Origin of the sequence: Rathayibacter sp. VKM Ac-2754, from assembly GCF_009807095.1 — a bacterium.
GTDB lineage: Bacteria > Actinomycetota > Actinomycetes > Actinomycetales > Microbacteriaceae > Rathayibacter.
Genome location: NZ_WUCC01000005.1, coordinates 55,412 through 110,720 on the forward strand (window position 1 = coordinate 55,412; position 55,309 = coordinate 110,720).

Sequence of the window (55,309 nt, forward strand, 5' to 3'; positions counted from 1 at the left end):
GCGGGGTGCTTCCGTAGAGCTTGCGCACGTTCTCGACGCGCGCCACGACGGTGGAGGTGTGGTTCTGCATGCCTCCGACGCTACGGAGGCGGGTCCGTCGCGGTCGTCGCCCGCGGGTCCCGCTGCGTCATCCGCGTGGGCTCCGCCGAGTCATCCCTCCGAGGGACGGGTCAGCGCGGGCGGAGGCCGGCGCGGCGGAGCGCGAGGGCGGCCAGGGCGGCGGTCGCCCCGGGGTCGCCGGCGCGCCAGGCGGGGACGGCATCGGGGTGGACCGCGAGGATGTCGCGCGGTGACGCCTCCGTGAGAGCGCGCAGGGCCAGCAGCTCGGAGCCGGCCGGCGTGGAGCCGAGGGCCCGCAGCTCGGCGGTGCGGCGGGCGAAGCGCAGCCGGGGCCGCAGCCACAGGACTGCGAGCAGGAGGAGCGGCAGCCCGCCGACGGCGAGCCCCGCCACCACGGCGAGCGTCGTGGCGAGCTGCTGCTGATCGCGCCCCGCCGCCGCGAGGACGGCACCGGCTCCGCTCGCCTCGTCGAACGGCGCGCGGACGGCTTCGCCGAGCAACGGGATGCCGCCGAGCGTCGACCCCGCATCGCTCATCGTCGTGCCGAATCCGCTGCCGGCGCTCTCGAGGCGTCGGCCGATCTCGGCGAGCCCCGCGATGAGCGTGCCGACCGCGATGCCGGCGGCCACGGCGATCACCGCGACGGCGACCGCGAGCGCGTCGGCCGTGATCTGCCGCGCACGCGCGGCGGGGAGGTCGGCGTAGATCTGCATGCGCCGATTATCCGGTCACCGGCTGCGCCCGCGCCCGCCGAGGAGGAGCGGGCCGCTCCGGTTCGCGCGGGAGACGGCGGCACCGCGGAGGGTGGCGCGCGATCGGCCCTGCCCGGAGGCCGCGTGCGAGCATGGGCGCCGTTGTCGGCGGAAGGGTGAGCACGCATGGGCGAGACGGATCCGCGCTTCCCCGCGGCGTTCCAGCGCGGAGGCGGGTCGGGCCCGCCGGTCCGACGGGGAGCGGACCACCTCGGGCGGCAGGGCGCCCCCGATCCGGCCCGTCCCGAGTCCTCGCCTCCGGCGGACGGATCAGGCTCGACCGACGTCATCGGGGCGGAGCCGCCCGCCGCCGACGGCGCGGAGGCCGGAGCAGGGTCCGGGCGCGGCGGAACGCTCGGAGTGCCGGCGCGCGTCCCCGCGGCGCTCGCCGTCTCCGGCGCCGTCTGCACTGCACTGGGCGCGGGCGTGCTCTGGTTCGAGTCCGGCGCCGTGTGGGCGGGAGGGCGGACCGAGACCGAGGAGTTCCTGATGACCTACCTCGCGGCGGTCCCGACACCCGCCCTGACCGTGGGGCTCCTGAGCCTCGGCGCCGCCGCAGTGGCGCAGATCATCCGGACCTCGCGCCCGTGACGACGTCGCGCCCCTGGTGGGCCGTCGCCTGTGGCGGGGTCGCCGCGCTCTGGCTCGTCGCGCTCGCCGCTCCTGTGGTGATCGCCGCGGTTCGGGACGAGTGGGCGCGGACCGGTGGCACCGCGGTTCCCCTTCACACGATAGGCAGGCAGGCGCTCGCGAACGCCCTGCCCTCCGTCCTGACGGCGGCCCTCGCCCTCACGATCGCCCTCGTCGTCCTCCGTCTCGCGCTGGCCGGCGAGCGGGTCGACGAACCCGATCCCGGCGCGGCCGACGACCACGACGGCCGCTGACCTCACCCGAGCGGATCCGGCCTGCACCGCCGGCGGGACGAGCCGGGACGACCTCCCGGGGGAGTTCAGTCGAGCAGGTCGTGGAGCACGACGACCTGCTCGCGCTCCGGACCGACGCCGATGGCCGAGAAGCGGGCGCCGCTCATCGCCTCGAGCGCGCGGACGTAGTCCTGCGCCGCCTGGGGCAGGTCGGCGAACTCGCGGCAGCCCGAGATGTCCTCCTGCCAGCCGGGGAACTCCTCGTAGATCGGCTTCGCGTGGTGGAAGTCGCTCTGCGAGACGGGCACCTCGTCGTGGCGGACGCCGTCGACGTCGTAGGCGACGCAGACCGGGATCGTCTCGAGGCCCGAGAGCACATCGAGCTTGGTGAGGACGAAGTCGGTGACGCCGTTGATGCGCGCCGAGTAGCGGGCGATCGGAGCGTCGTACCAGCCGCAGCGGCGGGGGCGGCCCGTGGTGGTGCCGAACTCGAAGCCCTGCTTGCGGAGGTACTCGCCCCACTCGTCGAAGAGCTCGGTCGGGAAGGGGCCTGCGCCGACGCGGGTCGTGTACGCCTTGATGACGGCGATGACGCGCTCGATGCGGTTGGGGGCGACTCCGGAGCCGGTGGCCGCGCCTCCGGAGGTCGCGTTCGAGGAGGTGACGAACGGGTAGGTGCCGTGGTCGACGTCGAGCATGGTCGCCTGGCCGGCCTCGAACAGCACGGTCTTGCCGGCGTCGAGCGCCTGGGCGAGCACGAGGGAGGTGTCGGCGACCATCGGCCGGAGGCGCTCGGTGTACTGCAGCAGGTCCTCGAGCACCTGCTCGACGAGGATCGCGCGGCGGTTGTAGACCTTCACCAGCAGGTGGTTCTTCTGGTCGAGGGCGCCCTCGACCTTCTGGCGCAGGATGTTCTCGTCGAACAGGTCCTGGATGCGGATGCCGACGCGGTTGATCTTGTCGGCGTACGCCGGGCCGATGCCGCGGCCGGTGGTGCCGATCTGGCGCTTGCCGAGGAAGCGCTCCGTCACCTTGTCGAGGGTGCGGTGGTAGCTCGTGATGACGTGCGCGTTGGCGCTGACGAGCAGCTTCGACACGTCGACCCCGCGTGCGCTGAGCGCCTCGAGCTCGTGGAAGAGCACCTCGATGTCGACGACGACGCCGTTCGCGATGACGGGCACGACTCCGGGGGTCAGGATGCCGGAGGGCAGCAGGTGCAGGGCGTACTTCTCGTCGCCCACCACGACCGTGTGGCCGGCGTTGTTGCCGCCGTTGAACTTGACGACGTAGTCCACGCGGCTGCCGAGGAGGTCGGTCGCGCGTCCCTTGCCCTCGTCGCCCCACTGGGCGCCGATGATGACGATTGCTGGCATGGCGTGTCCTTCGCTGTGGGCGGAGTCGGGGTTCGCCGAGCCTCGGCGGGCCGGCCGGGCATCGGATGCCGCATCCGCGCGGCCAGCCGATCGATTCTAGCGGAGAGGCGGTGAGGGCGGCCGGAGCCCTCCATCGTCGAGCAATGCTCTCGAACCCGAAACGACTCGTTCACACGGAGCGCATAGGTTCGAGAGCGTTCACACTCCACCCATCACGCGAACAGGAATCCGATGCGCTCACTCCGCGCTGCAAGCCTCCTCGCCGTTCTCGCCGTAGGGGCCGCCACCGTCGCCCCCACCGCGACCGCGGCCACCCTCGACGACGGCGTCGAGCTGACCCTGGTGTCGACCACCGACGTCCACGGTCACGTCTACAACTGGGACTACTTCGCGAACGCCCCGTACGAGGGCGAGGACACCCTCGGACTCACGCGCGTCGCGACCGAGGTCGACCGCCTCCGCGCCGAGAAGGGCGACGAGTCGGTCCTCGTCTTCGACAACGGCGACGCCATCCAGGGCACGCCGCTCACCTACTACTACGGACTCGGCGACGGAGCCGCGGGCGTCCTCGCCGACGAGACGACGCATCCGATGGCCACCGCCTTCAACACCATCGGCTACGACGCCCAGGTGGTCGGCAACCACGAGTACAACTACGGGCTCGACATGCTCAGCGCCTACGAGGGCGACCTGGAGGCCCCGCTGCTGGGCGCCAACGTCGTCGAGGTCGCGACCGGCGAGCCCTACCACAAGCCCTACGAGCTGATCGAGCGCGAGATCGACGGCGAGACCGTCACGATCGGCGTCCTCGGGCTCGTCACCCCCGGCGTCCGCGTCTGGGACAAGCAGTACGTCGACGGCGTGCTCGAGTTCCAGGACATGGTCGAGGCAGCGAAGCAGTGGGTCCCGGAGGTGCAGGAGCAGGCCGACGTGGTCGTCGTCCTCGCGCACACCGGCCAGGGCACGGTCGCCGACGCCGACTACGACCCGGCGGACCTCAACGAGGACGTCGTCAACAACATCGCGACGCAGGTGCCCGGCATCGACGTCGTCGTCGCGGGCCACAGCCACCAGGACGTGCCGCAGACGCTCTACACGAACGTCGCCGGTGAGCAGGTGCTCGTGACCCAGCCCTACTACTGGGCGCAGGGGCTCACCGAGGTGACCCTGAACCTGGTGCCCGACACCGCCGGCGACCTGCAGGTCGACTGGTCGGAGGGATCCGCTCCGGTCGCGAAGCCCGTCTACGCGCGCGACATCCCCGAGGAGTCGACCGCCGTGCTCGACGCGCTCGCCGAGCAGCACGCCACGACGATCGACTACGTCAACACTCCGGTCGCCGAGTCGGTGGAGGAGCTCTCGGCCGAGACCTCGCGCTACGAGGACACCCCGATCATCGACTTCATCAACAATGTCCAGGCCGAGACCGTCGACACGGCGCTCGAGGGCACGGAGTGGGCCGACGTCCCGGTGATCTCGCAGGCGTCGCCGTTCTCGCGGACGGCGGTCTTCCCGAAGGGGCAGGTCACGATCCGCGACATCGCCGGTCTGTACATCTACGAGAACACCCTCCGCGGAGTCGAGATGACGGGCGCCCAGGTGCGCGAGTACCTCGAGTTCTCGGCCCTCTACTTCAACCAGGTCGCCCCGGGTGCCGTCTTCGACCCGGCCACGGGCACGAACGCCGTCACGCCGGACCGCCCGACGGGCACCCCGGACTACAACTACGACGCGCTGTCGGGTGTGGACTACGTGATCGACATCTCGCAGCCCGCCGGCTCGCGCATCCGCGATCTCGCGCACCCCGACGGCACGCCGGTCGCCGATGACGACGTCTTCGTGATGGCCGTCAACAACTACCGTCAGAGCGGCGGAGGCGGCTACCCGGCCGTCGCCGAGGCACCGGTCGTCTACGACGAGCTGCAGGAGATCCGCCAGCTGCTCATCGACTGGGCGAGCGCGCGCGGCGTGATCGACAAGGCCGACTTCTACGACGAGAACTGGTCGCTGACGACGGTCGCAGCCGAGGCGCCGGCCGAGCCGGGTGCGCCCGTCACGCCCGTCACGCCGACGGACCAGCCCACGGCCGCTCCGTCGTCGACGGCCACCGCGGTCCCGGTCGCCGGGGGCTCGCACTCCGGCCCGCTCGCGAACACCGGTGTCGAGTCGGGGGCTCTCCTCGGCGGGGCGCTGCTGCTGCTCCTGTCGGGAGCCGCGCTGCTGATCGTGCGACGCCGCCGCACCGCCTAGCGGCCGCGCCTCCGGAGCACCTCCGGCTCGCAGGAACCCGTTCGGCTCGCAGGATCCTCGTGATCCTGCGAGCCGAACGGCGTTTCACGAGCCCGAGCTGCGCGACGACTCGCGCCGACGGCCCTCGACTCGCAGAATCCGGGTCGGCTCGCGGGATCCGGCGGTTCTCACGAGCCGAACGCGGTTCAGCGAGCCGGACGTGCGTCAGGAGGTGCGACCCGCTCGGTCTCCGTCCGCGTGGGGACGGGGCCGTAGCCGTCGCGCACGACGGTGACGACGGCCGCGGCGACCGCCCACGCGATCAGGGCGGCGATGACGATGAGGAAGACCACGGCGAACTCCTTGGGATCCGAGCGCTCTCTGCGCCGGGATCGACGATCCGCGTAGGACCCCCTGGCGCACATCGGGCGATCGCCCTATCCCCTCCGGACCGCGCCGGAGCAGCGATCGCGGGCTGTCGAGCACCGATCGGAGGGCCCTCCTCCGCCGACCGCACGCGCCGGGAGCGCCCCGCCCCCCTCCGACCCCGCTCCGCCTCAGCCCCGCGCCCCGCCGACAGCTCCGGGATAGGGCGACCGCCCGATGTCCCCGGCCCTCCCCGCACGCGAGCCTCTCCTCATCGCTTCGACGAGAGGACAGACATGATGCTCAGCGAGTACTCCTTCCCCGCCCTTCTGGAGGATCGGGAGCGCCGCCTCGACCGGGACGCCGAGATCGAGCGGCGGCGCCGGGAGCGCGCACCCCGACGCCCCGCGCGGCGCCTGCCCGTGCTGCTCCGCTTGCTCAGCCGCACTGTGCACGCCCGCGCCTGAGCGTGCGCGGACCGTTCCGGTCGGCGACCCGCGGGAAACCGACACGGTCCCCGCCACGCCCCCGTCCGTGTCGGGCGTCGGTGGCAGCATGATGCCCATGCCCCTCCCGCTCGCGCCGACCGCCCTCGTGGGCCGCGACGACGACCTGGCGGCGCTGCGTCGGGCCTACGAGCGGATGCTCGTCGACGGCACGCGCACCGTCGTGGTGGGTGGCGAGGCGGGCATCGGCAAGAGCCGGCTCGTGGCCGAGTTCGTGCAGCGGCTGCCGCGCGAGGCGCTCGTGCTGCGCGGCCAGTGCGTCGATCTCGACCGGGACGCCCCTCCCTACGCTCCGATCACCGCACCGCTGCGCGAGCTGGCGCGCAGCCTGGGCGCCGACGAGCTCGCCGCGCTGGCGGGTCCTTCGATCGAGGGGCTGCGCATCCTGCTGCCGGAGCTGCCCTCGAGCGGGGAGCCGGCCGCCGCCGCCCCGCCCGTCCTCGAGGCCGTCACGGTCGCGCTCGAGGCCGCGTCGCGCCTCCGCCCGATCGTGCTGGTCGTCGAGGATCTGCACTGGGTCGACCCGGCGACGATCGGGGTCCTGCGCTTCCTGGTGCGCGTCGCGACCGCCGGGCGGATCCTCGTGGTCCTCACCTTCCGGAGCGATCAGCTGCGCCGCGGCGATCCACTGCGGGCCTGGCTCCCCGAGCTCGAGCGGAGCGACCGGGTGCAGCGGCGCGAGCTCTCGCGGCTCGACCGGCACGATGTCGAGGCCATGGTCGCCTCCCTCCGCGGTGCCGCGGTCGCCCCGCGCGACCTCGCCCTCGTGGTCGAGCGCACCGAGGGGGTGCCGTTCTTCGTCGAGGAGTTCGCGCGCGCCGAGGCGTCGACGGTGCCCGACTGCTACCCGGAGTCGCTGCGCGACGTCCTCCTCGCCCGCTACGACGGGCTGAGCGAGCCCACGCAGAAGATCCTGCGCACGCTCTCGGCGGGCGGGACCTGCGTCGAGCACGACCTGATCACCGTGGTCCACGGCGACGCCGAGGCCGTCGAGACGGCCGCGCGCGAGGCGATCGCCGGCGGGGTGCTGGTCGTCGACGGCAGCAGCTACAGCTTCCGGCACGCCCTCGTCCGCGACGCCATCCACGACGAGCTGCTGCCCGGCGAGCGGGTCCGCGCGCACACCTGCTACGCCGACGCGCTCGAGGCCAGGGGCCCGGCCGCCGCCTCCGAGATCTCGTACCACTGGATGGCCGCGCACGACTCCGAGCGGGCCTTCGCCGCCTCGCTCCGCGCCATGGCGCACGCCCGCGCCTCCTTCGCCCACGCCCTCGCCGCGCGCATGGGCGAGCGCGCCCTCGAGCTGTGGGAGCAGGTGCCCGCCGACGCGCACGGGCGCGATCGCGCCGATCTCCTCGGCTCGACCGCCCACCACTTCCGCGACGCGGGCGAGAGCGAGCGGGCGATCGCGCTCGTCGACGAGGCGCTCGCGATCGAGGGGCTCGACGCGCCGCGCCGCGCGACGCTCCTGCGCGACAAGGCGTCCTACCTCGCGAACCTCGGGCAGGTCGGCTCCGTCGCCCTGCTGCGCGAGGCGCTCGCGCTCCTCGGCGGTCCCGCGGAGCCGAGCGTGCTGCGCGCCCGCATCCTCGGCGAGCTCGCCGCGCGGCTGATGCTCGAGGCCGATCTCGACGAGGCCGTCGCCGTCGCCGACCTGGCCGAGGTGGAGGCCGAGTCGGTCGGTTCGCACGGTCGGAGGAGCGTGGCCGTCAACATCCGCGGCACGGCGCTCGTCGAGCTCGGCCGGGTCGACGAGGGACTCGCTCAGCTCGAGCTCGCGGGTGCTCTCGCGGGCGATGACGACTCCGCCCGCCTGCGCTACTGGCTCAACCTGTCCGACGCCCTCTCGCTCGTCGGGCGGTTCCGCGAGGCGGTCGCCGCGGCCGAGGAGGGCGCCGAGCACGCCCGGCGCCACGGGGTCTCGCGCACCCTCGGCGCGATGCTGATGGCGAACGCGGCCGACGCCCTCGCCTCGGTCGGAGAGTGGCGGCGCGCCGAGGAGCTCCTCGACCGGGCGCTCGAGCTCGACGCCCCGCTCGGCTTCGCCGCGCACCTGCAGCGCCGGAAGCTCTGGACCGTGCTCTGGCGCGGAGATCCGCAGGAGGCGGCGACCCTGCTCGCGCGGTGGCGGCAGCCCCTCAGCCGCCAGCTGCGCACGGAGCGGCACTCGCTCGTCGGCCTCGCGAAGGTGGCCGGCGCGATCGCGCTCGAGACCGGCGACGTCGGAGCCGCGTGGGCCGAGGTCCGCGACGCGATCGGTCCCGAGCACCGTCCGCTCCCCTCCGCCGATCTCCTCCTGCTCGTGGTCGTGGCCCGCATCGTGGCCACGGCTCGGCGCGAGGGGCTGGCGCTCCTCGACCGCGAGGGCCGCCCCGTCGACGCGGAGGCGCGAGTGCGCGCGATCCTCGCCACCGCCTCCGCGTGGCCGACCGCGCCCGCGTTCGTCGCGGTGATCGAGGCCGAGCTCGGCGGCGCCTCCCGGACGGGCGACGACCCCGCGGCGTGGGCTGCCGCCGCCGCGGCCAACGAGGTGCCGACCGCGCTGGTGCACCTGCTGCCCTACTCGCGGCTCCGCCTCGCCGAGGCCCTCGCCGCGGTCGGGCGGCGCGAGGAGGCGGAGCGGGAGGCGCGTGCGGCCTGCGCCGTCGCCGAGAACGCGGGGCTCGGGCTCCTCATCGACGCGGTGAGCCGGTTCGAGCGCCGGCTCGGCCGTGGCGAGGTCCCGGGAGCGATCGCTCCGCACGGCATCTCCCCGCTCACCGACCGCGAGCGCCAGGTGCTCGCGCTGGTGGCGCAGGGGCTCGGCAACCGCGCGATCGCCGACGAGCTCTTCATCAGCGTGAAGACGGCGAGCGTGCACGTGTCGAACATCCTCCGCAAGCTCGGCGCGGCGACCCGCACCGAGGCGGCCTACCTGGCGCGGGAGTCCGCGGGGAGCTGAGCGCGGACCTGCGGTGCGCCGCTCCGGCTCGTCGGACCCCTCGGCGCGTCAAACCGGCTTCGGCTCGTGGAACACGGTTCGGCTCGTCGAAACCGACGATTTTCGCGAGCCGAACCGGTTTTCACGAGCCGGAGGTGCCCAGACCAGGCCCGGGAACCCTCGCTCGGCTCGTCGAACGAGATTCGGCTCGTCGAATCGGCCGGATCCTGGGAGCCGAACCGCGTTTCGCGAGCCGAACGTCGTTCTGCGAGCCGGAGGCGCCCGGATCGGGCGCTCAGCCCCGGGCTCGGCGCCGCCGCTCCCGCCAGGCCGAGAACGCGCCCGTCGACCAGAGCGCCCACACCACGAGCAGCGGCTGGAAGACCAGCCGGATCGCGCGCGCCGCGTCCGTCTCGAGACCGAAGGCCGGCGTGCGCGTCACCAGCTGCGAGATGTTCCCCGGGAACACCGCGACGAAGAACGCGGCGACCACGACTCCGACGACCACCCGCCACCGCGCCAGGAGCACGAGCGAGAGCCCGAGCGCGATCTCGACCACCCCCGACGCGACGACCACGAAGTCGGGATCGAGCGGCAGCCACGGCGGCACCTGCGCCTGGAAGGACTGCCGGGCGAAGCTCAGGTGACCGACGCCGGCCGTCACGAGGACGACACCCAGGAGGATCCGGGCGATCGTGCGCGGGACGGAGCGGCGTCCGCCGGCGCGGGAGGTGCGGTCGGTCATCGCTCCAGTCTGCGCTCGCGGCGCGCTCCCGACGGCCCGCTCGCGCCCGGACGCGCTGTGCGGCGCTGCCCCGTATCCTCGATACCGCCCCGTCCGCAGACCGCGAATCGAGACCCATGACCACCCTGCCCCGCCTGATGGCCTTCGACCTCGACGACACCCTCGCCGCCTCGAAGTCCCCGATCGACCCCGAGATGGCCGACCTCTTCGTGCGGCTGCTCCGGGCCACCGAGGTCTGCATCATCTCCGGCGGGCAGATCGCGCAGTTCCGGATGCAGGTCCTCGACCGCCTCGGCGACGCCGACCCCGCGGTCCTCGCCAGGCTCCACCTGATGCCGACCTGCGGCACCCAGTACTACCGCTACGACAACGGCGAGTGGAAGCAGATCTACGCCGAGAACCTCACCGACGACGAGAAGGCCCGCGCGCTCGCGGCCGTCGAGGAGAAGGCGAAGGAGCTCGGCTACTGGGAGTCCGAGACCTGGGGCCCGATCCTCGAGGACCGCGACTCCCAGATCACCTTCTCGGCGCTCGGCCAGGCCGCGCCCGTGCCCGTCAAGCAGGCGTGGGACCCGGACGGCGTCAAGAAGAACACCCTGCGCGAGGCCGTCCAGGCCGTGCTGCCCGACCTCGAGGTGCGCTCCGGCGGCTCCACCTCGGTCGACATCACCCGCAAGGGCATCGACAAGGCCTACGGGATGAACAAGCTGACCGAGCTCACCGGCATCCCCCTCGACGAGATGATCTTCGTCGGCGACCGCCTCGACCCCGACGGCAACGACTACCCCGTCAAGGCGATGGGCGTCGAGTGCTTCGCGGTCGAGGGCTGGCACGACACCGCCGCCTACCTCCGCTCCTACGGCATCTGACCCGCCGAGACGGTCGAGACCGCCCGCTCCGGCAGGCCGTCTCGACCGTTCCGCGTATCAGGGCCACGACGCAGGTGACTGCGGGCGGGCACCGCTCTAGCATCGGAGGCATCCACCCGCGGATGCCCACGCGACGTCCGCTCCACCTCGAGCACGACGGAGAAGCGACATGGGCACGATGGACGACATGATGAAGACGATGCCGATGACGGGCAGCGCGACGATGGACATGACGGCGATGCAGGCCTGCATCGACGCGTGCTCGGCCTGCATGCAGGCGTGCACGATGTGCTCCGACGCGATGGCCGGCATGGAGGGCATGGGCCGCTGCGCCTCGATGTGCGCGAGCTGCGCCGACATGTGCACCACCATGATGCGGATGATGATGCGTCCGATGAGCATGGACGCGATGACGATGCGCCCGATGCTCGAGGCGTGCATCGCGATGTGCCGTGCCTGCATGGAGGAGTGCGCGAGTCACGCCGAGATGAGCGAGACCTGCCGCCTCAGTGCGATGGCCTGCGAGGACTGCATGAAGGCCTGCGAGGCGATGCTCGCCTCGATGGCCAGCGCCTGATCAGCACCTGACTCTCAGCGCGCGACGCTGATCAGCCGATCTCCTGCCGCGAGCACTCCGTAGCGCTCGTGCAGCGAGACCGGTGCGCCCGCGGCGAGCGCCGCCTCCGCGTGGTGCCAGACCCGGATCGTCGCGCCCGACTCCCAGGCGACGAGGTCGATCCAGCCGTCCTCGTCGACGGAGGCGACCAGCGCGTCCGTCCAGCCGCTCGGAGTCGCGCGCGCCAGCCGGAGCTGCAGCGCGCCGAGTCCGTGGCCGGCGCGGTCGTGCACGCACATCCCGCCGCGCTCGCAGGCGGTCTCGACCGTGGTCTGCAGGCGGGTGGGGGTGGACATCGCGGGACCTCTCGTCGGGGGTGTTCGTCGCAGCCACGCTAGGCGCGCGCCTCCGCGGGTGCACCTGCACCCGTCACACGCCGCAATACGCCTCAGCCGTCGTCGTCGAGCGAGCCGCTCGCCGTCCCGTCGAGGGTCAGGCGGAGGCGCTTCGGCAGCTTCGCGACGATGATGGCGTGCGATTCGGTCACCAGCTCGAGGAGCAGGCCCTCGTCGACCCGCCCGCCGCAGTCCACGGTCACCCAGTGCCGCTTGTCGAGGTGGTACCCGGGCTCGACCCCGTCGACCCCCGCCACCAGGTGCACCACGTTCTCGGGCAGCGCCTTCACGCTCACGACGGGCCGGCCGAAGCGCTCCGACTGGAGCGCGAACACCTTGCCGCCGACCTTCCAGACCAGGATCTCCGGACCGAAGGGATGGCTCGCCTCGGCACCGGGCAGCTCGTTCAGGAGGGTCTCCAGAGGGTCCATCGCCCCATTCTGCTGGCCGCGGCCGATTCCGGAGCGGTCGGTAGACTCGTCGGGTCGTCCGAGCAGCCAGTGGAGCGTCCTCCGCTTTCGGCCGGCCAGGAATCGGACCCGACGATGTCAGACCCCCAGGCTCCTCCGCGCTCGGCGCTCCCGCCCTCTGCTCTGCGTCGGGCGACCGGTCGCTACGCGCAGGCGTTCGCGATCCCCGGCTCGCTCGCGTTCTCCTCCTCCGGCTGGATCGGCCGGTTCCCCAAGGGCAGCCTCGCGATCGGCGTGCTGGTCATGGTGACGAACGTCTCGGGCAGCTACGCCCTGGGCGGCGCCGTCTCGGGCACGCTCACCCTCTCGCTCGCGGCGGCCGGCCCGCTCTGGTCGAGGGTGATGGACCGCTGGGGCCAGCGCCGTGCGCTCGCCCTGTCGCTCCCGCTGCTGGTCGCCGCCTCCCTCGGACTCGTCGCCGCCGTCCTGCTCGGCGCGCCGGTCTGGACCTGGTTCGCGCTCGCCGTCGTCGCCGGCGTCTCGGTCATCGACATCGGCTCCGCCGTCCGCTCGCGCTGGAGCGCCGCGACCTCCGACCCGGGCCTTCGCCACACGGCCTACTCGGTCGAGTCCGTCGCCGACGAGGCGGCCTTCGTCGTCGCGCCGCCGGTCGTGACCCTGCTCGCCACCCTGGTGCACCCGGCCGCCGGAGTCGTCGTCGGCCTCGGCATCGGGGTCGTCGGAGGCGTCGCGCTGCTCGCGCAGGTCGGCACGCAGCCGCCGCTCGCGACCGCGCCGGCCGATCGCACGCGGGAACGGGTCCGCCTCCCCCTCGCGCTGGCCGGCATCGTCGCGGTGTTCGCCGCGATCGGCGGCGTGTTCGGCTCGTTCAACGTCGCCGCGATCGCGACGGCGGAGGCGGCGGGCGCCGAGGCCGCGTCGGGCCTCCTCCTGTCGGCCTACAGCATCGGCAGTGTGCTGACCGGTGTCGTCGTCGGAGCCGCGCACCTGCCCGGCACCCCGCGCTCCCGCTTCGTCGTCGCGGGCCTCGTCTTCGGAGTCGTCGTCCCCGTCCTGCTGCTGGCCGGCTCGCTGCCCGTCCTCGCCGCCCTGGCCTTCGTCGCGGGCCTCGCGACGTCGCCGCTCCTCATCACCGGTTCGAGCCTCGTCGAGACGATCTCGCCGCGCCGCCGCCTGACCGAGGCTCTCGCCTGGCCCCCCACCGGCCTCGCCCTGGGCGTCACCGCCGGCTCCGCCCTGAGCGGCCTCGCCGTCGAGTCCGCCGGCCCCCAGTCCGGCTTCACCGTCACCGCCTCCGCCGCCGCCCTCGGCGCCCTCCTGGCCCTCGCCACCGCCCTCGCCCTGCGCGCTAGCCCCCTCTCCACCGCACGCTGACCCCCTCCGCCCGCACAACAAAGGCTGAGCCGCCCGATCCCCCCGATTCCCGGAGGTTCCGCCGCCTCAGCCTCGGTCGTGCGGCCAGAACCCGCCCGACGCCGACGCCGCACCCCACACCCGCTCGCGCCGAAGGCGCGGCCCTCCGACACCAGCTCGCGCCGAAGGCGCGGCCCTCTGACGCTTGCTCGCGCCCAAGGCGCGGCCCCCTGGCACCTGCTCGCGCTGAAAGCGCGGCTCGCTCACACCTGCTCGCGCTGAAAGCGCGGCCCTCTGACACCTGCTCGCGCTGAAAGCGCGGCTGCTGACCGCTCGTGCCGAAGGCACGGCCCCCCTCACCCCTGCAGGAGTGCTGATTAGCCTCCGGTTGCGGTGATCGCAAGGCGGAGGAGGAAGTCGTAGCGGAGCTACGACGCCCGACGACAACGCCGCGAGCGCCGTGACCGGAGGCTAATCAGCCCCGAGGATGACTATGGCGGCGGTGGGGGGAAGCGCATCCTCGTGGTACCGCTCGATCTCGGGGATCGCGCGGGGGTCGGCCTGGTCGAGGAAGCCGGTGAGGCGGTCGACCTCGTCGGTCTCGCCGATCGATTCGGCGGCACGGCGGAGGGCGTAGAGGGCGAGGAGGAATCCGCGGTTGGGTCCGTGGCGCCAGGGGATCGGGCCCTGGCCCCGCCAGCCGGCGGTGCGGAGCAGGTCGAGGCCGCGGTGGTAGCCGACGCGCGCGTAGGCGTAGGACGGCAGCGCGGCGTCGATGCCCCAGACGCTGTCGGCGAGCAGTGCCCAGGCGAGGGGGGAGCGCGGGTGGGCCGCGGCGAGCGCGGCGAACTCGACGGCTCCGGGGCTCGCGTGCTTGGCGAGCGCCGCGGTCACCGCGGGCTCGTCCGGGAGGAGGGTCGGTTCGGGGCCCAGCAGGTTCTCGCCACTCATGCCCCCAGGCTATCCCGCTCCTCCTGTGCCGTCCCGGGGAGCCGCCGGGAGGGGTCGAGGTGAGCGGGCGCGGATAGCATCGATCCCATGGCGACTGATCGCAAGGATGTCGAGTGCTGGCTCACCGACATGGACGGCGTGCTGGTGCACGAGAACAAGGCGCTCCCCGGTGCGCCCGAGCTGATCCAGGAGTGGACGGAGTCGGGGGTCCCGTTCCTGGTGCTCACCAACAACTCGATCTTCACTCCGCGTGATCTCGCGGCGCGGCTCCGGGCGTCGGGGCTGCACGTCCCGGAGGAGCGGATCTGGACGAGCGCGCTCGCGACGGCCGACTTCTGCGCGTCGCAGATCCCGGGCGGCAGCGCCTTCGTCATCGGCGAGGCGGGCATCACGACGGCCCTGCACGAGGCCGGCTTCATCATGACCGAGACGGCGCCCGACTACGTCGTCGTCGGCGAGACCCGCAACTACAGCTTCGAGGCGATCACGAAGGCGATCCGCCTCATCGTCAACGGCGCTCGCTTCATCGTGACGAACCCGGATGCGACCGGTCCGAGCGCCGAGGGCGTGATGCCCGCGACCGGGGCGATCGCCGCGCTGATCACCAAGGCGACGGGCAAGGATCCGTACGTCGTCGGCAAGCCGAACCCGATGATGTTCCGCTCCGCGATGAACAAGATCGGTGCGCACAGCGAGAACACCGGCATGATCGGCGACCGGATGGACACCGACATCATCGCGGGCATCGAGGCCGGCCTGCACACGGTCCTGGTGCTGACGGGCATCAGCGATCGCGCCGAGATGGAGCGCTACCCGTTCCGCCCCGACGAGGTGCTCAGCGGTGTGCACGAGATGCTCTCGGCGGAGCCGCTCGAGTCGGAGTTCCCGCCGGACGAGGTCGTCTGAGCCCACCTGCTGAAAGCCGGTGAGGGAACCCCGGCGTCGGGGCCCCCTGGGGTCAGGGCGCGAAGCGGACGTGCTGCAGCACCCAGGCGTGCATCGCGACGGCGGCCGCGGCCGACGCGTTGATCGAGCGGGTCGAGCCGAACTGCGAGATCTCGAGGACGGCGTCGGACGCGGCGAGCGCCTCCGGCGACAGCCCCGGCCCCTCCTGGCCGAACAGCAGCAGGCACCGCTCGGGCAGCGCGTAGGTCTCGAGGGGCACGCACCCCGGGACGTTGTCGATCGCGATCAGCGGCACCGCCGCCTCCGCCGCCCACTGCGCGAGCTCGGCCACCGTCTCGTGGTGCTGCACGTGCTGGTAGCGGTCGGTCACCATTGCACCGCGCTTGTTCCAGCGGCGGCGGCCGACGATGTGCACGCTCTCGGCCCCGAACGCATTGGCGCTGCGGACGATCGAGCCGATGTTCATGTCGTGCTGCCAGTTCTCGATGGCCACGTGGAACGGGTGCCGGGTGCGGTCGAGCTCGGCGACGATCGCCTCCATCCGCCAGTAGCGGAAGCGGTCGACGACGTTGCGCGAGTCGCCGTTCGCGAGCAGCTCGGGGTCGAGTCGCTCGTCGCTCGGCCACTCGCCGCGCCAGGGGCCGACGCCGTTCGTCGTCGCCTCGACGGAGGCGGAGGGCGCGGCGGCCTCGGTCGGTGCGATGTCCTCGTCCACGAACGGCAACCCTACAAGCCGTGCGGCACGGAGCCGCCCGGTGAGGGGCTGCGCGGTCAGGCGGAGGGGGTCCCGTCGAGCGTTCCGATGAGCTCGCCGCCGCCGGCGCGATCGACGAAGCAGTAGTAGCTGCGCTCTCCGGCGTCCCACTGCTCCTGGGTGACGGGGAAGGCGCCCGACACCTGGACGTCGCCGTACGCCTCGGCGCCGGTCACGTCGACCACTCCCTCGGCCTGGCAGATCGAGGCGACCGAGACGGCGAGCGCCTCCTGCCCGGGGAAGGCGGCGTCGGTCAGCTGCCCGGTGTCGACCATCTCGGCCGAGTGGGCCGCGGTGCAGTCGACGACGGTGAACTCCTCGGCCCAGACCGAGTCGAAGGGCTGCAGGCACTCGCCGCCGAGCAGGGCGTTCCACGACCAGGTGCCCGCCGGCAGGGGCCCGATGGTCGGGAGCTCGGCGGTCGGAGCGGCAGAAGGCTCGGCCGCGGGGGCCTCGGAGGCGGGATCGGTCGCGGCGGGGGCGGGCGCCGCGGCTCCGTCGGAGCGCTCGCCGGCCGAGCCGACGGCGATGCCCAGGGCGACCAGCGCGGCGAGGACGATGATCACGCCGACCGCGATCAGGCCGATCAGGAGGCGGCGGCGGCCCGCCGCGCGCTCGGGCGACAGGGACGAGATGCTCGCCGCGGGGGCGGTGCGCGGAGGACGGGGCTCCTTCACGGCACGCGGCGCCTTCGGGGCGCGCGGCTCCTTCGCGGGGCGCGGCTCCTTCGCGGGGCGAGGCTCCTTCGCGGGGCGAGGCTCACGGGGGGCGCGCGGCTCCGTCGGGGCGATCGGCTCCTTCGGGGTGCGCGTCCTGTCGGAGCGCAGTCCCCAGCTCCGCGGCTCCTTCGCGCCGGACGCGTTCACGTGATCGGAGGCGGGCGCCGTGCGGAAGGGCGCGTCCGACGACGTCGGGGCGGCGGCGGGCTCCGAGGCGGCGGCCCCGTCGGCGCGCTGCTCGTCGTCCTCGGCGGTCGGCTCGAGGTTCCAGGCGTAGGCGCCGGCGGTCTCGCGCCAGAGCTCCTCGTCTCCGCCGTCGTCGTCGGGCTCCTCACGGGGAGCGACGACCTCCTCCCAGACGGGAGGCGCGTCCCAGCCGCCGCGAGGGTCGGGCCAGTGGTAGACGGCGTCGGAGGCGACGGCGTCCGACTCCGCCGGATCGCGCGGTGCGGGCGGAGTGGCGCCCTGCGGGCGGTCGTCGCGTCGGCGCGCCTCGGCCCGGAGGCGCGGGGGTGCGGTCGGCAGGTCGCGCGGCGGCTCGGCGACGGGCAGCGGCTGCGCGGCGACGGGCAGCGGCTGCGCGGGAGGTGCGGAGGTGGGGGCCTGCTGGTCTCGGCGCGCATCGGGGCGCGCAGACGGCACCGCGGGCGACTGCTCGTCGGGAGCCGACGGGGAGCGCTCCTCGGCCTGCGGCGGCGTCGTCGGCTCGGGGGCCACGGGCTCAGGCGTGACCGGCCCGGGAGCCACCGGCTCGCGCGTGACCGGCCCGGCAGCCACCGGCTCGGGAGCCGCGGGCTCGGGAGCCGTGGGCTCAGGTGCGACGGATTCGGGCGCCACCGGCTCGCGCTCGATCGGCGCCCGCTCCGCCGGGGTCCACTCCGAACGGCCGTCGGTGGTCGAGCTCTCCGGCCGCGGCGCGGAAGCGCCGGCGACGGGCGCCGCTGCGGAGTCGTCGGTGGCAGGGACCACGGGCGCGGCGGCCGCGGGTGCCTCGTCGGCGGAGTCGGCATCCGCGGCGGGCGGCGCGGCATGCGGAGGATCGACACGGAGCGGCTCGGCCGGCCAGACGGCGGAGGCGACGGGCCGCGCTGCGGTCGCGGCGGGCGCCTCCTCGGCGGGGCCGTCGGCATCGCTCGGAGCGGCTCCCTCGCCGTCCACGGTCACCTCGGCGCTCGGCTCGGACGCCTCGGTCCGTGAGACCTCCGAGGTCGCGCTCGACGAGCCATCGGACCCCGGCGCCACCGAGCTCTCGTCGCCCGAGTCGTCGGCGGGCGGGCTGATCGGCTGGGTCGGCCGCTGTCGGGGTGCGTCGAAGATGCTCTTCAGACGCCCGTCGCTCAGCTGCTGCAGGAGCCAGTCGCTCCCGCCCGTCGGTCGCTCGGAGTCCTTCGGGCGGTCCGCTCTCCCCGACTCGTCGCCCTCGCGACCGCGCTCGTCGACCATCAGCTCAGGCCGAGGTCGGCCAGCCCGATCGCGGCGAAGTAGGGGTAGCCGGCGCCCTCGATGATCTCGCGCGCTCCGGTCGCGCGGTCGACGACGACCGCGACTCCGGCGATCTCGGCGCCGACCTTCAGGAGCGCCTCGATGGCGGCGAGCGGCGAGCCGCCGGTGGTGGAGGTGTCCTCGACGACCACGACGCGCTTGCCCGCGAGGTCGGGGCCCTCGACCTGGCGGCCGCGGCCGTGGTCCTTCGGCTCCTTGCGCACGACGAAGGCGTCGTACGAGAGGCCGCGCGCGACTCCCTGGTGCAGGATCGCGGAGGCGATCGGGTCGGCACCCATGGTGAGGCCGCCGACGGCGTCGACGCGCTCGATCGGCGCGATGAGGTCGAGCATGACCTGGCCGATCAGCGGAGCGACCCGGTGGTCGAGGCTGACGCGCCGCAGATCGACGTAGTAGCTCGCCTTCTTGCCGCTCGTCAGGGTGAAGTCCCCGTGGAAGACGGCGTCGGAGCCGATGTACTCGATGAGCTTCTGGCGTGCGTCGTTCACGCGTCCACTCTAGGGTGCGTTCCCCCCGCCGCCCGGGAGGGCGGCCGCTGCCTTCTCGGCGCCGCCCGGGAGCCCCGCCGCTGCAGCCGGAGCGCCGGCCTCGTCGCCTCCGCCGCGGAACTGCGTCATGTAGAGGTCGTAGTAGGCGCCCCGGCGCTCGAGCAGCGCCTCGTGCGCACCCTGCTCGACGATGCGGCCCGACTCCATCACGAGGATCGTGTCGGCGTCGCGGATCGTCGAGAGGCGGTGCGCGATGACGAACGAGGTGCGGTCGGTGCGCAGGGCGTTCATCGCGTGCTGGACGAGCAGCTCGGTGCGGGTGTCGACCGACGAGGTCGCCTCGTCGAGGATCAGCAGCGACGGGTTGGCCAGGAAGGCGCGGGCGATCGTGATCAGCTGGCGCTCTCCGGCCGACACGCTGCCGCCGTCGGCGTCGAGGACGGTGTCGTAGCCCTCGGGCAGCTGCTGCACGAAGCGGTCGACCATCGTGGCGCGCGCGGCGTCGGCGATCTCGTCGTCGGTGGCGTCGAGGCGGCCGTAGCGGATGTTCTCGCGGATCGTTCCCTGGAAGAGCCAGGCGTCCTGCAGCACCATGCCCACGCGCGAGCGCAGGTCGCCGCGGGCGAGCCGCGTGATGTCCACTCCGTCGAGGAGGATGCGGCCGCCGGTGAGCTCGTAGAAGCGCATCACCAGGTTGACCAGCGTGGTCTTGCCGGCGCCCGTCGGGCCGACGATCGCGACCGTCTGCCCGGGCTGCGCCGAGAAGGTGAGGCCCTCGATGAGGGGCTGCTCGGGGTCGTACGAGAACGAGACGTCCTCGAACTCGACGTGGCCGTCGGTGCGCTCGGGCAGCGACTCCGTGGCGGTCTCGGGGTCCTGCTCGTCGGCGTCGAGCAGCTCGAAGGTGCGCTCGGCCGAGGCCACACCCGACTGCAGCATGTTGGCCATGCTGGCGAGCTGGGTGACGGGCTGGGTGAACTCGCGGGAGTACTGGATGAAGGCCGTCGCGTCACCCAGGGTCAGCTGGCCGGACGCGACGCGCAGGCCGCCGACGACCGCGATCAGCACGTAGGAGAGGTAGGACACGAAGGTCATCGCGGGCATGATCATGCCCGAGACGAACTGCGCGCCGAACGAGGCGCTGTAGAGGCTGTCGTTGCGGCGGTCGAACTCCTCGAGCATCTCGCGGTCGCGGCCGAAGGCGCGGACGATCTCGAGGCCCGAGAAGGTCTCCTCGATGTGGCCGTTGAGCGCTCCGGTGTTCTTCCACTGCGCCGCGAAGAGCTTCTGCGAGCGGGCGCCGATGACGCCGGCGATGACACCTGAGAGCGGGATCGAGATCAGCGCGATCAGCGCGAGCTGCCACGAGACGATGAACATCATCGCCGCGATGCCGATGATGGTGAGGACGGACTGCACGAGCTGCGAGAACGCCTGCTGCAGGGCGGTCTGGATGTTGTCGACGTCGTTGGTGACGCGCGACATCACGTCGCCGCGCTGGCGGGTGTCGAAGTAGCGCAGCGGGAGCCGGTTGAGCTTGGCCTCGATGTCCTGGCGGAGCCCGTAGACGACGCGCATCACCAGCCCGTTGAGGATGAACCCCTGCGCCCACATCAGCACGGAGGCCACGACGTACATCAGCAGCACGATGATGATCAGGCGCCCGAGCACGACGAAGTCGATGCCCTGACCGGGGACGATGTCGGTCTTGGAGAGCATGTCGGCGAAGGTGCCGTTGCCCGACGCCCTCTGCTGCTCGATGATCTGCTCGAGCGGGACTCCGGCGGGGAGCTGCGCGCCGATGACGCCGTTGAAGATGGTGTCCATCGCCTGCCCGAGGATCTTCGGGGCGATGACGGTGAGGACGACCGAGGCCGACACCAGGGCGACCACGACGATCATCCGCGCCCGCTCGGGGCCGAGGAGGCTGAAGAGCCGCTTGGCGGACGGCCAGAAGTGCTGGGCCTTGCGGGCGGGCGGGCCGTCGCCGAACATCCCGCCGTCACCCTCGCCGGGCTCGAACTCGGGCTCGAGGGACTCCTGCTCGGCAGGCTTCTCGTCGACGGTGTCGCGTACGCGTGCCATCTCAGGCCACCCCTTCCACGCTCAGCTGGGATTCGACGATCTCTCGGTAGGTCGCGTTCGTCTCGAGGAGCTCGTCGTGCGTGCCGCGCCCGACGATGCGGCCGGCGTCGAGGACGACGATGCTGTCGGCGTGCCGGATGGTCGACACCCGCTGGGCCACGATGATCACCGTCGCGTCGGTGGTGGCGTCGGCGAGGGACTCGCGCAGCCGCGCGTCGGTCGCGACGTCGAGCGCCGAGAACGAGTCGTCGAAGAGGAACACCTTCGGCCGGGCGACGAGCGCCCGCGCGATGCAGAGCCGCTGCCGCTGCCCGCCCGAGACGTTGGTGCCGCCCTGCGAGACGGGCTCGTCGAGCCCGCGCTCCTTGGCCCGGACGAAGTCCTCGCCCTGGGCGATGCGCAGCGCCTCCCACAGCTCGGCGTCGGTCGCCTCGGGCCGCCCGAAGCGGAGGTTGGAGGCGATGGTGCCCGAGAAGAGGTAGGGCCGCTGGGGCACGAGCCCGATCACCCGCGCGAGCTGGGCGCGGTCGAGGGAGGAGACGGGGACGCCGTCGATGCCGACCGAGCCCTGCTGCGGGTCGAACAGGCGCGGCACGAGGCCGAGCAGGGTGGTCTTGCCGGCTCCCGTCGACCCGACGATGGCGGTCGTGCGGCCGGGCTCGGCCACCAGGTCGACTCCCGAGAGCACGGGCCGCTCGGCGCCCGGGTAGCCGAAGGTGACGCCCGAGAACTCGACGCGACCGGTGGTCGGCGTCGCCACGCCTCCGGCCGGGGTCGTCAGGCTGGTGCGCGCGTCGAGGACCTCCTTGATGCGCTCGGCGCAGACCACCGCGCGCGGGATCATCATCACCATGAAGACGCCCATCATCACCGCCGTGAGGATCTGCAGGAGGTACTGCAGGAAGGCCGTCAGCGACCCGATCTGCATCTGACCGGCCTCGACCCGCTGGCCGCCGAACCAGAGCACGGCCGCGGTGGCGAGGTGCAGGATCATCATGATCGCCGGGAACATCAGCACGAAGATGTTGCCGACCTTGATCGACACCTCGGTGATGGCCGCGTTGGCGCGGCGGTAGCGCTCGGACTCGAAGGGCTCGCGGACGAACGCCCGGACGACGCGGATGCCGGTGATCTGCTCGCGCAGGACGCTGTTGATGCCGTCGATGCGGTCCTGCATGAGGCGGAACAGCGGCAGCAGGAGGAAGACCAGGACGCCGACCACGACGAACAGCAGCGGGACCGAGACCCAGACCAGCCACGAGAGGCCGGCGTCCTCGCGCAGGGCGAAGATGATTCCTCCGACGCACATGATCGGCGCGGACACCATGAAGTTGAGGGTCATCAGCACGAGCATCTGCACCTGCTGGACGTCGTTGGTGCCGCGGGTGATCAGGGTGGCCGTGCCGAACCCGCCCACCTCGAGGCCGCTGAGCGAGTCGACGCGGCGGTAGACGTCGCGGCGCAGGTCGCGGCCGACGGCCATGGCGGTGCGGGCGCCGAAGTAGACGCCTCCGATCGCGGTGACGACCTGCACGAGGCAGACGCCGAGCATGGTCGCGCCGGTCGCCCAGATGAAGTCGGTGTCGCCCCGGCCGATGCCCTGGTCGATGATCTCGGCGTTGAGGCTCGGCAGGTAGAGCGCGGCCAGCGTCGAGACGAGCTGCAGCACGACGACCGCGACCACCCAGCGGGTGTAGGGCTTCGCGTACGAGGACGCGAGACGGAGCAGGATCATGGGTCCTCCGGACAGGAGCGGAGCAGGGAGGGGGCAGCCGAGGAGCGGCTCGCACGGGACGACGGGGACCGGTGGTGCGGGTCGAGCGGCGCGGGAGGACGGGCCGTTCGGGGACGGCGCAAGACAACCATCGACCACCGACACGGGAAGTGCAATCCGCCGCCCGGCTGATCGTCGACGGCGTGCGGAGGTTCGTGTCGGCGGCGGCTCCTACACTCGCAGGATGCGCATCGCCACCTGGAACGTGAACTCCATCCGCGCCCGCACGGGGCGCGTCGTCGACTGGCTGGTGCGCGAGGACATCGACGTCCTCGCGATGCAGGAGCTCAAGTGCAGGCCCGAGCAGTTCCCGCACGAGGCCTTCGCCGCCGCGGGCTACCACGTCGAGATGGTCGGCCTCAGCCAGTGGAACGGCGTCGGCATCGCCTCCCGCCTCCCGATGGAGGACGTCGCGATCGGCTTCCCCGGCATGCCCGGCTTCGCGAAGGAGCCCTCGGCCGACGGCACCTTCCCGCTCGAGGCCCGGGCGATCGGCGCGACGGTGGACGGCGTCCGGATCTGGAGCCTCTACGTGCCCAACGGCCGCGCGGTCGGCGACCCGCACTGGTACTACAAGCTCGAGTGGTTCGCGGCCCTCGAGGCGAGCACGCGCGAGTGGCTCGCGGCCGAGCCCGATCTGCCGCTGGCGCTGGTCGGCGACTGGAACGTCGCTCCGCTCGACAGCGACGTCGGCGACCCGACGCTCGGCCCCGGATCCACCCATGTCTCGCCCGAGGAGCGCGCGGCCTTCGCCGCCTTCGTGGACGCCGGCCTGCGCGACGTGGTCCGCCCCCTGGTGCCGGAGGGCTACACCTACTGGGACTACAAGCAGCTGCGCTTCCCGCGCAACGAGGGCCTGCGGATCGACTTCGTGCTCGGCTCGCACGCGTTCGGGGAGCTCGTCACGGGCGCCTCGATCCACCGCGACGAGCGCAAGGGCGACGCCCCGAGCGACCACGTGCCGGTGGTCGTCGATCTCGACCTCGAGACGACCCTCGACGACGACCGACCGATGATCTTCTGAGCATGGCGTCGTCGAAGAAGAAGCGGGCGAACGCCCCCGCGACCCCGCGCCCCGCGAGCAGGCCGGTCGTGTCGCGCGAGCACGACGAGCTCCGCACCGAGGCGTACCGCTCGGTCCGCGAGACCTTCGCGGCCGGGCGCCCTCGCCGCCGGCGCTGGGACCTGGTGCTCTCGGTCCTCGGCTGCCTCGCGCTCGGCCTGCTCTGCGTGGTGCTCGGCTATCTCGCGGCGATCCTCGCCGTCTTCCCGGCGCAGTGCGAGGGGCGGAACATCGCCTGCGACTTCGACCGGATCGACTGGGGCGTCTCGATCGCCCTGATCGGCCCGCCGCTCCTGACGCTGATCGGCGTCGGCGTGACGATCGTGCGCTACCTCGTCGGTCGCCGCGTGTTCTGGATCCCGATCGTCGCGTTCGCGCTGTGCGTCGGCACGGCGTTCCTCGCCTCCTGGCTCGTCACGAGCTCGATCCCCGGCTCGGCGCTGGTCTGAGAGCACCGGTCGGCGGCGGGTCGAGAGGACCCGCCGCACCGGTCAGCCGGCGCAGCTCGGGTCGTCCGCGAGGGTCACGTCGGTCTTGTTGATCATCGGGGTGACGCGCAGCACCTGCTCGCCGAACCCGGAGGTGGTGCCGCCGTCGAAGTTCACGGTGAGCGTGTCGGACTGGCCGGGAGCGAGCTGCACGGTCACCTTCGACACCGGCCGGCCGAGGTCGTCGGTCGTCCCGATCACGGTCCCGACTCCTCCGGCCCAGGTGGCACCGGTGACGGTGGTGCCGGGAGGACCGTAGACGTACACGTTCGTCACGAAGTCGCCGAGGGGGATGCTCCCGCGCCCGCCGTTCGCCGCGACGTACGACGGCAGCGTGCGCGCCACCTTCTCGGTGATCGTGTTCGTCAGCGTGACCTGCGTCGAGAAGGTCGCCCCGGAGGCGGCGCAGCGGTTCGCGCTGGACTGCGTCACGGCGGTGTCGAGGTAGTAGTCCATCTTCGAGCCGATCGACGCGTCCTGGAAGAACACTCCGGTCGTCGTCGTGTCGGAGTTGTCGGCCGGCAGCACGCCCGCGATCGGGGTCGGGGCGAGCAGCGCCTGCTCGTCGGGGTCGGTGCTGTAGGCCAGGATCCGGCTCTCGCCGACGGCCTTCACGATCGCCGGCAGCATCTTCGTGGGCTCCATGTCGCCGCCGAGGATCTTGCCGAGGATGGTCGCGCTCGCGTCCGAGAAGAAGAGGTCGGTCTGCTCGCCGACGGTCTCGTCCGGGTAGCGGAAGTAGACCTTGTTGAGCAGGATCGACACCGCGTTCTCGCTCGTGAGCTCGGTGCCGTCGGTCACCGTGACGGGCCCGGTGGAGGCGAGGAGGTAGGACAGGGCGACCGGGTCGATCGCCATCACTCCGTCGATCTTCTGGTCGGGGAACTTCTGCGCCCAGAACTGCGTGGCGATCGAGGAGGCCGTCGGGAAGTCGGGCCGGCTGGTCGAGACGTTGAAGGTCGACGCCAGGTTGGCGCCGAAGGTGTCGAGAGCGCTCTGGTCGACCGTGACCGACTCGAGGCCCCTGAAGTCCCGGCTCGACAGCTGCTCGCCGATCGTGATCGCCCCGCCGTCGACGTTCAGCTGCATGACCGAGGAGGCGCCGCCTCCGAGGGCCTGCGACTCGGCCAGGTTCTGGAAGAGCACGAGGTAGCTGCGCGGCCCGCTCGCACCCAGGGCGTCGGGCAGGATCGCCGTGAGCGGCTCGACCTGGTCCATCGCCTTAGTCGCGGTCTCGAGCTGCGGAGCGAACGAGTCGATCGCGTCGGCGACCTGCGGCACCAGCGCGCCGCGGTCGATGCCGTCGACACGGGCCTGCGCCTCGTCGACGACTCCCTTGGCGGTGGTGATCTTCGCGGAGAGATCGGTGATCGCCGCGACGTCGACCCTGCCGTCGACCGGCTTGAGGATGTCGAGCGAGGTCCCCGCGAGCGGAGTGACGATCTTGCCCGAGACGTCGTCGGCGATCTCGGTCGCGGCCCGCACGGCCGAGAGGTTGGGGCCGAGGAAGGGGACGATCTCCATCACCCGCCACACCGGGTCGTCCGTCTCGTCGCGCGCCTCGCCGGTGAGGGTCGCGATCTGGCCGGCCGTCGACTCGGCTCCCGCGGTGTCGAACCCGGTCAGCTGGTCGGCGACCTGCGAGACGAGCGGGATGGCCGAGGTGAGCTTGGCGCGCACCGTCATCGCCTTGTCGTAGGTCTGGATCGCGAGGAACACCGCGACGATCGCGCCGATCAGGAGGACCAGCAGGATCGACAGCGTGATCCAGAGGCCCCGGCGTCGGCGTCGGGGCTGTCCGGAGGCGCGGCGAGAGGAGGTCGTCGTGGTGCTCATTCGAGAGAGCCTAAGCGACGGGCGGTCCGGGGGCGCGGTGCGGGTGCCCGGGCGCTCACCCCAGGAGGAGCGACACGGCGATCAGCACCGGCACGGCCGCGACCGTCGTGACCAGGGCCGTGTCGCGCGCGACGGCGACGCCCCGGTCGTACCGCGAGGCGAAGTTGAAGATGTTCTGCGCGGTCGGCAGCGCGGCCGTCACGGTGACGGCGAAGAGGTGCTCGGCGTCGAGATCGAAGACGAAGCGGCCGAGCAGCCAGGCGACGGCCGGCATGACCAGCGCCTTGAGCGTGGACGCCACGACGACCTCGATCCTGGCCGGTCCCGCCTCGAGCGGGCGCTGCCCGCGGAGCGACATCCCGAACGCCATCAGCACCAGGGGGATGGAGGCGTTGCCGATGATCGAGAACGGCTCGAGCACCGGCGCCGGCAGCTGCACGCCGGTCACGGCGACCAGCAGCCCCAGCCCCGAGGCGATGATCATCGGGTTCCGGAGCGGCTGCGTCAGGATCGAGCCCACCGAGGTCCTGCCGCTGGTCGAGATGTCGAGCACCGTGAGGACGGTGGGCGCGAGCACGAGCAGCTGCAGGAGCAGGGTCGGCGCGACCCACTGCGGATCGCCGAGCACGTAGATCGCGACCGGGAGCCCGATGTTGTTGGCGTTGACGTAGGCCGAGGCGGCGGTGCCGACGACCGTCTCGGGCACCGGCCGGCGGAAGAAGAGGCGCGAGGCGAGCACGTAGAGCACGGCGACGATCGCGACCGTGATCAGCGACACCAGGAGGAAGGAGGAGAACAGCACCGACACGTCGGCCTTCGCGAGCACCGTGAAGAGCAGGGCCGGGGTGGTGACGAAGAAGGCGATGCGCGAGAGCACCGCGCGTCCCTCCGGCGGCACGAGGCCGAATCGGGCGATCAGGTAGCCGACCGCGATGACCACTCCGATGATCGCGAAACCGGTGAGCACTCCCTCCGTGATGTCCTCCGATGTCCGATGCGTCGGTGACCCAGCCTAGGAGCCGTTGCACCCGGCCGGGCGCGCGCCTACCGTGGCCCCATGCCGCATCTCGAGGTCCCGGGCGCGAGCCTGCACTGGGAGGCGGACGGCCACGCCTCCGCTCCCGCCCTTCTGCTCGCGCACGCGGGCATCGCCGATCTGCGGATGTGGGATCCGCTGGTCTCCGCTCTCGCCGAGGACCACCAGGTGATCCGCTACGACAGCCGCGGCTTCGGCGGGACGACCACCGAGAGCGTCGAGTTCGACGAGCGCGCCGACGCTCTCGCGGTGCTTGATCACCTCGGCGTCGAGCGCGCGACCGTGATCGGCTGCTCGCGCGGCGGCTCGCTCGTGCTCGACCTGACCCTCGCCCACCCCGACCGCGTCGCGGGCCTCGTCACGATCGCGCCGGGCGTCGACGGATTCCCGTACCCCGATCTGACGGAGGAGGAGGACCGGCGGTTCGACGAGATCGACCAGGTCGTGAAGACGGGCGATCACGAGCGCGTGGCCCGGATGGAGGCGGAGCTCTGGGCCTTCGGGCCCGACCGCGCCGCGGAGTCGCTCGACCCCGCCTTCGTCGAGACGGTGCGCGAGCTCGCGACCGGGAGCCGGGGCCACGAGCACGAGAAGCCGAGATCGATCGCCCTCGAGCCGCCGGCGTACGAGCGGGTCGTCGACATCGCGGTGCCGACCCTCGTCGTGGTCGGCGCGCACGACCTCTCGGAGTCGTTCCCCGTCTACGAGTACCTCGCCACCGCGATCCCCGGGGCGGACGGCGCGGTCTTCCAGGCCGCGGCGCACCTCCCGAGCGTCGAGCTGCCGGAGGAGTTCCTGCGGGTGCTCCGGCCGTGGCTCGTCGAGCACGGTCTCTGAGGCCCGGCTCACCGTTTCTCGGAGGAGCGGACCGCGTACTTCACGACGGCCGTCGGGAACGGCTCGGGCACCGGCGCCACCGGACTCAGGCCGGTGCCTGCGCCGAGGAGGACGGCCAGTGCGAGACCGATCGCGGCGCAGGCCGCCTGCCCGGGGCCCCGCTCCGGCGGGGGACGGTACTCGTGCACGGGTGGCCGTCAGACGCGCAGGACGCTCACGCGGGACGGCCGGGTGGTGCCCATGACGCGATCCCCCGCCGTCCGATCCGCTCGCACTGGAAGGTTCCGGTGCGAGAAGGTCCGGGAATCCCCTGACCCATACACGGATGGTAGGCCGGGGAGGCGTTGCTCCGCCTGGTGGCGCGGGACGTCGCCCCGTGTCGGCGGAGCGCTGCTACGCCACCGCCGCCAGGTCGAACGCCCAGTCGTGGTGGAGGCTCGGCGGCTCGCCCAGCTCGACGAGGTCGATGCGATCGAAGCCGGCCTCGACGCACAGCGCGTTGTCCTCCGCGTCATCCGTGTCGACGTAGGCGTGCACGAAGCGGGGCACGGGGAACGCCGCCGCCTCGGCGAGCAGCAGCCGCAGTGAGCGGACGGCGATACCGCGCCGTCTCGCCTCGGGAGCGAGCGTCCAGCTCGTCTCGTAGGCCAGCAGGCCACGACTGCGGCCGTACCAATAGCCGATGGAGCCGACGCAGTGCCCGTCGAGCTCGATCGCGTAGAAGAACTCCGTCCCCTCCGCCCAACCGCGCAGGTAGCGGTCGTGCCGGAGGCGGAGGTCGCTCTCTGTCTCGAGTCCCGCTCCCGACTCCGCGAAGACGCTGCGGAGTGCGGCGGGGTCCGCCTGCGGCCAGGGCAGGAGGCGGAGGGTCTCGGACTGCTGATCGATGCTGACTGTTCTGCGGTCGCTTCCGGGTTCGGGTCCCGTCACGCGCTCCGATCCTCTCTCTCAGGATGGCTCGTCGATCGTGCCGCTCCGCCAGGTCTTCGGAGCGGGCATCCGATCGGATGGCTGCACTCGGGATGCAACCGCGATGTCGACCCATCCTCGTCCCGCGGTGGCGGGGCGGAATGGGATCAGACGAATCTAGCCCCGGATGGGGGGTCGATGGCTGCGAGTGTCCTGGTGATCCCCCTCGCGCACCGGAGTCGTGCGCCGCTGCCGCCGAGCGCGCCGCATCGCTCCGGGTGAACGCAACAAAAGCGCGTGCGCGCGGCCATACGCTCGGAGTCGGGCCGCATCGGGCCCGTTCCACCGGGCAATACGAGCGTGAGGAGGATCACCATGTCGCCATTCGTGCAGAGCACCGTCGTCGGAGAACCCGAGGTCGTCGAGGACCGCGTCGAGTCCTCCTCCGCCTGGCTCGACCTCAAGGCGGCCGCCACCGCCCTCCAGCCGCTGCAGGCCCAGGACGGGTCGCTCGCCGATCAGGACCGGCTCCCGGAGGCGCGCGCCGCGGTCGAGCGGATCGTCGGCGCCGTCGAGGCCCTCGCCCCCGCGTTCCCCCACGACTCCGCCTACCTCTCCGCGCTGGTCGTCGACCTCGAGCGCTGGAGCCGCGACGGCCTCGGCGTCCCCGACTTCCTCGACTCGCTGCAGGCCTTCCAGCCGCAGCTCGACCGCGTCGACGGCCGGCGGCACCTCGTCGTCTTCCCGATGTACACCCAGAACGGCAGCCGCGACCGGCATGTCGAGGCGGTCCTCGTCGAGGTGGTCTGGCCGCGCTTCGTGGCCGAGCTCGAGGCCGGTGACTACTCGAACGCGATGTTCGTGCCGGTGCGGTTCGTCGACTTCACCGCCGGCTACGACACCGACAGCGCCGTGCTCTTCCCCGAGACGGTCGCGATGCGGGCGATCCCCTCCTTCACCTGGGGAGCGATCTTCGCCGACCGCGAGGCCGCCCGGTTCCGCCGGGTCGTCACCGCGGCGGCGGCGGTCACCCGCCTCGAGCTGCCCGAGGACGCCCGGCGACTGCTCGCCGACCAGCGCCTGGCCGAGGAGTCGTTCGTGATGTGGGACCTCATCCACGACCGCACGCACATGCGCGGCGATCTGCCGTTCGACCCGTTCATGATCAAGCAGCGGATGCCGTTCTTCCTCTACTCGCTCGAGGAGCTGCGCTGCGACCTCACCGCGTTCCGCGAGGCCGTCGCGATCGAGCGCGGGCTCGCCCTGATCGAGGGGCGGAGCGACGAGGAGGAGGCGCTCGCCGAGCGCGCGCGCTTCGTGCAGTACGCGATCCTCTTCGACCGCCTCTTCCGGTTCCCGCTGACCGGCTCGCGGGTGCGCAACTACGACGGCCTGGGCGGTCAGCTGCTGTTCGCGTGGCTGCACCAGCACCGGGTGCTGCACTGGACCGACACCCGGCTCGCCGTCGAGTGGGACGGGGTCGCCGACGTCGTCGTGGCGCTCTCGGACGCGATCGACGAGCTGTACTGGCGCTCCATCGACCGGCCGAAGACGGCGCACTGGCTGGCGGCGCACGCGCTGATCGCCTCCGTGCTCACGCCGCACCCCGCCTCGGCGTGGGCCCGCGGACTGCCGGACGAGGTGCTTCTGGGCGCCCCGCGGGGGCTGACGGACGCGGTACTGGACGACGAGTTCCCGCTGTCGATGTTCTACGAGGCCCTCGGCAAGAAGATGACCGACGTGATCGCGTCGACGGCGGGGATCACCGGGCGCAGCTGAGCGACTCCTGGCGTCACGGACCCGTCGCTCGCCGATGGCCGTCGGATAGCGTGGACACCATGTCCCGTGCCGCCGTCGTCGACCCCTTCGCCGCGGGCTGGGCGCGGCGGCCGCCGAGTCGCGCGAACCACGTGCGCGACGCGATCGGCGCGGGCGTCCTGCTCGTGGCGACCCTCGCCTCCGTCGCCCTGTACACCTCCGCCGGCTTCCCGGACGCGGCCCACCCCCTGGTCAGTGCGGGGTGGGCCGGCGCCATGACGCTGCCGCTGGCGCTGCGGAGGCGGTTCCCGGCGACCGTCGCGATCCTCCTCGCCGTCGTCTACACGCTCGGGCTCGTGCTGCAGGTGCCCGAGTCGCTGTTCAACCAGATCTGCCTGTTCCTCGCGATCTACACGGTCGGCGCGTGGGGACGCGACCGGCGGGTGGCGCTGCTCGTGCGCATCCTCATCGCCGTCGCCCTGCTCGGCTGGCTGGTGAGCACCCTCGTCACCGGCGACTGGATGGGGCGCGCCGTGCCGTCCTCCGACTCGTCGGGCGTGCTCTCGCCCTACGTGGCCGAGTCGGCGCTGGTGCTGCTGGTCAACCTGCTCTACTTCGGCAGCGCCTACGTCTTCGGCGAGGCGTCGTGGCAGTCGGCGCGCCGCCTCGAGGCCCTCCAGGCCCGCACCGCCGAGCTCGACGACGAGCGGGAGCGATCCTCGCGGCAGGCCGTGACGTCGGAGCGCCTCCGGATCGCCCGCGAGCTGCACGACGTCGTCGCCCACCACGTCAGCGTGATGGGCGTGCAGGCCGGCGCCGCCCGACGCGTGCTGGCGCGCGACCCCGAGAAGGCCGCCCGCTCGCTCAGCGCGATCGAGAACGACGCGCGCTCGGCCATCGAGGAGCTGCACCGCATCCTGGTCGCCCTGCGCACGGAGGAGGTCACCGCGAGCCCGCTGACCGACTCCGCCTCGACGAGGGGCGTCGCGGCGCTCGAGGAGCTCGTCGCCGCCTCGACCGGCTCCGGGCTGCCGACGGTGTTCCGCGAGTCGGGCGACGCGCGCGAGATCCCGGCGACCGTCGGCCTGAGCCTCTACCGCATCGCCCAGGAGTCGCTGACGAACGTCCGCAAGCACGCCGGCCCGGGCGCGCACGCCGAGGTGCGCCTGCGCTACCTCCCCGGGGCGGTCGAGCTCGAAGTGGCCGACGACGGGGGCACCGGACCGCACCCGACCGTCCCCGCCTCGTGCGGCCTCGGCCAGACCGGCATGCGCGAGCGCGCCGCCGCGGTGGGCGGCTGGGTCGAGACGGGCCCGCACGACGGCGGGTACCGCGTGCACGCGCATGTCCCGCTGACCCCCGTCCGCGGCATCGACGGAGAGGACACGGCCGAGGCGGTAGCGTCGTCCGGGGCGTCGAGGGGGCGCCAGGATCGAGCGAGCGGGGGCCGCGCATGACCGAGGACATCCGCGTCCTCCTGGTGGACGACCAGGAGCTCGTCCGTGCCGGGTTCCGCATCATCCTCGAGTCCGAGCCGGGCATCGTCGTCGTCGGCGAGGCCCGCACCGGCCGCGAGGCCATCGACCGCGCCGCCGAGCTGTGCCCGGACGTCATCTGCATGGACGTCCAGATGCCGGGCCTGGACGGCCTCGCCGCGACCCGCGAGATCGTCAAGGATCCGCGCCTGTGCTCGAGCGTGCTGATCCTCACCACCTTCGATCGCGACGACTACCTCTTCGATGCGCTGTCGGCCGGCGCGAGCGGTTTCCTCCTCAAGAACGCGTCGCCGGAGGACCTCGTCGAGGCCGTGCAGGTCGTCGCGCGCGGCGACGCGATGCTGGCGCCCGACGTGACGCGCCGCGTGCTCGAGCGCTTCACCGCCGATCCGGCCCGGCCGGCCGCCGATCACCCGGGCATCGCCGAGCTCACCGATCGCGAGCGCGAGGTCCTGGTGCACCTGGCGCGCGGCTGGTCGAACGCCGAGATCGCGGCGGAGCTGTTCGTCGGCGAGGCGACCGTGAAGACGCACGTCTCGAAGATCCTGATGAAGCTGAGGGTGCGCGACCGCATCCAGGCGGTCGTGTTCGCCTACGAGCACGGGATCGCGGTGCCGGGGCGGTCGTAGGGCCTGTCGGCGGATACCGGGGCTCAGCGGCGGGGCGCCTGCACGCGCGGCGGGACCCGGCGGACGAACTCCATCCGGATGTCGGGCGCGATCTTGCGGTCGAGCACGACGGTCATGTAGCGCCCGTCGACCCGCGCGCCGATGGCGATCACGTCGGGATCGGTGTCGACCCGGTAGCCGCGCAGCGCCTCCCCGTCGACGACGACCGGCACGCCTCGGACGACGTCCTCGTCGCGCAGTGCCGCGGCCACCACCGGCATCCCGCCGCGACGGGTGCGGACGCGGCCCGGGAACGTGTTGCGGAGCACGTCGCCCATGTGCGCGGCGAGACGCGACTCGAGGGGGCGGCTGCGCTCGGCGGGGATCGGCACGGAGGTGCGGACCGCCTCCCAGAGCACCGGGTACCGCATCCGGGTGACCTGGTCGACCATCCACGGCGGGAGGTGGTCGTTCTCGGCCCGCTCGATGGCGCGCTTCTGCTCGGGAGTGAGCGGCACCTGGTTGACGGGATCGGCGCGATTGCGCGGATTCCGGAAGAACGAGTACGAGAGGGAGATCTCGACGAACCGCCCGAGCGCCATGGTCTGGGCCGCCGCGAACTCCTCGAGGCGGGGCTGAGGAGCGAACGTGACGACCGGGTCGCCGAAGCGAGCCGCGATCTCGTCCACCCCGGGCGGGGCGGGCATGTCGCGAACGGCCCCCGAAGTGTCCATGCGCATAGGACAAGAGTGGCCTGCCGCCCAGCCGATACCAACTTCTTGACGGCAATCGGCTCCCGGGTCATGAGACGTCCACTCCTCCACCACGCGACGGAGGGGCGCGGAACGCGTCGGGGACCTGCCCGGCGAGGGGCTGCGAAGATGGGGGAATGAGCACTCTGCACGATCCGGACCTCCGCGGCTTCGCCTCCGACAACTACTCCGGCGTGCACGAGGAGGTGCTCGCGGCGATCGCGGCCGCCAACGGCGCGCACCAGATCGCGTACGGCGAGGACGTCTACACCGAGCGGCTCCAGGAGGCGTTCCGCCGCGAGTTCGGCGAGCAGGCGCAGGCGTTCCCCGTCTTCAACGGGACCGGAGCGAACGTCACCGGGCTGCAGTCGATGCTGCCCCGCTGGGGCGCCGTGGTGTCGGCCGGCACCGCGCACATCAACTCCGACGAGGGAGGCGCCCCCGAGAAGGTCGGCGGGATCAAGATCCTCACCGTCGACACCCCCGACGGCAAGCTCACCCCCGCGCTCGTCGACGAACAGGCGTGGGGGTTCGGCGACGAGCACCGCGCCCAGCCGCTCGTCGTCTCGATCACGCAGTCGACCGAGCTCGGCACCGTCTACACGCCCCAGGAGGTGCGGGCGCTCGCCGACCACGCGCACTCCCGCGGGATGCGGCTGCACATGGACGGCGCGCGGATCGCGAACGCGGCGGCGGCGCTGGGCGGCTCGCTCCGCTCGTTCACGACCGATGCGGGTGTCGACGTGCTGTCGTTCGGCGGGACGAAGAACGGCATGCTGCTCGGCGAGGCGATCGTGGTGCTCGATCCCGACGCGTCCAGCGGGCTGACGTTCCTCCGCAAGACCAACATGCAGCTGTCGTCGAAGATGCGCTTCATCTCGGCGCAGTTCCTCGCGATGCTGGGCGACGGCTCCGGGGAGGCGCTGTGGCTGCGCTCGGCGCGGCACGCGAACTCGATGGCGGCGCGCCTCCGCTCGCACCTCGACGAGGCCGTGGCGGCCGGGCGGATCCGCGGACTGGCGTTCACGCAGCCGACCCACGCGAACGCGGTGTTCGCCGCCCTGCCCGCGGGCGTGGCCGACCGCCTCCGGGAGGGCTACCGCTTCTACGACTGGAACCCGGCGACCGGCGAGGTGCGCTGGGTCTGCTCGTTCGACACCACCGAGGCCGACATCGACGCCTTCACGGCGGCGATCGAGCGCGAGCTGGCCGCGTGAGGCTCCGGGCGGTCGCCGCGGGCATCGCGGTGCTCGTCGCGCTGGCGGGCTGCACGGCCGCGGAGCCGATCGCGAGCCCCACGGCCAGCGCGACTCCGACCGCCACCGCCTCCTCGCGGCTCGACTGCGACGACCTGCTGCCCGTGGGGCGCGCGTCGGCCGCCCTCGCCGTGCCGTCGAGCGATCTCGAGGGGACCCGCGAGGTCGCCGTCCGCGGCTCGTCCGAGCTGATCCGCGAGGCCGCGCAGGAGAACGGCGGGCTGCTCGCCTGCTCCTGGTACCGGGAGGACGGCGCGGCGTCGATCACCGCCTCGGCCCTCGAGGACGCGGCCGAGGCGTTCGCGGCGGCGGCGCACCCGGGAACACGGCTCGCGACCGACGTCGAGGCCTACAGCGCGTGCGCCGACACCCTGTGCGACGTCGACCTCCTCGCCGGGACGACCTGGGTCACGATCGAGCTCACGGAGGCGCCGGCCGACGCCGACCTCGCCGCCCTCGTCTCCGAGACGGCGGACGCCGCGAGCGGGAGGCTCGACGAGCCGATCACCGCCGACACTCCGGTCTGCGCCGACCTGCTCACGGCCGAGGAGCTCACGACGACCGCGGGGCTCGCCCAGGCGACGCCCGGCGCCGGCACGGAGGGCGCCGCCCCGGCGACCGCGCCGGCCGCGGCCGCCGCCCGGGCGGGATACGCCTCCTGCACCTGGACCGACCCGACCAGCAGCACCTACGCGGGGCTGAGCGTCGACGTGCTGCCGAACGGCGTGGAGGGCTGGCAGAACCTGTCGCTGACCTCCGGGCTCGCGATCCCGCTGACGCCGCTCGACGGGCTCGGCGACCGGGCGCTCTCGGGCTGCGGAGGCGGCTCGTGCGAGATCGACGTGGTCGCCGACTCGGTCTGGTGGCGCGTGCAGGTCACGGGCGACGCCGCGCGGGCCGACGCGGTCGCCCGCGCCCTGATCGGCTGAGGGCGCCGGGTCAGGCCCGCCAGTACTCGTACCAGGAGGACTCGCGGCAGCCGAGCGAGGCGTAGAGGCGGCGGGCCCCGGCGTTGTCGGCGAGCACCTGCAGCCAGAAGCGCTCGCCGCGCGCGCGCTCGAGCAGGGTGCGGACGACCGCGGAGGCGTGCCCGCGCCGGCGCGCGTCGGGGCGGGTCGCCAGCGCGAAGAGCCCGCTCCACTGCTCGCCGTCGGGAGCCGCGACGTGGGCGAGCCGCCCGCAGGCCGCGGGGCCGCCCTCGTCGCGCAGCAGGGCGTAGGAGGAGTCGCAGCCCGCGAGGATCCGCTGGGCGACGTCGCGCTCGGCCGCCCCGCCCCGGCCGTCGACCGACCACCAGAGCGACATCCAGTCGTCGTCGGGGACCGCGCAGGCCTCGATGCCGGCCTCCGGGAGCGCGGCGAGGGCCTCCGCCACCGAGCCGGTGAGGATCAGCGTGCGGTCGTGGGGCTCGTAGCCGCGGGTGGCGAGGAGGTCGGGCAGGTCTGCGGGATCGCTGGCGGGGCCGAGCTGGAAGAGCGGGGGGATCCCGCGGTCCCGGGCGAACTCCTCCGCTTCTGCGATGGCCCGCGCGACGTCGGGGACGGGGCCCGAGGTGAGCACGGAGTTGGCGCGCTTGGTGACTCCGGAGGCGGCGCGCAGCTGCCAGCCGTCGAGGTCGCGTCGCTCGAGCGGCGGCCAGGCGGCGGAGGCGAGGTGGTCGAGGAGGCGCGCATCCATCCGTCCACGGTATCCGGCGTCGGGGTGCACCTTCGGCTCGTGGAAACACGTTCGGCTCGCAGGAACTCGCGGATTTCGCGAGCCGAATGGGATTCCGCGAGCCGGAGACAGCTGCCGGGCGAGTTCGGCTCGTGGGAACACCTTCGGCTCGCGAGATGCGCCGGATTCGACGAGCCGAACGCGATCCTGCGAGCCGGAGATGACGCTCGACGACGTTCGGCTCGCGGAAACACGTCCGGCTCGCAGGATCCGGCGGATCGGACGAGCCGAAGCGGATCCTGCGAGCCGGAGGTGGCGGCAGACGGGGCCTACAGGTTGATCATGTGCCCCTTGAGGCCGTGGAAGCCCTCCTGGAGCGCCTCCGACAGCGTCGGGTGGGTGTGCACGTTGCGCGCCAGCTCGGTGGCCGTGAGGTCCCACTTCTGCGCGAGCGTGAGCTCGGGGAGCAGCTCGGAGACGTCCGGTCCGATCATGTGGCCGCCGAGGAGCTCGCCGTACTTCTTGCTCGCGATGAGCTTCACGAAGCCGGTGGGCTCGCCGAGGCCGTGCGCCTTGCCGTTCGCCATGAACGGGAAGGTCGTGACGGTGATCTCGTGGCCCTCGTCGGTCGCCTGCTTCTCGGTGAGGCCGAAGGAGGCGATCTGCGGCTGGCAGAAGGTCGCGCGCGGCATCATCCGGTAGTCGCCCAGCGTCTGGGTCTCGGCACCGGCGATGGTCTCGGCGGCGACGACGCCCTGCGCCTCCGCGACGTGCGCGAGCTGGAGCTTCGCGGTGACGTCGCCGATGGCGTAGATGCCGGGGACGTTGGTGCGCATGTGGTCGTCGATCGCGATCGCGCCGCGCTCGGTGAGCTCGACGCCGGTCTTCTCGAGGCCGAAGCCCTCGACGCGCGGGACCCAGCCGATCGACATGAGGACCTTGTCGACCTCGAGGGTCGACTGCGTGCCGTCCTTGCCGGTGTACGTGACGGTGACGTAGCCGTCCTTGTCGACGACCGACTCGACCTTGGTCGAGGTGAGGATCTCGACTCCGAGCTTCTTGTACTGCTTCTGGATCTCCTTGGAGACGTCCGGGTCCTCGTTGGGGAGGGCGCGGTCCATGAACTCGATGATCGTGACGTCGACGCCGTAGTTCTTCAGGACGTAGGCGAACTCCATGCCGATCGCACCCGCGCCCACGATGGCCATCGTGTCGGGCAGGTCGCGGGTCATGATCTGCGTCTCGTAGGTGACGACGTTCTCGCTCAGCTCGACGCCCGGCAGGAGGCGGACGCTCGCGCCGGTCGCGATGATCGCGTCGTCGAAGGTGATCGACTCCGTGCCGCCCTTGCTCAGCTCGACGTCGATGCCCTTCGGGCCGGTGAACGAGCCGGTGCCGTCGAACTCGGTGATCTTGTTCTTCTTCATCAGGAAGTGGACGCCCTTGACGCGGCCCTCGGCCACGCTGCGGCTGCGGTCGAACGCCGCGCCGAAGTCGAAGGAGACGTCACCCGAGATGCCGAACTGCTTGGCCTGCGAGTGGAAGATGTGGGCGAGCTCGGCGTTGCGCAGCAGCGCCTTCGACGGGATGCAGCCGACGTTGAGGCAGACACCGCCCCAGTACTGCTTCTCGACGACGGCGACGGACTTGCCGAGCTGCGCTGCGCGGATCGCGGCCACGTAGCCGCCGGGGCCCGCCCCCAGGACGACGACGTCGAAGTGCTGGGCCATGTGATGATCCTCCATCAGATTCGTGATCATGGGAGCGCGGGGAACCACGCCGTCCACCACCGTACCGTTTCGCACCGACAGGACTCCGTGCTCCTCCGTGGGCGAACGCGCGGCCCGGGAATGCAGGCGCCGACCCGCGGGTTGACCTCATCGGGCAACGGAGCCCGACCTTTCTCCGCACTCTCAGAAAGAAGCTCCTCATGACCCTGACGGCCCCCCGCACCGCCTCGACCAGCGCCCCGATCCTCGAGGTCCTCGCCGAGCGCTGGAGCCCGCGCTCGTACGACGCCTCCACCGAGATCTCGACCGAGACCCTCACCTCGCTGCTCGAGGCCGCGCGCTGGTCCCCCTCCGCCAGCAACACGCAGCCCTGGCGCTTCATCGTCGCGCGACGCGGCACGCCCGAGTTCGACCGCATCGTCGAGAACCTGATGGGCTTCAACGCCGTCTGGGCCGGCTCCGCGGCCGTGCTGATCGTCGCGCTCACCGAGACCGTCGACGCCGAGGGCGACGCGCGCCCGTGGGCCGTGTACGACCTCGGCCAGGCGGTCGCGCACCTCAGCATCCAGGCGCACCACGAGGGGCTGCACGTGCACCAGATGGCCGGCTTCGAGAAGGACGGCATCCGCGCGGCCTTCGACGTCGACGAGCGCTTCGAGCCCGTGACCGTCGCCGCCGTGGGCGTGCTCGCGGCGCCCGACGAGCTGCCGAACGACAAGCTGCGCGAGCGCGAGGTCGCACCGCGCACGCGTCTCGGCCTCGACGAGCTGGTGCTCGTCCGGGCGTAGTCCCGCGGGCCCTCTGTTACTCCGCGTGTCGTCGCGGAATCGGAGGAGGCGGGGCGGCTCCGTACGATCGTGACGGTCCGCCCGCCCGCCCCGCCGCCCCGGAGCCCCATGACCGACACGCCCTCCCGCACCAGCCTGGCCTTCGACGCCGAGCTCGGTCAGTCGGCGTTCCCGGTGCGCTTCGAGTCGGTCGCGCGCACCTTCGCGCCGGGCGCCCCTGTGCTGACCGACGTCACCCTCGACGTGGCCGCGGGCGAGGTCATCGCGATCCTCGGGCCGAGCGGATGCGGCAAGTCGACCCTGCTCCGGATCGCCGCGGGCCTCGACACCGCGACCGCCGGGTCGGTGCTGATCGACGGCCGGCCGGTGTCCGGGATCGATCCGCGCTGCGCGGTGGCGTTCCAGGAGCCGCGGCTGCTGCCCTGGCGGACGATCGCGGCGAACGTGGCGCTCGGGCTGCCCCGGGGCACCTCGCGCGAGGCCGCCCGCGCCGCCGTCGACGAGCTGCTCGCGCTGGTCGGGCTGACGGCGCACGCCCGCTCCCGGCCCCGCGAGGTCTCGGGGGGAATGGCCCAGCGTGCCTCGCTCGCCCGCGCGCTCGCCCGCAACCCGGGGGTGCTGCTGCTCGACGAGCCGTTCGGCGCGCTCGACGCGCTGACGCGCCTGCGCATGCAGGACCTGCTGCTCGATGTCCACGCGGCCGCTCCGGCAACGATCCTGCTCGTGACGCACGACGTCGACGAGGCCCTGCAGCTGGCCGACCGCATCGTGCTGCTCGGGCGCGACGAGCCCGGAGGCGTGTCCCGGATCCAGCGGATCATGACGGTCCCCGGCGCGCGGCCCCGCGATCGCGGGTCGGCAGAGCTCGCCGAGCGGCGCGCCGACCTGCTGGCCGGCCTCGGCATCGAACGGCACTGACTCCTCCCCGAGCGGCCTTCTCCGGAGTCGTCCACCGATCCGGCTCAGTGCCCGCTCATCCCCTCCCCCAGCCCCCCACACTCGTTCCCATCAGCACCTGTACCGAAGTCGAGGCACCCATGTCGTTCACCACGAATCCGCTCACGCGCCGCACCGCGCTCGCCGGCCTGCTCACCGCGGCGGCCGTCCCGCTCCTCGCCGGCTGCGTGCAGGGCGAGGGCTCGGGCGGCGCGGCAGCGGCACCCGCAGCGTCCGGTGCGCTCACCCAGGGCGGCACGCTGACGCTCGACTTCGCGACCTACAACCCGCTCAGCCTGGTGATCAAGGAGAAGGGCTGGCTCGAGGCGGCCCTGGCCGAGCAGGACGTCACCGTCACCTGGGTGCAGTCGGCCGGCTCGAACAAGGCCAACGAGGCGCTGCGCGCCGGGGCGATCGACGTCGGCTCGACCGCCGGCTCCGCCGCGCTCCTCGCCCGCTCCAACGGATCGCCGATCAAGACGATCGACATCTTCTCGCAGCCGGAGTGGGCGGCTCTCGTCGTCCCCGCCGGCTCGAGCATCACCAGCGTCGAGCAGCTCGCCGGCAAGCAGATCGCCGCGACCAAGGGCACCGACCCCTACTTCTTCCTCGTTCAGGCGCTCGAGGCGGCCGGGCTCGGGATCGGCGACGTCACCGTGCAGAACCTGCAGCACGCCGACGGCTGGGCCGCCCTGCAGAACGGGTCGGTCGACGCCTGGGCCGGGCTCGACCCGATCATGGCCGGTGCCGAGGCGGCCGGCGCGACGCTGCTCTACCGCAACGTCGACTTCAACTCGTACGGGCTGCTCAACGCCACCGAGAGCTTCCTCGCCGAGAAGCCCGACCTCGCGCAGACCGTCGTGAACGCCTACGAGCACGCCCGCGCCTGGGCGCTCGAGAACCAGGACGAGACCGCGTCGATCCTCGCGGCCGTCGCGGGCATCGACCCGGCCGTCGCCTCGACCGTCATCACCGAGCGCAGCAACCTCGACGTCGACAACGTCCCCGGATCCGCGCAGACCGACGTCCTCGCGGTGATCGGCCCGATCTTCGTCGAGAACGGCGACGTCGCCGCGCAGAGCCAGGTCGACGACGCGCTCGACTCGCTGCTCGACGACACCTACGCGAAGGCGGCCGACCCCGACACCATCGGCGCCTGAGCCGTCCGGCCCCGACCCCGAGTTCGAGCACGAGGAGACGACGATGACGATCCGAGACGACGAGTCCGTGACCGACGCCGACCTCGTGCGCGGAGGCGGCGGGCTGGTGCAAGCGCCGGGAGCGGTCGGGGCAGCGGTCGTCGGTCCGAGCGTCGAGGCGTCGCGGAAGCGGCTCCGCGACGACGAGGCGAGCCGGTCGCGGCCGCTGTCCTCGCGGCGCTGGTTCGTGCTCGTCGGAGGGGCGATCCTCCCGATCGCGCTGCTCGCCGCCTGGCAGATCGCGACGACCACGGGGCTGGTGTCGCTGTCGGTCTTCCCCTCCCCCGCGATGGTGTGGACGGCGGGGATCGACCTCGCGCAGCGCGGCGACCTCGGGCAGGACGTGGCGATCTCGACCCAGCGCGTGCTGATCGGCTTCGGGATCGGCTCCGCGCTCGGCCTGGTGGTCGGCGCTCTGTTCGGCCTGTCGCGGCTGTGGGAGGTCGTCCTGGGCCCGACCCTCGGCGCGATCCGCGCGGTGCCGTCGCTGGCCTGGGTGCCGCTCCTGCTGCTCTGGCTGGGCATCGGGGAGGAGTCGAAGATCACGCTGATCACGATCGGCGCCTTCTTCCCGGTCTTCACGACCGTCGCCACGGCGCTCGGTCATGTCGACCGGCACCTCGTCGAGGCGGGGCGCGCCTTCGGCCTCTCGGGCGTGCGGCTGTTCACCACGGTGCAGCTCCCGGCCGTCGTGCCCTCGGTGATCGCCGGGCTGCGGCTGGCACTCGCGCAGTCGTGGCTGTTCCTCGTCGCCTCCGAGCTCATCGCCTCGTCGATGGGCCTCGGCTTCCGGCTCATCGACAGCCAGAACAACGGGCGGATCGACCGCGTGTTCCTCGCGATCATCCTGCTCGCCGTGCTCGGCAAGCTCACCGACGCCGTGGTCGGCGTGTTCCAGCGCTACGCCGTGAAGAAGTGGGCATGACCTCGCTCCGACCCCCCGAAGGACCCGCACGATGACCGAGACGATCGCGAACCTGCTCGACGAGACCCGCCGGTTCCCCGCACCCCCGGCCTTCGCCGCGGAGGCGAACGTCGGCGCGGAGGCCTACGCCCGCGCGGCCGCCGACCCGGTCGCGTTCTGGGAGGAGGCGGCCCGCCGACTCGACTGGGCGGAGGCCTGGCAGACGGCGCACCGCTGGGAGCCCGCGCTGCCGCAGGAGGACGGCACCCTCTCCGTCCCGCGGGCGACCTGGTTCGAGGGCGGCCGGCTGAACGTCGCCGTCAACTGCGTCGACCGGCACGTCGACGCCGGCCGCGGAGACAAGGTCGCCCTGCACTTCGAGGGCGAGCGCGGCGACCGCCGCTCGATCTCGTACGCCCAGCTGCAGCGCGACGTCGCCCGGGCGGCGCACGCGCTCACGGCGCTCGGCATCGGGAAGGGCGACCGCGTCGTCGTCTACCTGCCGGTGATCCCCGAGACGGTCGTCATCACGCTGGCGATCGCGCGCATCGGAGCGATCCACTCGCTGGTCTTCGGCGGGTTCTCGGCCGAGGCGGTCCGGTTCCGCGTCGAGGACACGGGGGCGAAGCTCCTGGTCACCACCGACGGGCAGTTCCGCCGCGGGAAGGCCGTCCCGGTCAAGGAGAACGCCGACCACGCGGTCTCGGGCGAGAACGCGATCGAGCACGTGCTGGTCGTCCGCCGCACCGGCGACGAGACCCCCGACATCCCCTGGACCCCGGGCCGCGACGTCTGGTGGCACGACGTCGTCGACGCGCAGAGCGATGTGCACGAGGCCGAGGCCTTCGACGCCGAGACGCCGCTGTTCATCATCTACACCTCGGGCACGACCGGGAAGCCGAAGGGCCTCGTCCACACCAGCGGCGGCTACCTGACGCAGGCCTCGTGGACGCACTGGGCCGTCTTCGACGCGAAGCCCGACGACGTGCACTGGTGCACCGCGGATCTCGCCTGGGTGACCGCGCACACCTACGAGATCTACGGGCCGCTCTCGAACGGGCTCACCCAGGTGATCTACGAGGGCACCCCGAGCACTCCGCACACGGCGCGGCACTTCGAGATCATCGAGCGCTACGGCGTCACCGTCTACTACACGGCGCCGACCCTGATCCGCACCCTGATGACGTGGTTCAACGAGGGCGTGCCCGCCGAGTACGACCTCTCGAGCCTGCGCCTGCTCGGCACGGTCGGCGAGTCGATCAACCCCGAGGCGTGGGTGTGGTTCCACGAGAACATCGGCGCCGGGCGCTGCCCGATCGTCGACACCTGGTGGCAGTCCGAGACGGGCGCGGCGGTGATGTGCCCGCTGCCGGGCGTCTCGACGCTCAAGCCCGGCTCGTCGCTCGGAGCCCTTCCCGGGCTCAGCACGCTCGTGGTCGACGACGAGGGCCGCCGCGTGCCGAACGGCTCCGGAGGCTACCTGGTCGTCGACGGCACGGGCCCGGCTCTCGCCCGCACCGTCTGGGGCGACGCCGAGCGGTACCGCGACTCCTACTGGGCCCGCTTCGCCGAGCAGGGCTGGTTCTTCTCGGGCGACGGCGCCAAGTACGACAGCGACGGCGACATCTGGGTGCTCGGGCGCGTGGACGACGTGATCAACGTCTCCGGACACCGCCTGTCGACGATCGAGATCGAGTCGGCGCTCGTCGCGCACCCCGCGGTCGGCGAGGCCGGAGTGGTCGGCGTCGCCGACGCGGTCACCGGCCAGGCGATCGCGGCGTTCGTGATCCCCTCCGACGAGGCCATCGATCGCGGCCGCGAGGACCCCGCCTACTGGAACGCCCTCGCGGCCTCGCTGTCGGCCGGCCTCCGCGACCACGTGGCGACCGCGATCGGGCCGATCGCGAAGCCCCGCGACGTCGTGCTCGTGCCCGACCTGCCCAAGACCCGCTCGGGCAAGATCATGCGGCGCCTGCTCGGCGACATCCGCGACGGCCGGCCCCTGGGCGATGTGACGAGCCTCCAGGACGACACCGTCCCCGAGCGCATCGCCCGCATCGTCGCGGAGCGCGACTGACGGCCGAGCCTTCCACGAGAGTCGAGGAGGAGCACCGACGTCAGCCCCGACCGGACGGTCCCTCAGCGGAGCGAGGACGCTGCGCCCGCGACGCGTTCTTGCAGCGCCGCGCGAAGCGTCTCGACGAAGTCCGGGTAGATGGACAGAAGATCCTGATCGGCGCAGATCTCCTCGATGTGCGGCGGCGCCTTTGCGACGAGCTCCTCGACCCGGGTCGCGAACTCGTCCGGATCGAGCCCACGATCTCGAGCTTCTCGACGCCAGTGGACGGCGCCGATCTCGGCGATTCTGTACTCCCCAGCCACCTTCTGCGCGAGACGCATCGTCGACGCGCGGTAGTCCGGGTAGGGCGTGAGGCTGGCGATGTCGTACAGAGGGGCGAGAGCCACCTGTCCACCGGCGAGGAGGACGGAGTAGTTCTTCGCGTGAGCGTCCGGCGCGGCGACGAGCCAGTTGAACGCGACAGCGAGAAGCAGCCTCTCGATGCTGTCCCGTGCCGGTCCCGAGCGAAGGTGTCGTCGAAGGAGTGCGGCCATGCTCGGCAGGCCGGGCCCTCCATCGTCCTCGTACTTCTGAGACGGCATGACCGAGAGCGCCTGACAGAAGTCCTCTTGATGGATCCGGACGACTCGTCCCTCGGATCCTCCCGCTGTCGACGCATCCTCACCGAGCCGATAACGGTCGTACCGCTCGACGATGACGGCGGTCTCGCCGTCGAATCGCCCGATCCGAGAACGCGCAGCAATGAGCCCCAGCCGACGTGCGAGCTCCAGGCACACGTGCTCGTTCAGAGCGCTCGCCCGGTACGAAGGGATCCCCGGCTTGAGGATGTGCGTGGACGGCACGGAACCGGTCGGGAGCATCCACTCGCCTCTCTGCCGGAGCAGCCCGAACTTGGCCTGCGCGCCTGCCAGGCTGAACCGTCCGTTGTGCTCGTCGAACGTCCACGTGCTCGGATCGGTGTTCATCGCCCGGATCTGGCGCCCTATCTCCTCATCACTGACGGGGGAGAGATCGCCCGGGCGATCGAGAATCGATTACGCCTCGTCGTAGGTGAAGCGAGACGAGCGCACCTCGCACTCCAGGACTCCTGCCCGGACACCGCCGATGAAGACGATCAGCTGACGGGTCATGGCGTCTCCATCTCGATGAAGCCGGAGAGGTATCGCGACAGGTCGATCGCCGGCTCCCGCTCCGAGTCCGTCGCTCCCGCACCGCTCGGCGAGAGGTCGACGTCCAAGTCGAGCTCCAGCAGGACTCGGAGCAGCGAGCTCAGAGCCGCCCGCTCTTTGCCGTGCTCGAGCGCGACGATCAGTTGCCGGGAGACGCCGGCCCTCTGAGCCAGTTCCTGTTGCGTGAGTTCCAGCCGTCTTCTCCGTGCACGGATGATCGCGCCCACGTCCTCGGCCGTGCGGATCCGTGTCATGAGCAGACATCCCTTCCATCGGATCGCCTCGCAGCGACCGTCGCGTCCAGCGCTCCGCCCGCGCAGATGTCCATCTTCGCTGACATCTCCGGGCCTGTCCACGATCGGTGACAAACGTGAAGGTGTCTGCGATCGGCGACATCTCCCGGCATATCCACGATCGGCGACAGCTGGAGCGGATCGGCGTGCCGCGGGCATCCGGGGTGTGGATCTCGGCAATGCGTGGCGGTGTTCTAGCGCCGCTTCGTTTCGCACCTGGATGGAGGGCTGGGCTGGCCGAGGATCGGGATCTCAGGCGGGTCGACGTCGATGAGAGAGGCGGCTGCTAGGTGCGACTGCGGACCACTTGAACGAAGAGTCTTGTGAGCTCGTCGCAGTCGGGGTTGCTGCGCGTCCACACCTGCGCGTCTTCGTACGTCTGGAGGATCACGTCGGAGCTGGCCTCCGTCCACCAGGCGGGGTTCAGAGCGGCATTCAAACGCGCTCGGACGTCAGCTAGCTCGGTGGCGAGTTCCCTTAAGAGGGAGCGGGTCGCGTCGGGGTCGGGTTTCGAGTCCCAGAGCGTGGTGATGTGGGCGTCGAGCCTGGCTGCCGCCGAGACGTCGGCGGCAGCCAGTGCGGCGGCGAGGTCGATCCTGCTCGGCGTCACGTCAGAGGTCGGTCGGGTCAGCGTCGGCGCGCGGCAGGGGTCAGCTCGGTGGCGCCGTAGCTGTTGTCGTCGGGGTTGAGGGTGACGCCGGGGGCGACGAGCTCGTCGATGCGGTCGAGGACCTCGGGGGCGAGGGTCAGATCGGCGGCGGGCAGCTGGGACTCGAGCTGCTCCATGGTGCGAGGGCCGATGATCGCGGAGGTGACGCCGGGGTGGCGGATCACGAACGCGATCGCGAGCTGGATCAGCGTCATGTCAGCGCTCTCGGCAAGGACAGCGAGCTCCTCGACGATGTCGAGCTTGCGCTGGTTGGCGGGGGTGCTCATGTCGAAGCGGGCGCTCGGGCGGGCGGAGGAGGTCGGCGTGCCGGCGGCGTCCTTGCGCCAGCGGCCGGAGAGCCAGCCGCCGGCGAGGGGGCTGTAGGTGAGGGTGCCCATGCCGTGGCGCTGCACGGTCGGCAGCACGTCCTCCTCGATGCCGCGGACGAGGATCGAGTAGGGCGGCTGCTCCGTCACGAAGCGCTCGAGGCCGCGCTCGCGGGCGGCCCACTGCGCTTCGACGATCTGGCTGCCGGAGTAGGACGAGGAGCCGATCGAGCGGACCTTGCCCTGCCGGACGAGGTCGGTCAGGGCGCCGAGCGTCTCCTCGACGTCGGCCGTCGGGCTCGGGCGGTGCACCTGGTACAGGTCGATGTAGTCGGTGCCGAGGCGGCGGAGCGAGTCCTCGACGGCGCGCATGATGTACTTTCGCGAGCCGCCGGAGCGGTTGGGTCCTTCGCCCATGGGCATGAAGAACTTGGTGGCGAGGACGACGTCGTCGCGGCGGCCCTGGAGGGCTTCGCCGACGATCTCCTCGGAGATGCCGCCGGAGTAGACGTCGGCGGTGTCGACGAAGTTGATTCCGGCGTCGAGCGCCGCGTGGATGACGCGGATCGAGTCGGCGCGGTCGTCGTTGCCCCAGGGGCCGAACATCATCGTGCCGAGGGCGAGGGGGCTGACGGACACTCCGGTGCGTCCGAGGGGGCGGTACTCCATGGGGTTCTCCTTGCGTCGAGGGGGCGTGCGGGCTCAGCGTGCGCGGGGGTCAGGCGTCGGCGGTGTCGCCGAGGACCTTCTTGGCGACGGTGACGGCGGAGAGGGCCTTGGGCCAGCCGGCGTAGAAGGCGAGGTGGGTGATCGTCTCGATCAGCTCGTTGCGGGTGACGCCGTTCTCGAGGGCGCGGCTGAGGTGGCCGGGCAGTTGCTCGGCGTTGCCGCCCATGATCAGGGCGGACACGGTGATGAGGCTGCGGTCGCGGGGGGAGAGCTCGGGGCGCTCCCAGACGTCGCCGAAGAGGACGTCGTCGGTGAGCTGGACGATCTTCGGCGCGAAGCCGCCGACGAGCTGCTGGATGGGGGTGGGTTCGGTCATGGCTGCTGCTCCTGTCGAGAGTGGGAAGGAGGTCACGGGGCAGTACCTCCTAGAGGGATCAGGCGGTGGCCTGGTCTCGGATCTGCGCGAGGGCGTTCATGAACCCTTCCGAGCAGCCGCTGGAGCCGGCGAGCCGGTCGACCTCGAGCTCACCGACGGGGCGGCCGACAATCGCCTGGGGGAGAGCCTCGGCGAAGCGCTGCTGGTAGCCGAGCGACGTCTCGTCCTCGGCCGGGGTAGTGATGGCGACCGCTGTGACGGCGTCGTCCTGGATAGTGAGGGTGACGTCGTGGTGCGACGGCAGTCCTCCGTACCAGCCGCGGGCGGTGTACTCCCCGTCGCGGTACTGCCCCTCCAGCTCCGGTGCCGAGGTGGAGGGTTCGGGCTGCTGCGGGGTTGGTGCCGCACTGGAGGCCGAGGTCAGCGTCGTCGCAGGATCTTCCGCTGCACGGTCCCCGGCAGTGCAACCGGTGAGGGTCGCGGCGACCGACAGCGTCCCCGCGGCTGCGGCGAGGCGACCCCTCACGAAGTGGCTCCGAGGCGCTGGAGATCCGCCGTCACCTCAGCCGGTTCCGCGGAGGCGGGCAGGTTCGTCTGGTCGCGAACTCCGTCGAACTGGCCTGCCGGATCGGGGTCGGCCGCCGCGAACAGCGGGGCGAGGTCCTCGGGTGCAGGGCCGTTTTCGGCGACGAGTTCGACGGTGCGTCGATCGGCGTCGTGGGAGGTGAGGCACTCGACGAGGACGCGGGCGATCTGGTCGCGGGCGATGACGCCGTCTGCGGGGCTGCCGGCATGGCGGGTGTCGCCCTGCAGGAAGGTGATCGCGAGCTCGTCGGGCTTGTTCGCGTCGAACCAGCCGGGCCGCACGATCGTGTACCGGTTGCCGCTGGCGCGGACGAGGCGTTCGCTGCGCCGCTTCCAGTCGTGCGTGACGCTGCGCCCGGTCACGCCGATCGCGGTCATCAGCGCGATGCGGACGGGCCGGTCGTCGAGGGCGGTGAGGACGTTGCGCACGGCGCCGTAGTCGACGTCGCGGGCGTCGTCGCTGCCGTAGGCGGCGCCGTGGGTGAACACGACCGCATCGATCCCCTCGACGGCCTCGGTCAGTGTCTCCGCGGCAGTGAGCCGGCCGACGACCGCCTCGGCGCGAGGGTCGAGGCGGCCGGCGCGTCGCTCCTCTCTGACGAGGGCGCGCGCGGTGTGGCCGGCGTCGAGGGCGTGGGCGACGACTCGGCGGCCGATGCTGCCGGTCGCGCCGACGACGAGGACGGTGAGGGTCTCGGATGCGGTCATGGTGTCCTCTTCGGTCAGTTCTGGTCGGTGGTGGGGCGGACGAGGACCTTGAGGGCCTCGCGGTCGGCCATCGCCTGGTAGCCGGCGGGCACCCCGTCGAGGTCGACGGTCCAATCGAACACTCGGCCGGGCTCGATGGTTCCGTCCAGGACGAGGGGGAGCAGGGTCGGGATGTAGTGGCGGGCGGGGGCGACACCTCCGGTGAGGGTGATGTTGCGCATGAAGTCGCCGAACCCGAAGGGCACCTCCGCGAACTGCGGGGCGCCGACGCGGCTGACGACGCCGCCGTCGCGGACGACCGCGAACGCCGTTTCGAGCGCCGCCTTCAGTCCGACCGCTTCGAGGACGACGTGGGTTCCGTCGCCGCCGGTGAGCTCCTTGACGCGGGCGATGCCCTCGTCGCCGCGCTCGGCGACGACGTCGGTGGCGCCGAAGTCGCGGCCGAGGTCGGTGCGGACGGTGTGGCGGCCCATCAGGATGATGCGCTCGGCGCCGAGGATCTTCGCGGAGAGGACCGCGGAGAGGCCGACCGCGCCGTCGCCGATGACGGTGACGGTCTTCCCGGGGCCGACGCCGCCGGTGATCGCCGCGTGGTAGCCGGTGGACATGACGTCCGAGAGGGCGAGGAGGGAGGGGATGAGCTTCTCGTCGAACCCGGCCGGGACGACGACGAGGGTGCCGTCGGCCTGGGGGACGCGGACCTTCTCGCCCTGTCCGCCGTCGCCGGGGTTGCCCCAGTGGGCGCCGTGGCGGCAGGAGGTCTGCAGGCCCTCGCGGCAGAAGTCGCAGGTGCCGTCGGAGGCGACGAACGGGGCGATCACGAAGTCGCCGACGGCGACGTCGGAGACGTCGTCGCCGATCTGCTCGACGATGCCGACGAACTCGTGTCCCATCCGGGCGCCGTGCTCGGAGTGCTCCATGGAGGCGTAGGGCCAGAGGTCGGAGCCGCAGATGCAGCCCGCGACGATGCGCAGGACCGCGTCGGTCGGCTCCTGGATCTTCGGGTCGGGGACGGTCTCGATCCGGACGTCGCCGGCGGCGTACATGACGGTTGCGCGCATGAGGTCTCGCTTCTCTCGTGAGGGAGTGGTGCCGCACGGGCTGCGGCGGATACTCTCGGCAACCGGACGTCGTCTCGGTGGCCTGCAACCATGCAACCGCGCTGCTCGCGGGCGCGGGAGGTTCTGCTGTTCCGTGTAATGCCAGCCCCTCCCTCCTTCCTCCGGGCAGTCGTAGCGTGGCTCGCATGACGATCCAGCTCACGCTCAACAACGGCGTCACCCTTCCCGCTCTCGGCCTGGGCGTCTTCCAGAGCGCGCCCGAGGAGACGACCGCCGCCGTGCAGTCCACCCTCGAGGCCGGCTACCGCCACATCGACACCGCCGCCGCGTACGGCAACGAGCGCGAGGTCGGCGAGGGCCTGCGCCGCTCGGGCCTGGACCGCTCGGAGGTGTTCGTCGAGACGAAGGTCTGGGTGACCGACTACGGCTACGAGCAGACCCTGCACGCGTTCGAGAAGGCGACCGGCAAGCTCGGCGTCGAGCGGCTCGACCTGCTGATCCTGCACCAGCCCGTCCCCTCGCGCTTCGATACGACGATCGCCGCGTACAAGGCGCTCGAGAAGCTCCTCGCCGACGGCGGCGTGCGCGCGATCGGCGTCAGCAACTTCACGCCCGCGCACTTGGCGCGCCTGCTCGCCGAGGTCGACGTGATCCCTGCCGTCAACCAGGTCGAGCTGCACCCGTACTTCTCGCAGCCCGACCTGCGCCGCGAGCACGCCGAGCGCGGCATCCTCACCCAGGCGTGGTCGCCGATCGGCGGCATCACGTTCTACCCCGGCTACGGGGACGAGCGCCGCAGCGTCATGGACGACGAGACGATCGGCGCGATCGCGGCCGAGCACGGCAAGAGCCCGGCGCAGGTGATGCTCCGCTGGCACCTGCAGCAGGGCCGCTCCGCGATCCCCAAGTCGACGAACCCCGAGCGGATTGCGGCGAACTTCGACGTCTTCGACTTCGAGCTCTCGGACGACGAGCTCGCGCGCATCGATTCCCTCGACACCGGCGTGCGCAGCGGACCCGATCCGGACGAGGAGCACCCCGCGTTCTTCAATTTCTCCATCCCCGAAGCCTGAAAGCCGGCGCCATGACCATGCAGAGCGAAGTCCGCGAGTTCCTCACCACCCGTCGCGCCCGAATCACGCCCGAGAAGGCTGGACTGCCCGTGTACGGCGGCAACCGCCGCGTCGAGGGGCTGCGCCGCGAAGAGGTCGCGATGCTCGCCGGCGTCAGCGTCGACTACTACAACCGCCTCGAGCGCGGAAACCTCAGCGGCGTCTCCGAAAGCGTCCTCGACGCCCTCGCCCGCGCCCTGCAGCTCGATGACGCGGAGCGGGCGCACCTGTTCGACCTCGCGCGCGCCGCGAACCTCGCGCCCGCGAAGCGCCGCGCCGCCGCGACCACTCAGGTGTCCGCGAGCGTGCAGCGTCTGCTCGACGCGATCACCGACGCGCCCGCCTGGGTGCGCAATAACCGCCACGACCTCCTCGCGACCAACGCGCTCGGCCGCGCGCTCTACGCGGACATGATCGCCAGTCCCTACGGGCCGCCGAACACGGCTCGATTCGTGTTCCTGGACGTGCGCTCGCGCGACTTCTTCCCGCAGTGGGAGAAGTCCGCCGACGACATCGTCGCGATCCTCCGCTCGTCCGCGGGTCGGAACCCGTACGACCGGGAGCTGTCCAACCTCGTCGGTGAGCTCTCCACCCGCAGTGACGTGTTCCGCACCAGCTGGGCGAAGCACGACGTGCGCTTCCACCGCACCGGCACGAAGAAGATCCACCACGCGCTCGTCGGCGACCTCGACCTCGACTACGAGGCGATGACCCTCGACTCCGACACCGACCTCACCCTCCTCGCCTACACCGCCCGCCCCGGCACCCCCTCCGCCGATGGACTGCGCATGCTCGCGAGCCTCGCGGCGACCCGCGAAAGCGAGCAGGCGGCCGCGGCCGAGGTCGCCACCGATCCCTCGAACTAGGAGAAGCACCATGACCACCTGGACCGCAGACGAGCTGCACCGCGTCGGCGACGCCGGAGAGCTGCGCATCGCCGGCTGCCGCGCCGACGGCACCCTGCGCCGACTCGTCATCATCTGGCAGGTCCGCGTCGACGACTCGATCTACGTCCGCTCCGTGAACGGACCCGACGCGAGCTGGTTCCGCGGCACCCAAGTTCGCGGCGAGGGCCGCATCGAGGCCGGTGGGGTGGCGAAGGACGTCGTCTTCGCCCGCGACGACACCGTCGATGACCGTATCGACGAGGCCTACCGCCGCAAGTACGGCAGCGGCTCCGCCGTGCGCGCGATCACTAGCGCCCTCGCCACCAGCACGACCTTGCGCGTCGATCCCGCCTGACCTCTCCCGCGGTAGAAGGGGTGCACTGGCAGTACCTGGGACACCGGTCACTGCCGCCGATGCAGCCGCAGCGCTTGCATGGATGCGGGAAGGACAACCACCAATGACATCGACACCCGCGACCACCGAGCCTCGGACCGCGCCCCACAAGGGCGCGATCCTGACGATCATCCTCGTCAGCTACTTCATGATCCTGCTCGACAACTCGGTCATCTTCACCGCGCTGCCCAGCCTCGAGGCCGACCTCGGCCTTGCCCCCGCTGAGCTCGCCTGGGTGCAGGACGCCTACACCCTCGTCTTCGGCGGCCTGCTGCTGCTCGGCGCCCGGGCCGGCGATCTCCTCGGCCGCAAGCGCGTGTTCATCTTCGGCCTCGTCGTCTTCTCGATCGCCTCCCTCCTCATCGCCTTCGCCCCCGCCGGGTGGTGGCTGATCGGCTCCCGCGCGATCCAGGGCATCGGCGCCGCGATCGTCGCCCCGTCCGCGCTGTCGCTGCTCACCGCGAGCTTCGAGGGCCGCGAGCGCGCCCGCGCCGTCGCCGCCTACGCTGCGACCGCCGGCATCGGCGCGAGCCTGGGCATGGTCATCGGTGGCGCGCTCGCCTCCTGGATCTCCTGGCGCGCCGGGTTCTTCGTGAATGTCCCGATCGGCATCGCCATGATCGCCCTCGCCCCGAAGTTCCTCCCCGAGACCGCCACCCGGCCCGGCCGCTTCGACCTCCCCGGCGCCATCACCGCCACCCTCGGCGTCGGCGGACTCGTCTTCGCGATCCTGCACGGCTCCGAGAACGGCTGGACCGACGCGACCACCCTCGTCTCCTTCGCCCTCGCCGTGGTGCTGCTCGTCACGTTCGTGGTCGCGGAGTCGCGGGCCGCGCAGCCGATCATGCCGCTGCACCTGTTCGCGAGCCGTCAGCGCACCGGCGCCTACCTCACCCGGTTCCTCTACCTCGGCGCCATGATCGGGTTCTTCTACTTCACCACCCAGTACCTCCAGGGCGCCCTCGGATTCAACCCGCTGCAGGCGGGCCTGGCGTTCCTGCCGATGACGCTTGTCAACTTCGCCGTCGCCCTGCTCATCCCGCGCCTGTCGGACCGGATCGGGAACACGGCTCTGCTCGTCGCCGGCATCGTCCTCACCCTGGCCGGAATGCTCTGGCTCACCCGCATCACCCCCGACAGCGGCTACCTCGCCGCGGTCGCCGCGCCCATGCTCTTCATCGGCGCCGGCCAGGGTCTCGCGTTCGCTCCGATGACCACCTTCGGCATCGCCGGCACCACCTCCGAGGACGCAGGGGCCGCATCCGGAGTCGTGAACACGTTCCACCAGCTCGGCACCTCCGTGGGCCTGGGCATCCTCGTCGCCGTCGCCACCCTCGCCGCACCTGCCTCCGGTGTCGAGACTGCCGTGAGCGTCACCGCCGAGACGTCGCTCGCGCTGACCGGCGGCACCGGGCTGCTGCTGCTCGCCCTCGTCACGACCCTCGCCCTCATCGTCCCGAGCACCCTCGCGGCCCGGCGCGCAGCCGCGGCGCCTCTCGCGGTCCAGCCGGTGAGCGCCCGATGAGCCGGTCGGATCTGCCCGCCGCCCTCACCAGCGCGCTCCTCGCGCTGCAGACGGAGGAGTTCGACGCGATGGTCCTCGCCGACGTGACCGCGCTCGACGAGCTCCTCGCGCCTCAGTTCACCCTCACTCACATGACCGGGTTCGTGCAGTCGAAGACCGACTGGCTCTCCGACGTCGACACCGACCGGAGCTACCACGCCGTCGACCTGGTCGACTCGGTCGTCACCGGCAGCGAGATCGACCCGGTCCTGACCGTGCGGACCTTGACCGAGGCGACGATCTGGGGCGCGCACAGCACCTGGCGTCTGCAGCTGCGTAGCACCTTCGCCCCGGACGGCGACGGGTGGGTCATCGCCCGCACCGTCGCCTCCACCATCGACGAGTCCGAGCGACTCACTCCGAACGCGATCGAGTTCCTGCGCGACCACCACGACCGCACACGGACCTCGATCATCCTCATCGGCATGCCCGGCATCGACCAGCAGTTCCGCCACTACCCCCAGCTCTACAGCCGTCTGGGCTTCGCCCACCAATACCACCCACTCACCCGCGACGAACTCCTCTTCGTCCTCGACCGGCAGTGGAAGAGGCTCGGCCGAGCGCTGAACCCTGACGATTTCACCGACTCGCAAGCCGTCGCCGCCGTCGAGCGCATCACGCGCGGCAACTTCCGACTCCTCGAACGACTCATGCCTCAGATCGCCCGCGTCCTCAAGATCAACGAGCTCGAGACCATCACCGACGACGTCGTCGAATCAGCAGCGAGCGTCCTCGTCATCGGCACCTAAGAGCGACACGAAGCGCCGTGAGAAAGCAGCCACGCAGCGCTGCGATCCACACATCCGGGGTACCGTGGAGGGATGCGCGACGTCCAGCAGCAGATCATCTCCGAGCTCCACGTCTCCCCCACCGTCGATCCGGCCGCCGAGGTCGAACGACGCAGCGGCTTCCTCGCCGACTACCTCCGTCACACCGGGGCCGAGGGCCTCGTCCTCGGCATCAGCGGCGGCCAGGACTCGAGCCTGGCCGGCCGGCTGTGCCAGCTCGCGGTCGAGCAGGTGCGGGCGAGCGGAGGCGACGCCTCCTTCATCGCGGTGCGCCTGCCCTACCGCGTCCAGGCCGACGAGGCCGACGCGCAGCTCGCGCTGACCTTCATCCGCCCCGACCGACAGATCGCGTTCGACATCCAGCGGGGCGTCGACGGGATCGCGGCGGCGTTCGAGGACGCGGTCGGCGAGCCGATCACGGACTTCGTCAAGGGCAACACCAAGGCCCGCGCCCGCATGATCGCGCAGTACGCGATCGCCGGGCAGGAGGGCATGCTCGTCGTGGGCACCGACCACGCGGCCGAGGCGGTGACCGGCTTCTTCACCAAGTTCGGCGACGGCGGAGCCGACGTGCTCCCGCTGACCGGGCTCACCAAGCGCCAGGGCCGCTCGCTGCTCCAGCACCTCGACGCACCGGCCCGCCTCTACGAGAAGGCGCCGACCGCCGACCTGCTCGACGACAACCCCGGCCAGACCGACGAGTCGAACCTCGGACTCGTCTACGCCGACCTCGACACCTACCTCGAGGGCGGCGACGTCGCGCCCGAGGTCGCCGAGGCGATCGAGGCGCGCTACGCC

55 protein-coding genes (2 of these 55 cut by a window edge) are annotated in these 55,309 nt (G+C 72.0%); 28 read left to right on the forward strand and 27 right to left on the reverse strand.

Annotation, left to right across the window (positions count from 1 at the left end; all coding sequences use genetic code 11):
* Nucleotides 1-70, reverse strand: the 5' end (the start) of a protein-coding gene (locus tag GRS92_RS09835; RefSeq protein ID WP_159855745.1) for an ABC transporter ATP-binding protein. The gene continues 683 nt to the left of window position 1, outside the view; the window shows 70 of its 753 coding nt (coding positions 1-70); it begins with the start codon at nt 68-70; its stop codon lies beyond the left edge, outside the window.
* Nucleotides 71-170: 100 nt separating this feature from the next.
* A complete protein-coding gene (locus tag GRS92_RS09840; protein WP_159855747.1) occupies nt 171-773 on the reverse strand; it encodes a hypothetical protein in 603 nt (200 codons plus the stop codon).
* Nucleotides 774-938: 165 nt separating this feature from the next.
* Between GRS92_RS09840 and GRS92_RS09845 the strand changes: the two genes are divergently transcribed.
* The gene (locus GRS92_RS09845; RefSeq protein ID WP_159855749.1) at nt 939-1,403 is read left to right on the forward strand and encodes a hypothetical protein; all 465 of its coding nucleotides are present in this window, start codon (nt 939-941) and stop codon (nt 1,401-1,403) included.
* Nucleotides 1,400-1,696, forward strand: coding sequence for a hypothetical protein (locus GRS92_RS09850; RefSeq protein WP_159855751.1), 297 nt, complete (start codon nt 1,400-1,402; stop codon nt 1,694-1,696). The genes GRS92_RS09845 and GRS92_RS09850 overlap by 4 nt, the downstream gene beginning before the upstream one ends.
* A gap of 65 nt (nt 1,697-1,761) precedes the next feature.
* Here the strand turns inward: GRS92_RS09850 and GRS92_RS09855 are convergent, their stop codons facing one another.
* Nucleotides 1,762-3,048 (reverse strand): adenylosuccinate synthase, encoded by a 1,287-nt coding sequence (locus GRS92_RS09855; RefSeq protein ID WP_159855753.1) that lies wholly within the window; start codon nt 3,046-3,048, stop codon nt 1,762-1,764.
* Nucleotides 3,049-3,279: 231 nt separating this feature from the next.
* Between GRS92_RS09855 and GRS92_RS09860 the strand changes: the two genes are divergently transcribed.
* Nucleotides 3,280-5,298 (forward strand): bifunctional metallophosphatase/5'-nucleotidase, encoded by a 2,019-nt coding sequence (locus GRS92_RS09860; protein WP_159855755.1) that lies wholly within the window; start codon nt 3,280-3,282, stop codon nt 5,296-5,298.
* Between the two features lie 185 nt (nt 5,299-5,483).
* Here the strand turns inward: GRS92_RS09860 and GRS92_RS18855 are convergent, their stop codons facing one another.
* Complete coding sequence (locus tag GRS92_RS18855) at nt 5,484-5,630, reverse strand: hypothetical protein (protein ID WP_204162381.1); 147 nt, start codon at nt 5,628-5,630, stop codon at nt 5,484-5,486.
* A 309-nt stretch (nt 5,631-5,939) separates the two neighbouring features.
* Here GRS92_RS18855 and GRS92_RS09865 point away from each other — a divergent pair, with 309 nt between their 5' ends.
* Both GRS92_RS09865 and GRS92_RS09870 read left to right on the forward strand, forming a co-directional pair.
* Nucleotides 5,940-6,110, forward strand: a complete 171-nt coding sequence (locus tag GRS92_RS09865; protein WP_159855757.1) for a hypothetical protein — start codon at nt 5,940-5,942, stop codon at nt 6,108-6,110.
* Between the two features lie 97 nt (nt 6,111-6,207).
* Nucleotides 6,208-9,090: a helix-turn-helix transcriptional regulator gene (locus tag GRS92_RS09870; RefSeq protein ID WP_159855759.1), complete on the forward strand. Its 2,883-nt coding sequence runs from the start codon at nt 6,208-6,210 to the stop codon at nt 9,088-9,090.
* Nucleotides 9,091-9,364: 274 nt separating this feature from the next.
* Here GRS92_RS09870 and GRS92_RS09875 read toward each other — a convergent pair whose 3' ends face one another.
* Nucleotides 9,365-9,814, reverse strand: coding sequence for a DoxX family protein (locus GRS92_RS09875; protein ID WP_159855761.1), 450 nt, complete (start codon nt 9,812-9,814; stop codon nt 9,365-9,367).
* A gap of 116 nt (nt 9,815-9,930) precedes the next feature.
* On the opposite strand from GRS92_RS09875, the gene GRS92_RS09880 reads away from it, so the two are divergent.
* Nucleotides 9,931-10,683 carry an HAD-IIB family hydrolase gene (locus GRS92_RS09880; RefSeq protein WP_159855763.1) on the forward strand — a complete coding sequence of 251 codons (753 nt, stop codon included), beginning with the start codon at nt 9,931-9,933 and terminating at the stop codon, nt 10,681-10,683.
* Between the two features lie 169 nt (nt 10,684-10,852).
* Entirely contained in the window at nt 10,853-11,260 is a 408-nt protein-coding gene (locus GRS92_RS09885; RefSeq protein WP_159855765.1) for a four-helix bundle copper-binding protein, read from the forward strand.
* Nucleotides 11,261-11,274: 14 nt separating this feature from the next.
* Here GRS92_RS09885 and GRS92_RS09890 read toward each other — a convergent pair whose 3' ends face one another.
* Complete coding sequence (locus tag GRS92_RS09890; RefSeq protein WP_235021919.1) at nt 11,275-11,595, reverse strand: hypothetical protein; 321 nt, start codon at nt 11,593-11,595, stop codon at nt 11,275-11,277.
* A gap of 92 nt (nt 11,596-11,687) precedes the next feature.
* Nucleotides 11,688-12,065, reverse strand: a complete 378-nt coding sequence (locus GRS92_RS09895) for an MmcQ/YjbR family DNA-binding protein (protein ID WP_159855767.1) — start codon at nt 12,063-12,065, stop codon at nt 11,688-11,690.
* 114 nt (nt 12,066-12,179) lie between these two features.
* Here GRS92_RS09895 and GRS92_RS09900 point away from each other — a divergent pair, with 114 nt between their 5' ends.
* The gene (locus GRS92_RS09900; protein WP_159855769.1) at nt 12,180-13,439 is read left to right on the forward strand and encodes an MFS transporter; all 1,260 of its coding nucleotides are present in this window, start codon (nt 12,180-12,182) and stop codon (nt 13,437-13,439) included.
* A gap of 450 nt (nt 13,440-13,889) precedes the next feature.
* On the opposite strand, the gene GRS92_RS09905 is transcribed toward GRS92_RS09900, so the two are convergent.
* Complete coding sequence (locus GRS92_RS09905; RefSeq protein WP_159855771.1) at nt 13,890-14,369, reverse strand: DUF3151 domain-containing protein; 480 nt, start codon at nt 14,367-14,369, stop codon at nt 13,890-13,892.
* 87 nt (nt 14,370-14,456) lie between these two features.
* Here GRS92_RS09905 and GRS92_RS09910 point away from each other — a divergent pair, with 87 nt between their 5' ends.
* Nucleotides 14,457-15,275: an HAD-IIA family hydrolase gene (locus tag GRS92_RS09910; protein ID WP_159855773.1), complete on the forward strand. Its 819-nt coding sequence runs from the start codon at nt 14,457-14,459 to the stop codon at nt 15,273-15,275.
* Nucleotides 15,276-15,327: 52 nt separating this feature from the next.
* Here the strand turns inward: GRS92_RS09910 and GRS92_RS09915 are convergent, their stop codons facing one another.
* From GRS92_RS09915 to GRS92_RS09935, 5 genes are read right to left on the reverse strand one after another with little or no spacing between them, the layout of a single operon-like run.
* Nucleotides 15,328-15,990, reverse strand: a complete 663-nt coding sequence (locus GRS92_RS09915) for a TrmH family RNA methyltransferase (RefSeq protein ID WP_235021921.1) — start codon at nt 15,988-15,990, stop codon at nt 15,328-15,330.
* 56 nt (nt 15,991-16,046) lie between these two features.
* Complete coding sequence (locus tag GRS92_RS09920) at nt 16,047-18,191, reverse strand: septum formation family protein (protein ID WP_159855775.1); 2,145 nt, start codon at nt 18,189-18,191, stop codon at nt 16,047-16,049.
* Nucleotides 18,191-18,739, reverse strand: coding sequence for an orotate phosphoribosyltransferase (pyrE, locus tag GRS92_RS09925; protein WP_159855777.1), 549 nt, complete (start codon nt 18,737-18,739; stop codon nt 18,191-18,193). The genes GRS92_RS09920 and pyrE overlap by 1 nt, the downstream gene beginning before the upstream one ends.
* A 9-nt stretch (nt 18,740-18,748) precedes the next feature.
* Nucleotides 18,749-20,824, reverse strand: coding sequence for an ABC transporter ATP-binding protein (locus GRS92_RS09930; RefSeq protein WP_159855779.1), 2,076 nt, complete (start codon nt 20,822-20,824; stop codon nt 18,749-18,751).
* A 1-nt stretch (nt 20,825) separates the two neighbouring features.
* A complete protein-coding gene (locus tag GRS92_RS09935) occupies nt 20,826-22,559 on the reverse strand; it encodes an ABC transporter ATP-binding protein (protein ID WP_159855781.1) in 1,734 nt (577 codons plus the stop codon).
* 223 nt (nt 22,560-22,782) lie between these two features.
* Here GRS92_RS09935 and GRS92_RS09940 point away from each other — a divergent pair, with 223 nt between their 5' ends.
* Together GRS92_RS09940 and GRS92_RS09945 are read left to right on the forward strand one after the other, a co-directional pair.
* Nucleotides 22,783-23,622 carry an exodeoxyribonuclease III gene (locus GRS92_RS09940; RefSeq protein WP_159855783.1) on the forward strand — a complete coding sequence of 280 codons (840 nt, stop codon included), beginning with the start codon at nt 22,783-22,785 and terminating at the stop codon, nt 23,620-23,622.
* A gap of 2 nt (nt 23,623-23,624) precedes the next feature.
* Nucleotides 23,625-24,110: a hypothetical protein gene (locus GRS92_RS09945; RefSeq protein WP_159855785.1), complete on the forward strand. Its 486-nt coding sequence runs from the start codon at nt 23,625-23,627 to the stop codon at nt 24,108-24,110.
* A 42-nt stretch (nt 24,111-24,152) separates the two neighbouring features.
* Here GRS92_RS09945 and GRS92_RS09950 read toward each other — a convergent pair whose 3' ends face one another.
* Together GRS92_RS09950 and GRS92_RS09955 are read right to left on the reverse strand one after the other, a co-directional pair.
* Entirely contained in the window at nt 24,153-25,985 is a 1,833-nt protein-coding gene (locus GRS92_RS09950) for a DUF4012 domain-containing protein (protein WP_159855787.1), read from the reverse strand.
* A 55-nt stretch (nt 25,986-26,040) separates the two neighbouring features.
* A complete protein-coding gene (locus GRS92_RS09955; protein ID WP_235021922.1) occupies nt 26,041-26,952 on the reverse strand; it encodes an AEC family transporter in 912 nt (303 codons plus the stop codon).
* Between the two features lie 90 nt (nt 26,953-27,042).
* Between GRS92_RS09955 and GRS92_RS09960 the strand changes: the two genes are divergently transcribed.
* Nucleotides 27,043-27,858: an alpha/beta fold hydrolase gene (locus GRS92_RS09960; RefSeq protein WP_159855789.1), complete on the forward strand. Its 816-nt coding sequence runs from the start codon at nt 27,043-27,045 to the stop codon at nt 27,856-27,858.
* Nucleotides 27,859-28,251: 393 nt separating this feature from the next.
* Here GRS92_RS09960 and GRS92_RS09965 read toward each other — a convergent pair whose 3' ends face one another.
* Nucleotides 28,252-28,788: a GNAT family N-acetyltransferase gene (locus GRS92_RS09965; protein WP_159855791.1), complete on the reverse strand. Its 537-nt coding sequence runs from the start codon at nt 28,786-28,788 to the stop codon at nt 28,252-28,254.
* Between the two features lie 354 nt (nt 28,789-29,142).
* Between GRS92_RS09965 and GRS92_RS09970 the strand changes: the two genes are divergently transcribed.
* The 3 genes from GRS92_RS09970 to GRS92_RS09980 are packed head-to-tail and all read left to right on the forward strand — an operon-like array spanning nt 29,143 to nt 32,650.
* Nucleotides 29,143-30,546 (forward strand): DUF6421 family protein, encoded by a 1,404-nt coding sequence (locus GRS92_RS09970; RefSeq protein WP_159855793.1) that lies wholly within the window; start codon nt 29,143-29,145, stop codon nt 30,544-30,546.
* A gap of 59 nt (nt 30,547-30,605) precedes the next feature.
* Nucleotides 30,606-31,982, forward strand: coding sequence for a sensor histidine kinase (locus GRS92_RS09975; protein WP_159855795.1), 1,377 nt, complete (start codon nt 30,606-30,608; stop codon nt 31,980-31,982).
* On the forward strand, nt 31,979-32,650 hold the full coding sequence (locus GRS92_RS09980) for a response regulator (RefSeq protein ID WP_159855797.1): 672 nt from the start codon (nt 31,979-31,981) through the stop codon (nt 32,648-32,650). Before GRS92_RS09975 ends, GRS92_RS09980 begins: the two co-directional genes overlap by 4 nt.
* A gap of 23 nt (nt 32,651-32,673) precedes the next feature.
* Here GRS92_RS09980 and GRS92_RS09985 read toward each other — a convergent pair whose 3' ends face one another.
* On the reverse strand, nt 32,674-33,363 hold the full coding sequence (locus GRS92_RS09985) for a hypothetical protein (RefSeq protein ID WP_159855799.1): 690 nt from the start codon (nt 33,361-33,363) through the stop codon (nt 32,674-32,676).
* A 155-nt stretch (nt 33,364-33,518) separates the two neighbouring features.
* Between GRS92_RS09985 and GRS92_RS09990 the strand changes: the two genes are divergently transcribed.
* On the forward strand, nt 33,519-34,598 hold the full coding sequence (locus tag GRS92_RS09990; RefSeq protein ID WP_159855801.1) for a threonine aldolase family protein: 1,080 nt from the start codon (nt 33,519-33,521) through the stop codon (nt 34,596-34,598).
* The gene (locus GRS92_RS09995) at nt 34,595-35,566 is read left to right on the forward strand and encodes a hypothetical protein (RefSeq protein WP_159855802.1); all 972 of its coding nucleotides are present in this window, start codon (nt 34,595-34,597) and stop codon (nt 35,564-35,566) included. The genes GRS92_RS09990 and GRS92_RS09995 overlap by 4 nt, the downstream gene beginning before the upstream one ends.
* 10 nt (nt 35,567-35,576) lie before the next feature.
* On the opposite strand, the gene GRS92_RS10000 is transcribed toward GRS92_RS09995, so the two are convergent.
* Nucleotides 35,577-36,314 carry a GNAT family N-acetyltransferase gene (locus tag GRS92_RS10000; protein ID WP_159855804.1) on the reverse strand — a complete coding sequence of 246 codons (738 nt, stop codon included), beginning with the start codon at nt 36,312-36,314 and terminating at the stop codon, nt 35,577-35,579.
* A gap of 308 nt (nt 36,315-36,622) precedes the next feature.
* Nucleotides 36,623-38,023, reverse strand: coding sequence for a dihydrolipoyl dehydrogenase (gene lpdA / locus GRS92_RS10005; protein WP_159855806.1), 1,401 nt, complete (start codon nt 38,021-38,023; stop codon nt 36,623-36,625).
* 200 nt (nt 38,024-38,223) lie between these two features.
* Between lpdA and GRS92_RS10010 the strand changes: the two genes are divergently transcribed.
* The 5 genes from GRS92_RS10010 (at nt 38,224) to acs (ending at nt 43,927) form a co-directional block, all read left to right on the forward strand.
* Nucleotides 38,224-38,811 (forward strand): nitroreductase family protein, encoded by a 588-nt coding sequence (locus tag GRS92_RS10010; protein ID WP_159855808.1) that lies wholly within the window; start codon nt 38,224-38,226, stop codon nt 38,809-38,811.
* 108 nt (nt 38,812-38,919) lie between these two features.
* Nucleotides 38,920-39,729: an ABC transporter ATP-binding protein gene (locus GRS92_RS10015; RefSeq protein WP_159855810.1), complete on the forward strand. Its 810-nt coding sequence runs from the start codon at nt 38,920-38,922 to the stop codon at nt 39,727-39,729.
* Nucleotides 39,730-39,848: 119 nt separating this feature from the next.
* A complete protein-coding gene (locus tag GRS92_RS10020; protein ID WP_159855812.1) occupies nt 39,849-40,907 on the forward strand; it encodes an aliphatic sulfonate ABC transporter substrate-binding protein in 1,059 nt (352 codons plus the stop codon).
* 43 nt (nt 40,908-40,950) lie between these two features.
* Nucleotides 40,951-41,871, forward strand: a complete 921-nt coding sequence (locus GRS92_RS10025) for an ABC transporter permease (protein ID WP_159855814.1) — start codon at nt 40,951-40,953, stop codon at nt 41,869-41,871.
* 31 nt (nt 41,872-41,902) lie between these two features.
* Nucleotides 41,903-43,927 (forward strand): acetate--CoA ligase, encoded by a 2,025-nt coding sequence (gene acs / locus GRS92_RS10030; RefSeq protein WP_159855816.1) that lies wholly within the window; start codon nt 41,903-41,905, stop codon nt 43,925-43,927.
* A 62-nt stretch (nt 43,928-43,989) separates the two neighbouring features.
* Here acs and GRS92_RS10035 read toward each other — a convergent pair whose 3' ends face one another.
* From GRS92_RS10035 to GRS92_RS10070, 8 genes are all read right to left on the reverse strand, one after another.
* Nucleotides 43,990-44,895, reverse strand: coding sequence for a HipA domain-containing protein (locus tag GRS92_RS10035; RefSeq protein ID WP_159855818.1), 906 nt, complete (start codon nt 44,893-44,895; stop codon nt 43,990-43,992).
* 161 nt (nt 44,896-45,056) lie between these two features.
* On the reverse strand, nt 45,057-45,353 hold the full coding sequence (locus GRS92_RS10040) for a helix-turn-helix domain-containing protein (RefSeq protein ID WP_159855820.1): 297 nt from the start codon (nt 45,351-45,353) through the stop codon (nt 45,057-45,059).
* Between the two features lie 325 nt (nt 45,354-45,678).
* A complete protein-coding gene (locus GRS92_RS10045; protein ID WP_159855822.1) occupies nt 45,679-46,002 on the reverse strand; it encodes a hypothetical protein in 324 nt (107 codons plus the stop codon).
* Between the two features lie 17 nt (nt 46,003-46,019).
* Nucleotides 46,020-47,036 (reverse strand): aldo/keto reductase, encoded by a 1,017-nt coding sequence (locus tag GRS92_RS10050; protein WP_159855824.1) that lies wholly within the window; start codon nt 47,034-47,036, stop codon nt 46,020-46,022.
* A 49-nt stretch (nt 47,037-47,085) separates the two neighbouring features.
* The gene (locus GRS92_RS10055; RefSeq protein ID WP_159855826.1) at nt 47,086-47,412 is read right to left on the reverse strand and encodes a carboxymuconolactone decarboxylase family protein; all 327 of its coding nucleotides are present in this window, start codon (nt 47,410-47,412) and stop codon (nt 47,086-47,088) included.
* A gap of 58 nt (nt 47,413-47,470) precedes the next feature.
* Entirely contained in the window at nt 47,471-47,938 is a 468-nt protein-coding gene (locus GRS92_RS10060; protein ID WP_159855828.1) for a hypothetical protein, read from the reverse strand.
* Nucleotides 47,935-48,705, reverse strand: a complete 771-nt coding sequence (locus tag GRS92_RS10065) for an SDR family oxidoreductase (RefSeq protein ID WP_159855830.1) — start codon at nt 48,703-48,705, stop codon at nt 47,935-47,937. The genes GRS92_RS10060 and GRS92_RS10065 overlap by 4 nt, the downstream gene beginning before the upstream one ends.
* Before the next feature lie 14 nt (nt 48,706-48,719).
* Nucleotides 48,720-49,766 carry a zinc-dependent alcohol dehydrogenase family protein gene (locus tag GRS92_RS10070; RefSeq protein WP_159855832.1) on the reverse strand — a complete coding sequence of 349 codons (1,047 nt, stop codon included), beginning with the start codon at nt 49,764-49,766 and terminating at the stop codon, nt 48,720-48,722.
* 185 nt (nt 49,767-49,951) lie between these two features.
* On the opposite strand from GRS92_RS10070, the gene GRS92_RS10075 reads away from it, so the two are divergent.
* The 6 genes from GRS92_RS10075 to nadE form a co-directional block, all read left to right on the forward strand.
* Nucleotides 49,952-50,839 carry an aldo/keto reductase gene (locus GRS92_RS10075; protein WP_159855834.1) on the forward strand — a complete coding sequence of 296 codons (888 nt, stop codon included), beginning with the start codon at nt 49,952-49,954 and terminating at the stop codon, nt 50,837-50,839.
* 11 nt (nt 50,840-50,850) lie between these two features.
* Entirely contained in the window at nt 50,851-51,744 is an 894-nt protein-coding gene (locus tag GRS92_RS10080) for a helix-turn-helix transcriptional regulator (RefSeq protein WP_159855836.1), read from the forward strand.
* A 10-nt stretch (nt 51,745-51,754) separates the two neighbouring features.
* Nucleotides 51,755-52,120 (forward strand): DUF2255 family protein, encoded by a 366-nt coding sequence (locus tag GRS92_RS10085; protein ID WP_159855838.1) that lies wholly within the window; start codon nt 51,755-51,757, stop codon nt 52,118-52,120.
* 103 nt (nt 52,121-52,223) lie between these two features.
* Nucleotides 52,224-53,684: an MFS transporter gene (locus GRS92_RS10090; protein ID WP_159855840.1), complete on the forward strand. Its 1,461-nt coding sequence runs from the start codon at nt 52,224-52,226 to the stop codon at nt 53,682-53,684.
* Nucleotides 53,681-54,472: a DUF4440 domain-containing protein gene (locus tag GRS92_RS19040; RefSeq protein WP_235021924.1), complete on the forward strand. Its 792-nt coding sequence runs from the start codon at nt 53,681-53,683 to the stop codon at nt 54,470-54,472. Before GRS92_RS10090 ends, GRS92_RS19040 begins: the two co-directional genes overlap by 4 nt.
* A gap of 72 nt (nt 54,473-54,544) precedes the next feature.
* Nucleotides 54,545-55,309: the 5' portion of an ammonia-dependent NAD(+) synthetase gene (nadE, locus tag GRS92_RS10100; RefSeq protein ID WP_159855852.1), read on the forward strand. The gene runs 57 nt beyond the window's last position; only the first 765 of its 822 coding nucleotides appear in the window; it begins with the start codon at nt 54,545-54,547; its stop codon lies beyond the right edge, outside the window.

Excerpts from the sequence above, each read along its gene's own strand:
- GRS92_RS09840 (WP_159855747.1), bottom strand. The coding sequence starts at position 773 with ATGCAGATCTACGCCGACCTCCCCGCCGCGCGTGCGCGGCAGATCACG.
- GRS92_RS09845 (WP_159855749.1), top strand. The coding sequence starts at position 939 with ATGGGCGAGACGGATCCGCGCTTCCCCGCGGCGTTCCAGCGCGGAGGC.
- GRS92_RS09855 (WP_159855753.1), bottom strand. The coding sequence starts at position 3,048 with ATGCCAGCAATCGTCATCATCGGCGCCCAGTGGGGCGACGAGGGCAAG.
- GRS92_RS09860 (WP_159855755.1), top strand. The coding sequence starts at position 3,280 with ATGCGCTCACTCCGCGCTGCAAGCCTCCTCGCCGTTCTCGCCGTAGGG.
- GRS92_RS09865 (WP_159855757.1), top strand. The coding sequence starts at position 5,940 with ATGATGCTCAGCGAGTACTCCTTCCCCGCCCTTCTGGAGGATCGGGAG.
- GRS92_RS09870 (WP_159855759.1), top strand. The coding sequence starts at position 6,208 with ATGCCCCTCCCGCTCGCGCCGACCGCCCTCGTGGGCCGCGACGACGAC.
- GRS92_RS09875 (WP_159855761.1), bottom strand. The coding sequence starts at position 9,814 with ATGACCGACCGCACCTCCCGCGCCGGCGGACGCCGCTCCGTCCCGCGC.
- GRS92_RS09880 (WP_159855763.1), top strand. The coding sequence starts at position 9,931 with ATGACCACCCTGCCCCGCCTGATGGCCTTCGACCTCGACGACACCCTC.
- GRS92_RS09885 (WP_159855765.1), top strand. The coding sequence starts at position 10,853 with ATGGGCACGATGGACGACATGATGAAGACGATGCCGATGACGGGCAGC.
- GRS92_RS09890 (WP_235021919.1), bottom strand. The coding sequence starts at position 11,595 with ATGTCCACCCCCACCCGCCTGCAGACCACGGTCGAGACCGCCTGCGAG.
- GRS92_RS09895 (WP_159855767.1), bottom strand. The coding sequence starts at position 12,065 with ATGGACCCTCTGGAGACCCTCCTGAACGAGCTGCCCGGTGCCGAGGCG.
- GRS92_RS09900 (WP_159855769.1), top strand. The coding sequence starts at position 12,180 with ATGTCAGACCCCCAGGCTCCTCCGCGCTCGGCGCTCCCGCCCTCTGCT.
- GRS92_RS09905 (WP_159855771.1), bottom strand. The coding sequence starts at position 14,369 with ATGAGTGGCGAGAACCTGCTGGGCCCCGAACCGACCCTCCTCCCGGAC.
- GRS92_RS09910 (WP_159855773.1), top strand. The coding sequence starts at position 14,457 with ATGGCGACTGATCGCAAGGATGTCGAGTGCTGGCTCACCGACATGGAC.
- GRS92_RS09920 (WP_159855775.1), bottom strand. The coding sequence starts at position 18,191 with ATGGTCGACGAGCGCGGTCGCGAGGGCGACGAGTCGGGGAGAGCGGAC.
- GRS92_RS09930 (WP_159855779.1), bottom strand. The coding sequence starts at position 20,824 with ATGGCACGCGTACGCGACACCGTCGACGAGAAGCCTGCCGAGCAGGAG.
- GRS92_RS09935 (WP_159855781.1), bottom strand. The coding sequence starts at position 22,559 with ATGATCCTGCTCCGTCTCGCGTCCTCGTACGCGAAGCCCTACACCCGC.
- GRS92_RS09940 (WP_159855783.1), top strand. The coding sequence starts at position 22,783 with ATGCGCATCGCCACCTGGAACGTGAACTCCATCCGCGCCCGCACGGGG.
- GRS92_RS09945 (WP_159855785.1), top strand. The coding sequence starts at position 23,625 with ATGGCGTCGTCGAAGAAGAAGCGGGCGAACGCCCCCGCGACCCCGCGC.
- GRS92_RS09950 (WP_159855787.1), bottom strand. The coding sequence starts at position 25,985 with ATGAGCACCACGACGACCTCCTCTCGCCGCGCCTCCGGACAGCCCCGA.
- GRS92_RS09960 (WP_159855789.1), top strand. The coding sequence starts at position 27,043 with ATGCCGCATCTCGAGGTCCCGGGCGCGAGCCTGCACTGGGAGGCGGAC.
- GRS92_RS09970 (WP_159855793.1), top strand. The coding sequence starts at position 29,143 with ATGTCGCCATTCGTGCAGAGCACCGTCGTCGGAGAACCCGAGGTCGTC.
- GRS92_RS09975 (WP_159855795.1), top strand. The coding sequence starts at position 30,606 with ATGTCCCGTGCCGCCGTCGTCGACCCCTTCGCCGCGGGCTGGGCGCGG.
- GRS92_RS09980 (WP_159855797.1), top strand. The coding sequence starts at position 31,979 with ATGACCGAGGACATCCGCGTCCTCCTGGTGGACGACCAGGAGCTCGTC.
- GRS92_RS09985 (WP_159855799.1), bottom strand. The coding sequence starts at position 33,363 with ATGGACACTTCGGGGGCCGTTCGCGACATGCCCGCCCCGCCCGGGGTG.
- GRS92_RS09990 (WP_159855801.1), top strand. The coding sequence starts at position 33,519 with ATGAGCACTCTGCACGATCCGGACCTCCGCGGCTTCGCCTCCGACAAC.
- GRS92_RS10000 (WP_159855804.1), bottom strand. The coding sequence starts at position 36,314 with ATGGATGCGCGCCTCCTCGACCACCTCGCCTCCGCCGCCTGGCCGCCG.
- lpdA (WP_159855806.1), bottom strand. The coding sequence starts at position 38,023 with ATGGCCCAGCACTTCGACGTCGTCGTCCTGGGGGCGGGCCCCGGCGGC.
- GRS92_RS10010 (WP_159855808.1), top strand. The coding sequence starts at position 38,224 with ATGACCCTGACGGCCCCCCGCACCGCCTCGACCAGCGCCCCGATCCTC.
- GRS92_RS10015 (WP_159855810.1), top strand. The coding sequence starts at position 38,920 with ATGACCGACACGCCCTCCCGCACCAGCCTGGCCTTCGACGCCGAGCTC.
- GRS92_RS10020 (WP_159855812.1), top strand. The coding sequence starts at position 39,849 with ATGTCGTTCACCACGAATCCGCTCACGCGCCGCACCGCGCTCGCCGGC.
- GRS92_RS10025 (WP_159855814.1), top strand. The coding sequence starts at position 40,951 with ATGACGATCCGAGACGACGAGTCCGTGACCGACGCCGACCTCGTGCGC.
- acs (WP_159855816.1), top strand. The coding sequence starts at position 41,903 with ATGACCGAGACGATCGCGAACCTGCTCGACGAGACCCGCCGGTTCCCC.
- GRS92_RS10035 (WP_159855818.1), bottom strand. The coding sequence starts at position 44,895 with ATGAACACCGATCCGAGCACGTGGACGTTCGACGAGCACAACGGACGG.
- GRS92_RS10040 (WP_159855820.1), bottom strand. The coding sequence starts at position 45,353 with ATGACACGGATCCGCACGGCCGAGGACGTGGGCGCGATCATCCGTGCA.
- GRS92_RS10050 (WP_159855824.1), bottom strand. The coding sequence starts at position 47,036 with ATGGAGTACCGCCCCCTCGGACGCACCGGAGTGTCCGTCAGCCCCCTC.
- GRS92_RS10055 (WP_159855826.1), bottom strand. The coding sequence starts at position 47,412 with ATGACCGAACCCACCCCCATCCAGCAGCTCGTCGGCGGCTTCGCGCCG.
- GRS92_RS10065 (WP_159855830.1), bottom strand. The coding sequence starts at position 48,705 with ATGACCGCATCCGAGACCCTCACCGTCCTCGTCGTCGGCGCGACCGGC.
- GRS92_RS10070 (WP_159855832.1), bottom strand. The coding sequence starts at position 49,766 with ATGCGCGCAACCGTCATGTACGCCGCCGGCGACGTCCGGATCGAGACC.
- GRS92_RS10075 (WP_159855834.1), top strand. The coding sequence starts at position 49,952 with ATGACGATCCAGCTCACGCTCAACAACGGCGTCACCCTTCCCGCTCTC.
- GRS92_RS10080 (WP_159855836.1), top strand. The coding sequence starts at position 50,851 with ATGACCATGCAGAGCGAAGTCCGCGAGTTCCTCACCACCCGTCGCGCC.
- GRS92_RS10085 (WP_159855838.1), top strand. The coding sequence starts at position 51,755 with ATGACCACCTGGACCGCAGACGAGCTGCACCGCGTCGGCGACGCCGGA.
- GRS92_RS10090 (WP_159855840.1), top strand. The coding sequence starts at position 52,224 with ATGACATCGACACCCGCGACCACCGAGCCTCGGACCGCGCCCCACAAG.
- GRS92_RS19040 (WP_235021924.1), top strand. The coding sequence starts at position 53,681 with ATGAGCCGGTCGGATCTGCCCGCCGCCCTCACCAGCGCGCTCCTCGCG.